59 protein-coding genes, 2 tRNA genes, 4 pseudogenes, 1 riboswitch and 2 other annotated features (2 of these 68 cut by a window edge) are annotated in these 55283 nt (G+C 39.8%); of the genes and pseudogenes, 36 read left to right on the top strand and 29 right to left on the bottom strand.

Annotation, left to right across the window (positions count from 1 at the left end; genetic code table 11):
- From HMPREF9957_RS07415 to HMPREF9957_RS07405, 3 genes are all read right to left on the bottom strand, one after another.
- Positions 1 to 409 carry the 5' portion of a xanthine phosphoribosyltransferase gene (locus HMPREF9957_RS07415; protein ID WP_000770411.1) on the bottom strand. It extends 173 nt beyond the left edge of the window, so the window shows 409 of its 582 coding nt (coding positions 1-409); its start codon is at positions 407 to 409; the stop codon falls past the left edge of the window.
- Between the two features lie 129 nt (positions 410 to 538).
- Positions 539 to 634: riboswitch (purine riboswitch) on the bottom strand.
- A 233-nt stretch (positions 635 to 867) separates the two neighbouring features.
- A complete protein-coding gene (locus tag HMPREF9957_RS07410) occupies positions 868 to 1254 on the bottom strand; it encodes a bleomycin resistance protein (protein ID WP_000386224.1) in 387 nt (128 codons plus the stop codon).
- An 11-nt stretch (positions 1255 to 1265) separates the two neighbouring features.
- A complete protein-coding gene (locus HMPREF9957_RS07405; protein ID WP_000767445.1) occupies positions 1266 to 2093 on the bottom strand; it encodes an exodeoxyribonuclease III in 828 nt (275 codons plus the stop codon).
- A 133-nt stretch (positions 2094 to 2226) separates the two neighbouring features.
- Here HMPREF9957_RS07405 and HMPREF9957_RS07400 point away from each other — a divergent pair, with 133 nt between their 5' ends.
- From HMPREF9957_RS07400 to trpA, 13 genes are all read left to right on the top strand, one after another.
- Positions 2227 to 2682 (top strand): DUF3290 family protein, encoded by a 456-nt coding sequence (locus HMPREF9957_RS07400; protein ID WP_000675332.1) that lies wholly within the window; start codon positions 2227 to 2229, stop codon positions 2680 to 2682.
- Positions 2679 to 3314 (top strand): DUF421 domain-containing protein, encoded by a 636-nt coding sequence (locus tag HMPREF9957_RS07395; protein WP_000174454.1) that lies wholly within the window; start codon positions 2679 to 2681, stop codon positions 3312 to 3314. The genes HMPREF9957_RS07400 and HMPREF9957_RS07395 overlap by 4 nt, the downstream gene beginning before the upstream one ends.
- A gap of 54 nt (positions 3315 to 3368) precedes the next feature.
- Complete coding sequence (locus tag HMPREF9957_RS07390) at positions 3369 to 5114, top strand: ABC transporter ATP-binding protein (protein WP_000022596.1); 1746 nt, start codon at positions 3369 to 3371, stop codon at positions 5112 to 5114.
- The gene (locus HMPREF9957_RS07385; RefSeq protein ID WP_001180162.1) at positions 5104 to 6846 is read left to right on the top strand and encodes an ABC transporter ATP-binding protein; all 1743 of its coding nucleotides are present in this window, start codon (positions 5104 to 5106) and stop codon (positions 6844 to 6846) included. The genes HMPREF9957_RS07390 and HMPREF9957_RS07385 overlap by 11 nt, the downstream gene beginning before the upstream one ends.
- Positions 6847 to 6976: 130 nt before the next feature.
- Positions 6977 to 7669 (top strand): sugar transferase, encoded by a 693-nt coding sequence (locus HMPREF9957_RS07380; protein ID WP_000922211.1) that lies wholly within the window; start codon positions 6977 to 6979, stop codon positions 7667 to 7669.
- A gap of 42 nt (positions 7670 to 7711) precedes the next feature.
- Positions 7712 to 8941 carry a DegT/DnrJ/EryC1/StrS family aminotransferase gene (locus HMPREF9957_RS07375; RefSeq protein ID WP_001134525.1) on the top strand — a complete coding sequence of 410 codons (1230 nt, stop codon included), beginning with the start codon at positions 7712 to 7714 and terminating at the stop codon, positions 8939 to 8941.
- Positions 8942 to 8981: 40 nt separating this feature from the next.
- Positions 8982 to 9205: a binding site (T-box leader), on the top strand.
- Positions 9206 to 9386: 181 nt separating this feature from the next.
- Positions 9387 to 9612, top strand: a binding site (T-box leader).
- Between the two features lie 71 nt (positions 9613 to 9683).
- Positions 9684 to 11045 carry an anthranilate synthase component I gene (gene trpE, locus HMPREF9957_RS07365; RefSeq protein ID WP_000439613.1) on the top strand — a complete coding sequence of 454 codons (1362 nt, stop codon included), beginning with the start codon at positions 9684 to 9686 and terminating at the stop codon, positions 11043 to 11045.
- Positions 11042 to 11608: an aminodeoxychorismate/anthranilate synthase component II gene (locus tag HMPREF9957_RS07360; RefSeq protein ID WP_000601923.1), complete on the top strand. Its 567-nt coding sequence runs from the start codon at positions 11042 to 11044 to the stop codon at positions 11606 to 11608. Before trpE ends, HMPREF9957_RS07360 begins: the two co-directional genes overlap by 4 nt.
- A gap of 10 nt (positions 11609 to 11618) precedes the next feature.
- Positions 11619 to 12623 (top strand): anthranilate phosphoribosyltransferase, encoded by a 1005-nt coding sequence (gene trpD, locus HMPREF9957_RS07355; protein WP_000658704.1) that lies wholly within the window; start codon positions 11619 to 11621, stop codon positions 12621 to 12623.
- The gene (gene trpC, locus HMPREF9957_RS07350; RefSeq protein WP_000076514.1) at positions 12620 to 13387 is read left to right on the top strand and encodes an indole-3-glycerol phosphate synthase TrpC; all 768 of its coding nucleotides are present in this window, start codon (positions 12620 to 12622) and stop codon (positions 13385 to 13387) included. The genes trpD and trpC overlap by 4 nt, the downstream gene beginning before the upstream one ends.
- Positions 13374 to 13973: a phosphoribosylanthranilate isomerase gene (locus tag HMPREF9957_RS07345; protein WP_000169911.1), complete on the top strand. Its 600-nt coding sequence runs from the start codon at positions 13374 to 13376 to the stop codon at positions 13971 to 13973. Before trpC ends, HMPREF9957_RS07345 begins: the two co-directional genes overlap by 14 nt.
- Complete coding sequence (gene trpB, locus HMPREF9957_RS07340; RefSeq protein WP_000331267.1) at positions 13951 to 15174, top strand: tryptophan synthase subunit beta; 1224 nt, start codon at positions 13951 to 13953, stop codon at positions 15172 to 15174. Before HMPREF9957_RS07345 ends, trpB begins: the two co-directional genes overlap by 23 nt.
- On the top strand, positions 15167 to 15943 hold the full coding sequence (trpA, locus tag HMPREF9957_RS07335) for a tryptophan synthase subunit alpha (RefSeq protein WP_000169311.1): 777 nt from the start codon (positions 15167 to 15169) through the stop codon (positions 15941 to 15943). The genes trpB and trpA overlap by 8 nt, the downstream gene beginning before the upstream one ends.
- On the opposite strand, the pseudogene HMPREF9957_RS12635 reads toward trpA, so the two are convergent.
- Positions 15915 to 16016: pseudogene (locus tag HMPREF9957_RS12635) on the bottom strand (prepilin peptidase); the annotation flags it as partial. The gene trpA and the pseudogene HMPREF9957_RS12635 sit on opposite strands and share 29 nt — an antisense overlap.
- A 228-nt stretch (positions 16017 to 16244) precedes the next feature.
- On the opposite strand from HMPREF9957_RS12635, the gene HMPREF9957_RS07330 reads away from it, so the two are divergent.
- Both HMPREF9957_RS07330 and HMPREF9957_RS07325 read left to right on the top strand, forming a co-directional pair.
- The gene (locus HMPREF9957_RS07330; protein ID WP_000934014.1) at positions 16245 to 16976 is read left to right on the top strand and encodes a spr1630 family ClpXP-sensitive toxin; all 732 of its coding nucleotides are present in this window, start codon (positions 16245 to 16247) and stop codon (positions 16974 to 16976) included.
- A gap of 14 nt (positions 16977 to 16990) precedes the next feature.
- A complete protein-coding gene (locus tag HMPREF9957_RS07325; RefSeq protein ID WP_000481755.1) occupies positions 16991 to 18142 on the top strand; it encodes a spr1629 family repressor/antitoxin in 1152 nt (383 codons plus the stop codon).
- A 51-nt stretch (positions 18143 to 18193) separates the two neighbouring features.
- Here HMPREF9957_RS07325 and HMPREF9957_RS07320 read toward each other — a convergent pair whose 3' ends face one another.
- The gene (locus HMPREF9957_RS07320; RefSeq protein ID WP_000564997.1) at positions 18194 to 18853 is read right to left on the bottom strand and encodes a prepilin peptidase; all 660 of its coding nucleotides are present in this window, start codon (positions 18851 to 18853) and stop codon (positions 18194 to 18196) included.
- A gap of 69 nt (positions 18854 to 18922) precedes the next feature.
- On the opposite strand from HMPREF9957_RS07320, the gene HMPREF9957_RS07315 reads away from it, so the two are divergent.
- Positions 18923 to 19378 carry a GNAT family N-acetyltransferase gene (locus HMPREF9957_RS07315; RefSeq protein WP_000586772.1) on the top strand — a complete coding sequence of 152 codons (456 nt, stop codon included), beginning with the start codon at positions 18923 to 18925 and terminating at the stop codon, positions 19376 to 19378.
- Between the two features lie 33 nt (positions 19379 to 19411).
- Positions 19412 to 19683, top strand: a pseudogene (locus HMPREF9957_RS13810) (transposase); the annotation flags it as partial.
- Between the two features lie 115 nt (positions 19684 to 19798).
- On the opposite strand, the gene HMPREF9957_RS07310 reads toward HMPREF9957_RS13810, so the two are convergent.
- The 5 genes from HMPREF9957_RS07310 to HMPREF9957_RS07290 all read right to left on the bottom strand — a co-directional run bounded on the left by HMPREF9957_RS07310 (position 19799) and on the right by HMPREF9957_RS07290 (position 21758).
- Positions 19799 to 20014 (bottom strand): CsbD family protein, encoded by a 216-nt coding sequence (locus tag HMPREF9957_RS07310; protein ID WP_000109952.1) that lies wholly within the window; start codon positions 20012 to 20014, stop codon positions 19799 to 19801.
- A 30-nt stretch (positions 20015 to 20044) separates the two neighbouring features.
- Positions 20045 to 20653 (bottom strand): Asp23/Gls24 family envelope stress response protein, encoded by a 609-nt coding sequence (locus HMPREF9957_RS07305; RefSeq protein WP_000064110.1) that lies wholly within the window; start codon positions 20651 to 20653, stop codon positions 20045 to 20047.
- 37 nt (positions 20654 to 20690) lie between these two features.
- The gene (locus HMPREF9957_RS07300) at positions 20691 to 20861 is read right to left on the bottom strand and encodes a DUF2273 domain-containing protein (protein ID WP_000455064.1); all 171 of its coding nucleotides are present in this window, start codon (positions 20859 to 20861) and stop codon (positions 20691 to 20693) included.
- A gap of 11 nt (positions 20862 to 20872) precedes the next feature.
- The gene (amaP, locus tag HMPREF9957_RS07295) at positions 20873 to 21445 is read right to left on the bottom strand and encodes an alkaline shock response membrane anchor protein AmaP (RefSeq protein ID WP_000047596.1); all 573 of its coding nucleotides are present in this window, start codon (positions 21443 to 21445) and stop codon (positions 20873 to 20875) included.
- Positions 21446 to 21521: 76 nt separating this feature from the next.
- Entirely contained in the window at positions 21522 to 21758 is a 237-nt protein-coding gene (locus tag HMPREF9957_RS07290) for a GlsB/YeaQ/YmgE family stress response membrane protein (RefSeq protein WP_025170701.1), read from the bottom strand.
- A 375-nt stretch (positions 21759 to 22133) separates the two neighbouring features.
- Between HMPREF9957_RS07290 and mgaSpn the strand changes: the two genes are divergently transcribed.
- Entirely contained in the window at positions 22134 to 23612 is a 1479-nt protein-coding gene (gene mgaSpn, locus HMPREF9957_RS07285) for a virulence factor transcriptional regulator MgaSpn (RefSeq protein WP_001205271.1), read from the top strand.
- 289 nt (positions 23613 to 23901) lie between these two features.
- Here mgaSpn and HMPREF9957_RS07280 read toward each other — a convergent pair whose 3' ends face one another.
- Together HMPREF9957_RS07280 and HMPREF9957_RS07275 are read right to left on the bottom strand one after the other, a co-directional pair.
- Positions 23902 to 24906, bottom strand: a complete 1005-nt coding sequence (locus tag HMPREF9957_RS07280; protein WP_000642296.1) for an NADP-dependent oxidoreductase — start codon at positions 24904 to 24906, stop codon at positions 23902 to 23904.
- Between the two features lie 90 nt (positions 24907 to 24996).
- The gene (locus HMPREF9957_RS07275; protein WP_000379852.1) at positions 24997 to 25428 is read right to left on the bottom strand and encodes an Rrf2 family transcriptional regulator; all 432 of its coding nucleotides are present in this window, start codon (positions 25426 to 25428) and stop codon (positions 24997 to 24999) included.
- 981 nt (positions 25429 to 26409) lie between these two features.
- Here HMPREF9957_RS07275 and HMPREF9957_RS07270 point away from each other — a divergent pair.
- Positions 26410 to 27699, top strand: a complete 1290-nt coding sequence (locus tag HMPREF9957_RS07270) for a membrane protein (RefSeq protein WP_001062784.1) — start codon at positions 26410 to 26412, stop codon at positions 27697 to 27699.
- Between the two features lie 9 nt (positions 27700 to 27708).
- On the top strand, positions 27709 to 28797 hold the full coding sequence (locus HMPREF9957_RS07265; protein WP_001055017.1) for an AI-2E family transporter: 1089 nt from the start codon (positions 27709 to 27711) through the stop codon (positions 28795 to 28797).
- A gap of 140 nt (positions 28798 to 28937) precedes the next feature.
- Here HMPREF9957_RS07265 and HMPREF9957_RS07260 read toward each other — a convergent pair.
- The 4 genes from HMPREF9957_RS07260 to HMPREF9957_RS07245 form a co-directional block, all read right to left on the bottom strand.
- Positions 28938 to 29010: transfer RNA gene (locus tag HMPREF9957_RS07260), tRNA-Lys, on the bottom strand.
- A gap of 61 nt (positions 29011 to 29071) precedes the next feature.
- Entirely contained in the window at positions 29072 to 29587 is a 516-nt protein-coding gene (locus tag HMPREF9957_RS07255; protein ID WP_000672742.1) for a DUF308 domain-containing protein, read from the bottom strand.
- 351 nt (positions 29588 to 29938) lie between these two features.
- Positions 29939 to 30011: transfer RNA gene (locus HMPREF9957_RS07250), tRNA-Lys, on the bottom strand.
- A 264-nt stretch (positions 30012 to 30275) separates the two neighbouring features.
- The gene (locus HMPREF9957_RS07245; RefSeq protein ID WP_001113234.1) at positions 30276 to 31547 is read right to left on the bottom strand and encodes a replication-associated recombination protein A; all 1272 of its coding nucleotides are present in this window, start codon (positions 31545 to 31547) and stop codon (positions 30276 to 30278) included.
- Between the two features lie 115 nt (positions 31548 to 31662).
- On the opposite strand from HMPREF9957_RS07245, the gene HMPREF9957_RS07240 reads away from it, so the two are divergent.
- The 3 genes from HMPREF9957_RS07240 to HMPREF9957_RS07230 are packed head-to-tail and all read left to right on the top strand — an operon-like array spanning position 31663 to position 33649.
- A complete protein-coding gene (locus HMPREF9957_RS07240) occupies positions 31663 to 32133 on the top strand; it encodes a DUF3013 family protein (protein ID WP_000257122.1) in 471 nt (156 codons plus the stop codon).
- 18 nt (positions 32134 to 32151) lie between these two features.
- Positions 32152 to 33219: a site-2 protease family protein gene (locus tag HMPREF9957_RS07235; protein ID WP_000713402.1), complete on the top strand. Its 1068-nt coding sequence runs from the start codon at positions 32152 to 32154 to the stop codon at positions 33217 to 33219.
- A 1-nt stretch (position 33220) separates the two neighbouring features.
- Positions 33221 to 33649, top strand: a complete 429-nt coding sequence (locus tag HMPREF9957_RS07230; protein WP_000510651.1) for an NUDIX hydrolase — start codon at positions 33221 to 33223, stop codon at positions 33647 to 33649.
- Positions 33650 to 33952: 303 nt separating this feature from the next.
- Here the strand turns inward: HMPREF9957_RS07230 and HMPREF9957_RS12275 are convergent.
- Positions 33953 to 34881, bottom strand: a pseudogene (locus HMPREF9957_RS12275) (IS30 family transposase).
- 46 nt (positions 34882 to 34927) lie between these two features.
- On the opposite strand from HMPREF9957_RS12275, the gene HMPREF9957_RS07215 reads away from it, so the two are divergent.
- The 6 genes and pseudogenes from HMPREF9957_RS07215 (at position 34928) to pepF (ending at position 42790) form a co-directional block, all read left to right on the top strand.
- Positions 34928 to 35962, top strand: a complete 1035-nt coding sequence (locus HMPREF9957_RS07215; protein WP_000747914.1) for an ATP-binding protein — start codon at positions 34928 to 34930, stop codon at positions 35960 to 35962.
- Between the two features lie 61 nt (positions 35963 to 36023).
- Complete coding sequence (locus HMPREF9957_RS07210) at positions 36024 to 38207, top strand: S8 family peptidase (protein WP_000529015.1); 2184 nt, start codon at positions 36024 to 36026, stop codon at positions 38205 to 38207.
- A 50-nt stretch (positions 38208 to 38257) separates the two neighbouring features.
- Positions 38258 to 39274 (top strand): AbiH family protein, encoded by a 1017-nt coding sequence (locus tag HMPREF9957_RS07205; protein WP_001028049.1) that lies wholly within the window; start codon positions 38258 to 38260, stop codon positions 39272 to 39274.
- A gap of 14 nt (positions 39275 to 39288) precedes the next feature.
- On the top strand, positions 39289 to 40239 hold the full coding sequence (gene prmA, locus HMPREF9957_RS07200; RefSeq protein ID WP_000451171.1) for a 50S ribosomal protein L11 methyltransferase: 951 nt from the start codon (positions 39289 to 39291) through the stop codon (positions 40237 to 40239).
- A gap of 1 nt (position 40240) precedes the next feature.
- Entirely contained in the window at positions 40241 to 40984 is a 744-nt protein-coding gene (locus HMPREF9957_RS07195) for a 16S rRNA (uracil(1498)-N(3))-methyltransferase (RefSeq protein ID WP_001188173.1), read from the top strand.
- 10 nt (positions 40985 to 40994) lie between these two features.
- Positions 40995 to 42790: pseudogene (gene pepF, locus HMPREF9957_RS07190) on the top strand (oligoendopeptidase F).
- Positions 42791 to 42958: 168 nt separating this feature from the next.
- On the opposite strand, the gene HMPREF9957_RS07185 reads toward pepF, so the two are convergent.
- A complete protein-coding gene (locus tag HMPREF9957_RS07185) occupies positions 42959 to 43348 on the bottom strand; it encodes a nuclear transport factor 2 family protein (protein WP_000106201.1) in 390 nt (129 codons plus the stop codon).
- Between the two features lie 150 nt (positions 43349 to 43498).
- Between HMPREF9957_RS07185 and HMPREF9957_RS07180 the strand changes: the two genes are divergently transcribed.
- The 3 genes from HMPREF9957_RS07180 to HMPREF9957_RS07170 all read left to right on the top strand — a co-directional run bounded on the left by HMPREF9957_RS07180 (position 43499) and on the right by HMPREF9957_RS07170 (position 45413).
- Positions 43499 to 43831, top strand: coding sequence for a winged helix-turn-helix transcriptional regulator (locus HMPREF9957_RS07180; protein ID WP_000608986.1), 333 nt, complete (start codon positions 43499 to 43501; stop codon positions 43829 to 43831).
- A gap of 11 nt (positions 43832 to 43842) precedes the next feature.
- Positions 43843 to 44634: a DUF2785 domain-containing protein gene (locus HMPREF9957_RS07175; RefSeq protein WP_000284154.1), complete on the top strand. Its 792-nt coding sequence runs from the start codon at positions 43843 to 43845 to the stop codon at positions 44632 to 44634.
- A gap of 110 nt (positions 44635 to 44744) precedes the next feature.
- Positions 44745 to 45413 (top strand): MIP/aquaporin family protein, encoded by a 669-nt coding sequence (locus HMPREF9957_RS07170; protein WP_000714815.1) that lies wholly within the window; start codon positions 44745 to 44747, stop codon positions 45411 to 45413.
- Between the two features lie 57 nt (positions 45414 to 45470).
- Here the strand turns inward: HMPREF9957_RS07170 and queF are convergent, their stop codons facing one another.
- The 7 genes from queF to HMPREF9957_RS07135 form a co-directional block, all read right to left on the bottom strand.
- Positions 45471 to 45962 carry a preQ(1) synthase gene (queF, locus tag HMPREF9957_RS07165; protein ID WP_000082578.1) on the bottom strand — a complete coding sequence of 164 codons (492 nt, stop codon included), beginning with the start codon at positions 45960 to 45962 and terminating at the stop codon, positions 45471 to 45473.
- 18 nt (positions 45963 to 45980) lie between these two features.
- The gene (gene queE / locus HMPREF9957_RS07160) at positions 45981 to 46697 is read right to left on the bottom strand and encodes a 7-carboxy-7-deazaguanine synthase QueE (protein ID WP_000196452.1); all 717 of its coding nucleotides are present in this window, start codon (positions 46695 to 46697) and stop codon (positions 45981 to 45983) included.
- Positions 46690 to 47133: a 6-carboxytetrahydropterin synthase QueD gene (gene queD, locus HMPREF9957_RS07155; protein ID WP_000464568.1), complete on the bottom strand. Its 444-nt coding sequence runs from the start codon at positions 47131 to 47133 to the stop codon at positions 46690 to 46692. Before queD ends, queE begins: the two co-directional genes overlap by 8 nt.
- The gene (gene queC / locus HMPREF9957_RS07150) at positions 47133 to 47786 is read right to left on the bottom strand and encodes a 7-cyano-7-deazaguanine synthase QueC (protein WP_000828765.1); all 654 of its coding nucleotides are present in this window, start codon (positions 47784 to 47786) and stop codon (positions 47133 to 47135) included. The genes queD and queC overlap by 1 nt, the downstream gene beginning before the upstream one ends.
- A 201-nt stretch (positions 47787 to 47987) precedes the next feature.
- A complete protein-coding gene (gene trxA, locus HMPREF9957_RS07145; RefSeq protein ID WP_001029581.1) occupies positions 47988 to 48302 on the bottom strand; it encodes a thioredoxin in 315 nt (104 codons plus the stop codon).
- A gap of 15 nt (positions 48303 to 48317) precedes the next feature.
- Entirely contained in the window at positions 48318 to 48539 is a 222-nt protein-coding gene (locus HMPREF9957_RS07140) for a DUF4649 family protein (protein ID WP_000570249.1), read from the bottom strand.
- A gap of 100 nt (positions 48540 to 48639) precedes the next feature.
- Positions 48640 to 49020, bottom strand: coding sequence for a MarR family transcriptional regulator (locus HMPREF9957_RS07135; RefSeq protein WP_000221630.1), 381 nt, complete (start codon positions 49018 to 49020; stop codon positions 48640 to 48642).
- Between the two features lie 280 nt (positions 49021 to 49300).
- On the opposite strand from HMPREF9957_RS07135, the gene HMPREF9957_RS07130 reads away from it, so the two are divergent.
- Both HMPREF9957_RS07130 and HMPREF9957_RS07125 read left to right on the top strand, forming a co-directional pair.
- Positions 49301 to 49675 (top strand): CidA/LrgA family protein, encoded by a 375-nt coding sequence (locus HMPREF9957_RS07130; RefSeq protein WP_000781325.1) that lies wholly within the window; start codon positions 49301 to 49303, stop codon positions 49673 to 49675.
- Positions 49672 to 50367, top strand: a complete 696-nt coding sequence (locus HMPREF9957_RS07125) for an LrgB family protein (RefSeq protein ID WP_001288954.1) — start codon at positions 49672 to 49674, stop codon at positions 50365 to 50367. Before HMPREF9957_RS07130 ends, HMPREF9957_RS07125 begins: the two co-directional genes overlap by 4 nt.
- 51 nt (positions 50368 to 50418) lie before the next feature.
- On the opposite strand, the gene gggC is transcribed toward HMPREF9957_RS07125, so the two are convergent.
- From gggC to HMPREF9957_RS07105, 4 genes are all read right to left on the bottom strand, one after another.
- Positions 50419 to 51966 carry a streptosactin export ABC transporter GggC gene (gggC, locus tag HMPREF9957_RS07120; RefSeq protein ID WP_000946121.1) on the bottom strand — a complete coding sequence of 516 codons (1548 nt, stop codon included), beginning with the start codon at positions 51964 to 51966 and terminating at the stop codon, positions 50419 to 50421.
- Positions 51967 to 52104: 138 nt separating this feature from the next.
- Positions 52105 to 52872 carry a hypothetical protein gene (locus HMPREF9957_RS07115; RefSeq protein WP_000498786.1) on the bottom strand — a complete coding sequence of 256 codons (768 nt, stop codon included), beginning with the start codon at positions 52870 to 52872 and terminating at the stop codon, positions 52105 to 52107.
- Positions 52873 to 52888: 16 nt separating this feature from the next.
- A complete protein-coding gene (locus HMPREF9957_RS07110) occupies positions 52889 to 53584 on the bottom strand; it encodes an ABC transporter ATP-binding protein (RefSeq protein WP_000054205.1) in 696 nt (231 codons plus the stop codon).
- 4 nt (positions 53585 to 53588) lie between these two features.
- Entirely contained in the window at positions 53589 to 53954 is a 366-nt protein-coding gene (locus HMPREF9957_RS07105) for a GntR family transcriptional regulator (protein ID WP_000118413.1), read from the bottom strand.
- A 140-nt stretch (positions 53955 to 54094) separates the two neighbouring features.
- Between HMPREF9957_RS07105 and nrdR the strand changes: the two genes are divergently transcribed.
- Together nrdR and HMPREF9957_RS07095 are read left to right on the top strand one after the other, a co-directional pair.
- On the top strand, positions 54095 to 54568 hold the full coding sequence (gene nrdR, locus HMPREF9957_RS07100) for a transcriptional regulator NrdR (protein WP_001203672.1): 474 nt from the start codon (positions 54095 to 54097) through the stop codon (positions 54566 to 54568).
- On the top strand, positions 54569 to 55283 hold the 5' portion of the coding sequence (locus HMPREF9957_RS07095; protein WP_000802417.1) for a DnaD domain protein. 455 nt of this gene lie beyond the right edge of the window; 715 of the gene's 1170 nt are visible here — the first part of the coding sequence; it begins with the start codon at positions 54569 to 54571; its stop codon lies off the right edge, out of view.

Raw genomic sequence — 55283 nt, 5'->3', positions numbered from 1 at the left:
TCAAGCCTTTGGCAGCTTGGCCATTAGCAAGGAAATCGTCGATAATCAAGACCTTGTCCTCTGGTGAGAGGAATTTTCCAGCGATAGAAACGGTACTGGTCACTTGCTTGGTAAAGGAGTAAACTTCGGCAGTTAAGATTCCTTCGTTCATAGTGATGTTTTTAGCTTTTTTAGCGAAAATCATGGGAACGTTTAAGGCTTCAGCTGTAAAAATGGCTGGGGCAATACCTGACGCTTCAATGGTTACAACCTTGGTAATGCCAGCAGAAGCAAATTTTTCCGCAAAAACCTTACCAATCTCTCGCATCAAGCTAAAGTCAACTTGGTGGGTTAAAAAGGAATCCACCTTGAGGATGTTATCACCCAAGATATGCCCATCCTTGAGGATGCGCTCTTCTAATAATTTCATAAGACCTCCTAAAGTCTAAAAGACAATCCATTTGCTTGTTTCAGATTTCTATCCAGTAAAACTGATAGAAAAAGGACCTACTTAATCTCTAAGTAAGTCCCCAAAATAGGCATGGCAAAAACGACCATACCTCACTTCTGACTTACTTATTGTTAGGTGTTCCGGCACCTTGTAGAAACGTCGTGCCAATTCACGACATAAACAAGTAAAATGATATTCAATTTCAAATAGGCTTGAGCCAATGTTTTTATTTTACACTAAATAACTTTAGAAATCAAATGTTTTGTTAGTGTTTTGGTTTGAAAAACGAACAAATATAATAAAAATGGGCAAGAATTAACTTATTGACTAACATTTAGAAGGTTTTTCCATCATAAAAGGGCATATTATTAGGTTTTTAAATACCTGACAATATGCCTCTTTCTAACTTTAAAGACTTTTTCCCAATCTTTATTATTCTACTCGCTAAATCTTAAAAAATAGCCATCTGGATCCAAAATCGCAAATTCATGGGGATATATAAAGCTATCTCCTACTCGAAATTCTCTTTTTGTCAGGGGACGATGGATAGGATAGTCAGCTTCCAGCAGTTTTTGGTGGAGCTGAGGAACATCTGCAATGCCAAAGGAAATATTGACACCGCGTCCGAAAGGATAGGTCAGTTGGGCTAATTCTTCTGCGCTGCCTTCTTCTAACATGAGCTGGCAGTCTTCAAGCGAGAGGAAGAGAAATTTCTCCTCGGGGCGCTCGTATTCGACAGAGAATCCTAGCAGGTTGCAGTAGAAGTGGCGTGATTTTTCGATGTCAGATACTACAAATTCAGGAATGACAGCTTGATAGTCCATTCGTTTTCTCCTTAGAGTTCAATCTCCATGACAATGGGTGTGTGGTCTTGGCGAGCACCTGAGTCAATCATATCGGATTTAGTGACCTTGTCAGCCACGCGGTTGCTTGTCAGCCAGTAGTCGATTCTCCAGCCTGTATTGTTGATTTTAGAAGTCTTGCTGCGCTGTGCCCACCAAGTGTAGCGTTCTGGAACATCGCCGTGAACATGACGGAAAGTATCGGTAAATCCAGTTGCCAAGAGGTTGGTAAATCCAGCACGTTCCTCGTCGGTAAATCCTGGTGAACGGCGGTTGCTAGCAGGATTTGCAAGGTCAATCTCATTGTGGGCTACGTTATAGTCACCGGTCGCAAGGACTGGCTTTTCTTTGTCTAGTTCAGCCAAATATTCCGCATATTTGACATCCCAGACCTGGCGTTCTTCCAAGCGTTTGAGACCGTCGCCAGCGTTTGGAGTGTAAACTTGGGTCACGAAAAATTCATCAAATTCTAGAGTGATGATACGGCCTTCCAAGTCCATAGTAGAAGGGGCACCGATTTCTGGAAAAGTGACAGTGGGTGCGAGTTCTTTCTTATAAAGGAACATGGTTCCAGCATAGCCTTTACGAGCAGGTTCTTGAGAAGAACGCCACGTGTTTTCGTAGCCTGGGAAGAGTTCTTCTAAAATTTCCAAGTGTTTCTTTGTAGGACCCTTTGCAGAAAGCTTGGTTTCTTGGATAGCGATGATATCAGCATTTTCAGCGACCAAGGTTTGTAGGACTTCTTGGGACAATTTGGCACGAGCTGAGTCACTAGTTAGGGCAGCGTTTAGGGAATCAATATTCCATGAGATAAGTTTCATAAAGTTACCTTTTTCATTCAGATTATAGATTTTATTATACCAAAAAAAGGTCTATTTCCCCAACGTATGGTTTGAAAAATCACCCTCTTTCGTTTATAATAAAGAATGATTTTATGAAAGGGAGTGAAAATAAATGAAATTTTACTCATATGACTATGTGCTTAGCCAAATCAGTCAACAAAATGGCATCATGATTGGCTTTGGGATTGTGCTCCTAGCTATCACAGGATTTTTTGCTTTTAAAGCCTATCGAGATAAAAAGGGGACTAAGTTTCGGGAATTGGTCATGATTTTGGCCTTGACCTTGGTAGCCATGCTTTTGGTAACAATCTCAAAATACCAGACCAATCAAGCCTCTAACAATCAATTTCAAACCTCACTTCATTTCATAGAGGTTGTTTCCAAAGACTTGGGGGTGGATAAATCAGAAGTTTACGTTAATACTTCAGCTGCCACTGATGGAGCGCTTGTCAAGGTAGGTCCAAATTTCTACCGCGCCATGAACGGGAGCCAACCAGACAAGTATCTTTTAGAGAAATTAGAATTGAATCAAACAGACGCTATTGAATTGGTGGAGGTAAATAAATGACACTCAACTATATGGAAATTTTAATCAAACTGGCCTTGGGGCTCTTCTCGCTTGTTTTTGTTATCAATGTGACAGGAAAGGGGAACCTAGCACCTAACTCTGCGACAGACCAAATTCAGAACTATGTTCTCGGTGGTATCATCGGTGGGGTGATTTACAATAGTTCTATCAGTATTCTCCAGTATGCAGTGATTTTGATGATGTGGACGATTTTGGTCTTGACCCTCAAGTGGCTCAATAACAATGTTCGTTTTGTGAAACGCTTGATTGATGGTAAACCGACTCTGCTCATCAAAAATGGGCAGATTGACCCAGAAGCCTGTCGTTCAGTTGGTTTGTCTGCGGCAGAAGTTGCTCTCAAACTTCGTAGCCAAGGAATTTTCCAGATGAAGCAAGTTAAACGAGCTGTGCAGGAGCAAAATGGCCAACTCATCGTGGTCCAAATGGGAGATGAAAATCCTAAGTATCCAGTTGTGACTGACGGTGTGATCCAAGTAGATGTTTTGGAATCGATTGGTCGTAGCGAAGAGTGGCTGCTTGATAACCTCAACAAGCAAGGACATGACAATGTAGCTAATATCTTTATCGCTGAGTATGACAAGGGTGCCGTTACAGTCGTAACCTATGAATAAGAAAAACCTGGGGTCTTGGCCTCAGGTTTCTATTTGCAATCAGAAAGGGATGTTATGTCCATTATTCAAAAACTTTGGTGGTTTTTCAAGTTAGAAAAACGCCGTTATCTAGTCGGGATTGTGGCCTTGGTCTTGGTTTCCGTCCTCAATCTCATTCCACCTATGGTCATGGGGCGGGTCATTGATGCCATCACATCGGGGCAATTAACCCAGCAGGACCTCCTTCTTGACCTATTTTACTTGCTTCTTTCGGCTTTTGGGATGTACTATCTGCGTTATGTTTGGCGTATGTATATCCTCGGGACTTCCTACCGTCTGGGACAGATTATGCGTTCTCGCTTGTTTGAGCATTTCACAAAAATGTCTCCAGCCTTTTATCAGACCTATCGGACGGGAGACCTGATGGCACACGCAACCAACGATATCAACGCCTTAACTCGTCTGGCAGGGGGCGGTGTTATGTCTGCGGTGGATGCTTCTATCACGGCGCTGGTGACCTTGTTGACCATGCTCTTTAGCATCTCATGGCAAATGACCTTGGTTGCCATTCTACCCCTACCTTTCATGGCCTATGCGACTAGTCGTCTTGGGAGAAAGACTCATAAGGCTTTTGGTGAATCGCAGGCTGCTTTCTCTGAACTCAATAACAAGGTGCAGGAGTCTGTATCAGGTATCAAAGTGACCAAGTCTTTCGGATATCAGGCGAACGAGCTCGAGTCCTTTCAGGCAGTCAATGAATTGACCTTCCAAAAGAACCTCCAAACCATGAAATACGATAGTCTCTTTGACCCCATGGTTCTCTTATTTGTTGGTTCCTCCTATGTTTTAACCCTCTTGGTCGGCTCCTTGATGGTTCAGGAGGGGCAGATTACGGTTGGTAATCTGGTCACCTTTATCAGCTACTTGGATATGCTGGTTTGGCCTCTCATGGCCATTGGTTTCCTCTTTAATATCACTCAGCGAGGCAAGGTTTCCTACCAGCGGATTGAGGAACTTTTGTCTCAGGAATCACCTGTACAGGACCCTGAGTTTCCTCTGGATGGTATTGAAAATGGGCGCTTGCAGTATGCCATTGATAGCTTTGCCTTTGAAAATGAGGAAACACTAACGGATATTCACTTTAGTTTAGAAAAAGGGCAAACCCTGGGCTTGGTCGGACAGACAGGCTCTGGTAAAACGTCCTTGATCAAACTCCTCTTGCGTGAATACGATGTGGATAAGGGAGCCATTTATCTAAATGGCTACGATATTCGTGACTATCGTCTGACAGACCTTCGCAGTCTCATGGGCTACGTCCCTCAGGACCAGTTCCTCTTTGCGACTTCAATCTTAGACAATATTTGCTTTGGGAATCCTGATTTACCACTGTCAGCGGTCGAGGAAGCGACCAAGCTAGCCCAAGTTTACCAAGACATTGTAGCCATGCCTCAGGGATTTGATACGTTGATTGGTGAAAAGGGAGTCAGTCTTTCTGGAGGTCAAAAGCAGCGTCTGGCCATGAGTCGGGCTATGATTTTAGACCCTGATATCTTGATTTTGGATGATTCTTTGTCGGCCGTGGATGCCAAGACAGAGTATGCGATTATCGACAACCTTAAGGAGACGCGAAAGGACAAGACAACCATTATTACGGCTCATCGCCTCAGTGCGGTTGTCCATGCAGATTTGATTTTAGTCCTGCAAAATGGTCAGATTATCGAACGAGGCAGACACGAAGACCTACTAGCCATGGATGGCTGGTATGCCCAAACCTACCAGTCTCAGCAGCTGGAAATGAAAGGAGAAGAAGATGCAGAATAAGCAAGAACAATGGACTGTATTGAAGCGCTTGATGTCTTATCTCAAGCCTTATGGACTCCTTACCTTTTTGGCACTCAGTTTTCTCCTAGCGATGACGGTCATTAAAAGTGTCATTCCCCTTGTGGCTTCCCACTTTATTGACCAGTATCTCAGCAATCTCAACCAACTCGCTGTGACCGTTTTGCTGGCCTACTATGGCCTTTATATCCTACAAACTCTGGTCCAGTATGTCGGCAATCTTCTCTTTGCGCGGGTGTCTTACAGTATTGTTAGGGATATTCGTCGCGATGCCTTTGCTAATATGGAGAAGCTAGGCATGTCTTATTTTGACAAGACGCCAGCAGGCTCCATCGTCTCTCGTTTGACCAATGATACTGAGACCATCAGCGATATGTTTTCAGGGATTTTATCTAGCTTTATCTCTGCAGTTTTCATCTTTCTGACAACTCTTTATACCATGTTGGTGTTGGATTTTCGTTTGACAGCATTAGTCTTGCTCTTTCTCCCCTTGATTTTCCTTTTGGTCAATCTCTATCGGAAAAAATCAGTGAAAATCATTGAAAAAACCAGAAGTCTCTTGTCAGATATCAATAGTAAGCTGGCTGAAAACATTGAGGGAATCCGAATAATCCAGGCCTTTAATCAAGAGAAGCGCCTACAGTCAGAGTTTGATGAAATCAACCAAGAACACTTGGTCTATGCAAACCGTTCTGTAGCCTTGGATGCCCTCTTTTTGCGCCCTGCCATGAGTTTGCTGAAACTCCTAGGATATGCTGTCTTGATGGCCTATTTTGGCTATCGTGGACTTTATCTGGGAATAACGGCAGGAACCATGTATGCCTTTATCCAGTACATCAATCGTCTCTTTGACCCCTTGATTGAGGTGACGCAAAACTTTTCAACCCTGCAAACTTCTATGGTTTCCGCAGGTCGTGTCTTTGCCCTGATAGACGAGAGGACCTGTGAACCTCTTCAAGAAAATGGGCAGGCTAAAGTCAAAGAAGGCAATATTCGTTTTGAACATGTGGGCTTCTCATATGATGGCAAACATTCGATTCTGGATGATATTTCCTTCTCCGTTAACAAGGGTGAAACCATTGCTTTTGTAGGGCATACGGGTTCTGGGAAATCTTCGATTATCAATGTCCTCATGCGCTTTTATGAATTCCAGTCAGGGCGGGTTCTCTTGGATGGTGTGGATATTAGGGACTACAGTCAGGAAGAGCTGAGAAAAAACATCGGTCTGGTCTTGCAGGAACCCTTCCTCTATCATGGAACCATTAAGTCCAATATCGCCATGTACCAAGAGATCAGTGATGAGCAGGTACAGGCTGCAGCTGCCTTCGTAGATGCAGATTCCTTTATTCAGGATCTTCCGCAGGGTTATGATTCCCCTGTTTCCGAGCGTGGTTCGAGCTTCTCTACTGGTCAGCGCCAGCTTCTTGCCTTTGCTAGAACAGTCGCCAGTCATCCTAAAATCCTGATTTTGGATGAAGCGACAGCCAATATTGACTCTGAAACAGAAAGTTTGGTTCAAGCTTCTCTGGCGAAGATGAGACAGGGACGGACAACCATTGCCATCGCTCATCGCCTTTCTACCATCCAAGACGCCAACTGCATCTATGTTTTGGACAAAGGGCGAATTATTGAGAGTGGAACCCACGATGAACTCTTGGCCTTGGGAGGAACCTATCACAAGATGTATAGCTTGCAGGCCGGGGCCATGTCTTAATACTCTTTGATTTTCATTGAGCATAAGAAGGAAATCCTTCAAATTACAGATTTCTTTCACCGCCTTTTCCATTTTGTGGTATAATGAAAAATGTTGACAAATAGTATAATAAAAACAAAGGAGAAACAGCATGCTGAAATGGGAAGACTTGCCCGTGGAAATGAAATCAAGCGAGGTTGAGTCTTACTACCAGCTTGTCTCTAAAAGGAAGGGTTCGCTGATTTTCAAACGTTGCTTGGACTGGGTTTTAGCCTTGGTTGTACTGGTTCTGACCTCTCCCATCTTTCTCATTTTGAGCATTTGGATCAAGTTGGATAGCAAGGGGCCAGTGATTTATAAGCAAGAGCGCGTGACCCAGTACAATCGATCTTTCAAGATTTGGAAGTTCCGTACCATGGTGACGGATGCGGATAAAAAAGGCAGTCTGGTGACTTCTGCTAACGATAGTCGCATTACCAAGGTTGGCAATTTCATCCGCCGTGTGCGTTTGGACGAACTGCCTCAGCTGGTCAATGTCCTTAAAGGCGAAATGTCCTTTGTCGGTACACGACCTGAAGTGCCACGCTACACTGAGCAGTATAGCCCTGAAATGATGGCGACCTTGCTCTTGCCAGCAGGAATTACCTCTCCAGCCAGCATCAACTACAAGGATGAGGATGCTATCATCAGTCAAATGACGGAGAAAGGTCTGTCAGTTGACCAAGCCTATGTCGAACACGTCCTTCCTGAAAAGATGCGCTATAACCTCGACTATCTCCGAGAATTTAGTTTCCTTGGAGACATCAAAATCATGTTTCAAACCGTGTTTGAAGTGCTAAAATAAAGTAGTCATTAGAAAATGAGTACAGATAAAAGGAGCAAATCAATGCCAAATTACAATATTCCATTTTCACCACCTGATATTACGGAAGCAGAAATTGCTGAAGTAGCGGATACCCTGCGTTCTGGTTGGATCACAACAGGTCCTAAGACAAAAGAACTGGAGCGTCGTTTGTCTCAATACACACAGACGCCTAAGACTGTCTGCCTCAACTCTGCGACTGCCGCTCTTGAGTTGATTTTGCGCGTCTTGGAAGTGGGACCTGGTGACGAAGTCATCGTTCCAGCCATGACCTATACAGCTTCATGTAGTGTCATCACTCACGTAGGAGCAACCCCTGTCATGGTGGATATCCAAGCGGATACGTTTGAGATGGACTATGACCTGCTGGAGCAAGCTATCACTGAGAAAACTAAGGTGATCATCCCAGTAGAGCTCGCAGGGATTGTTTGCGACTATGACCGTTTGTTCCAAGTTGTGGAGAAAAAACGTGATCTCTTTACTGCGTCAAGCAAGTGGCAAAAGGCCTTTAACCGTATTGTGATTGTCTCTGATAGTGCCCACGCTTTGGGATCAACTTATAAAGGACAACCAGCCGGTTCTATCGCTGACTTTACTTCCTTCTCATTCCATGCCGTTAAGAACTTTACAACTGCAGAGGGTGGAAGTGCAACTTGGAAATCTAATCCAGCGATTGACGACGAAGAGATGTACAAGGAATTCCAAATTCTTTCCCTTCACGGGCAAACTAAGGATGCTCTTGCTAAGATGCAACTGGGCTCTTGGGAATACGATATCGTCACACCAGCCTACAAGTGCAATATGACTGATATCATGGCTTCCCTTGGTTTGGTACAATTGGACCGTTACCCTGGTTTACTAGAACGTCGTAAGGAGATAGTGGATCGCTATGATCGTGGTTTTGCAGGTTCTCTCATCCATCCTTTGGCACACAAGACTGAAACTGTCGAATCTTCACGCCACCTCTACATCACCCATGTAGAAGGAGCGAGCTTAGAAGAACGCAATCTTATCATCCAAGAATTGGCTAAAGCAGGAATTGCGAGTAACGTCCACTACAAACCGCTTCCGCTCTTGACAGCCTATAAGAATCTTGGCTTTGATATAGCCAACTATCCTAAGGCCTATGCCTTCTTTGAAAATGAAATTACGCTCCCTCTTCACACTAAATTAAGCGATGAAGAAGTAGACTATATCATTGAGACTTTCAAAACAGTTTCTGAAAAAGTACTAGTTTCATCAAAAAAATTGTAAAAAAGTCTTGACAAAGAAAAAACAAAGTATTAAAATAAGTTCAACAAATCAGAAAAGTAACTATTTTTGATCTTCAGGGAGCCTGTGGTGATTGTGAACAGGTGGTTGGAAGTAGTGAAAGTGGGCTGATTTTAAAAATGAATTTGAAACAATGAAAATTCGGTGCGCACACCTTACAGTGCAACTTGTTGTTAGACAAGGCAGAGATGTAAAGGGATAGTCCCTTTATAATTGAGGTGGCACCGCGTTACCAACGCCCTCACATGGAAGTATATTCTGTGTGTGGGCTTTTTTCGTAACATGATAGCGATAGAAAGTTGAAAGATTCCAACTATAAAGGAAAGAAGCTAGTAAAAGTGTACCGAAATGAAAATCTCATCATCAATGTCTCTGGTCGTGGAGACAAGGACGTAGCTGCGATTGCAGCCTACCTTGAAGCTAAAAAATAAAAGATGGAAAAATTACAGTCCTTTCTCTCACAGAGAGCTTGTGGTTGCTGGAAACAAGCAGAGAAAGCTGTAAGGTTGGGTCCATCTGAAACGAGAGAAGAAAACATAATTCTCAAGGGAGTGCCCTTTATCGCACAACCTGTTACAGGAGGTTTCTGAGACAGGAATGAGAGATAGGAGAAATCCTATAATTGAGGTGGCACCGCGAATTTCGTCCTCACGCAAGTTATTTTGCGTGGGGATTTTTCATACAGTCACCACGGACTAGAAGTAGAACTGAAAGGGAAATTACAATGGAACGAATCATTCATGGAGATGTCTTATCACCAATCTTGGCTTATATGCGCCTAAAGGGGCAACACAAGGTTATCTTAGAAAGTATTCCGAGAGACAAGGAAACAGCTCGTTTTTCTATCTTAGCTTATAATCCAGTTTTTGAGATTAAGTTTGAAAATGGAGTTCTTTATCAAAATGGTCAAGTGATTGATCAGGATCCCTTAGATTTTCTTTATGAAGTGACTCATAAGAGCCAACACCATTCAGACCTACCTTTTGGTGGTGGGGCAATTGGCTTTGTGGGTTACGATATGATTTCGCTTTATGAAGAAATTGGTCAAATCCCTGAAGATACAATTGGAACGCCAGACATGCATTTCTTCGTCCATGAGAGCTACATGGTCTTTGACCATAAGAAGGAAAAAATCCATGTCATTGAGGATGCTCTCTATAGTGAGCGTAGTCAAGAAGACTTGGAAAAAGCCTTGAACCAAGTGCTTGAGGAATTACGCATTCCTGCTCCAAATGAATTTGAAGATTTGGATTTATCACCACTTGACTTCCAACCGCATATCGCTCCTCAGAAGTTTGAGGAAATGGTGGAAACAGCTCGTGACTTGATTCGTAATGGAGATATGTTCCAATGCGTGCTCAGTCAGCGCTTCTCAGCAGAAGTTACTGGAAATCCATTTGACTTCTACAGAAATCTCCGCGTGACCAATCCTTCTAATTACCTTTATTTCTATGATTTTGGGGATTATCAAATCATCGGTGCCAGTCCAGAAAGTTTAGTTTCAGTTAAAAATGGCATCGTGACAACCAATCCGATTGCCGGTACGCGACCAAGAGGAGCTACGGATGAAGAGGACAAGACTTTGGCGACAGACCTGCTTTCTGATGAGAAGGAAACAGCAGAGCATCGGATGTTAGTAGACTTGGGTCGTAATGATATTGGCCGCATCTCTGAAACGGCCAGTGTCCAAGTCACCAAGTATATGGAAGTGGAGCTCTTCCGTTATGTTATGCATTTGACCAGCGTGGTCAAGGGGCGTTTGCTTCCAGAACTCACTGCTATGGATGCTTTGAAAGCAACACTTCCTGCTGGAACTGTTTCTGGAGCACCAAAAATTCGAGCTATGAGACGCATCTATGAACTGGAAACGGAAAAACGGGGCGTATACGCAGGAGCAATCGGCTACTTGTCTGCGACGGGCGATATGGATTTTGCCATTGCCATCCGAACGATGATTCTCAAAAATCAAACAGCCTATGTTCAGGCTGGGGCAGGGATTGTCTACGACTCCATTGCCCAAAACGAATACCAAGAAACCATTAACAAGGCTAAATCTATGACTAGAATTGGAGAACTAAGACCATGATTTTATTGATTGACAACTATGATTCTTTTACCTATAACTTGGCCCAATACATTGGGAATTTTGCAGAAGTTCAGGTTTTGAGAAATGATGATTCCAAGCTGTATGAAGAAGCTGAAAAAGCAGATGGTCTGGTCTTTTCTCCTGGTCCTGGTTGGCCAGTTGATGCTGGAAAGATGGAAGACATGATTCGTGATTTTGCTGGCAAGAAGCCGATTCTTGGGATTTGTTTGGGCCACCAAGCCATTGCAGAAGTCTTTGGTGGTAAGTTAGGTTTGGCTCCAAAAGTCATGCATGGGAAACAGAGCCATATCAGCTTTGAAGCGCCATCTGTTTTGTATCAAGGTATCGAGGATGGCCGTGCAGTCATGCGTTATCACAGTATTTTGATTGAAGAAATGCCAGAAGACTTTGAAGTGACAGCTCGTTCGACTGATGACCAAGCCATCATGGGGATTCAACATAAAAACCTACCGATTTATGGTTTCCAGTACCATCCAGAGAGCATTGGAACGCCAGATGGCTTGTCTTCTATTCGGAATTTTATCGAGAAGGTTGTAAAGTGAGGAAACTAGGATGAAAGAGATTATTGAAAAACTAGCAAAATTTGAAAATTTATCAGGTGTGGAAATGACGGATGTCATTGAGCGTATCGTAACTGGGCGTGTAACGGAAGCGCAGATTGCTTCTCTCCTCTTAGCTCTTAAGATGAAGGGGGAAACACCTGAAGAACGCACAGCCATTGCCCAAGTCATGAGAGGGCATGCCCAACATATTCCAACTGAAATTCATGATGCTATGGACAACTGTGGTACAGGTGGGGACAAATCTTTTAGTTTTAATATTTCCACAACTGCAGCCTTTGTCTTGGCTGGTGGTGGTGTTCACATGGCAAAACACGGTAACCGCTCGATTTCTTCTAAATCTGGTTCTGCAGATGTTCTCGAAGCCTTGGGCATCAACCTAGACCTCAAACCAGCTGAACTAGGTAAGGTCTTTGATAAAACTGGAATCGTCTTTCTCTTTGCTAAAAATATGCACCCAGCAATGAAATACATCATGCCAGCTCGTTTGGAATTGGGAATTCCAACGATTATGAACTTGACTGGTCCCCTGATTCACCCAATGGCTTTGGAAACACAGCTTCTTGGTATTAGTCGTCCAGAACTTCTAGAAAGTACAGCTCAGGTTTTGAAAAATATGGGTCGCAAACGTGCCATCGTTGTTGCTGGACCAGAAGGATTGGATGAAGCTGGTTTAAATGGAACAACCAAAATTGCTCTTCTTGAAAATGGCGAAATCACCTTGTCAAGCTTTAATCCAGCGGATTTGGGAATGGAAGGCTACGCTATCGAAGATATTCGTGGAGGCAATGCTCAGGAAAATGCAGAAATTTTGCTTAGCGTTCTTAAAAATGAACCAAGTCCATTCTTGGAAACGACAGTCTTAAATGCTGGTCTTGGTTTCTATGCTAATGGTAAAGTTGATAGCATCAAGGAAGGAGTTGCCTTGGCCCGTCAAGTCATTGCTAGTGGCAAGGCCCTTGAAAAACTCAGATTGTTGCAGGAGTACCAAAAATGAGTCAGGAATTTTTAGCACGAATCTTGGAGCAGAAGGCGCGTGAGGTAGAGCAAATGGAGCTGGAGGAAATCCAGCCCTTGCGCCAGACCCATCGCTTGGCTGACTATCTAAAACAACACCAAGACCGTTTACAGGTAATCGCTGAAGTCAAGAAGGCTAGCCCTAGTCTGGGAGATATCAATCTCGATGTGGATATTGTGCAACAGGTCCAGACTTATGAAGCAAATGGTGCAGTGATGATTTCTGTTTTGACAGATGAAGTTTTCTTTAAAGGTCATTTGGATTATCTACGGGAGATTTCCAGTCAGGTACAGATTCCAACGCTCAACAAGGACTTTATCATCGATGAAAAGCAAATCATCCGCGCTCGCAATGCAGGTGCGACAGTCATCTTGCTCATTGTGGCAGCCTTGTCAGAAAAACGCCTCAAGGAACTGTATGACTATGCGACAGAGCTTGGTCTGGAAGTCTTGGTGGAAACTCACAATCTAGCTGAACTAGAGGTGGCCCACAGACTTGGAGCTCAAATTATCGGTGTCAACAATCGAAATTTAACCACCTTTGAGGTCGACTTGCAGACCAGCGTGGACTTGGCTAAACATTTCAAATATGATTGCTTGTATATTTCTGAATCTGCTATTTTCACAGGGCAGGATGCGGAAAGAGTAGCCCCATACTTTAACGGAATTTTAGTTGGGACAGCTCTTATGCAGGCAGAAGATGTTGCCCAGAGAATCAAGGAGTTGCAGATTGACAAAGGTTAAAATTTGCGGACTATCGACCAAAGAAGCGGTGGAAACAGCCGTATCAGCAGGAGCAGACTACATCGGTTTTGTCTTCGCACCTAGTAAAAGACAGGTGACTTTGGAAGAGGCTTCTGAGATGGCAAAGCTTATTCCTGCAGATGTCAAAAAGGTTGGTGTATTTGTTTCACCAAGTCGGGTAGAACTGCTAGAAGCGATTGACAAAGTTGGTTTAGACTTGGTTCAAGTTCACGGTCAGGTGGCAGATGATTTATTTGAGGATTTGCCTTGTGCTAGCATTCAGGCTGTGCAGGTGGATGGAGAGGGGCATGTGCCCAATTCTCAGGCAGACTATCTACTCTTTGATGCCCCTATGGCTGGGAGTGGCCAGACCTTTGACTGGGGGCAACTGGATACGACTGGATTACCTCAGCCTTTCTTTATCGCAGGTGGGCTTAATGAAGACAATGTAGTAAAAGCAATTCAACATTTTACTCCCTATGCAGTAGATGTATCAAGCGGAGTGGAGACAGATGGACAAAAAGATCATGAAAAGATTAGAAGATTTATAGAGAGGGTAAAGAATGGCATATCAAGAACCAAATAAAGATGGATTTTACGGAAAATTCGGTGGACGTTTTGTCCCAGAAACATTGATGACAGCAGTTTTGGAGTTGGAAAAGGCTTATCGTGAAAGTCAGGCAGACCCAAGTTTCCAAGAGGAATTAAACCAACTTTTGCGCCAGTATGTGGGACGTGAAACTCCCCTTTACTACGCAAAAAACTTGACCCAGCATATCGGCGGAGCCAAGATTTATCTCAAACGTGAAGACCTCAACCATACAGGGGCTCACAAGATTAACAATGCCTTGGGACAAGTTCTTCTGGCTAAACGCATGGGTAAAAAGAAAATTATCGCTGAAACAGGTGCTGGTCAGCACGGTGTGGCAACTGCAACAGCTGCGGCCCTCTTTAACATGGAATGTACTATCTATATGGGTGAGGAAGATGTCAAACGCCAAGCCCTCAATGTCTTCCGTATGGAGCTTTTGGGAGCCAAGGTTGAGGCAGTGACAGATGGTTCGCGCGTGCTCAAGGATGCGGTCAATGCAGCCCTTCGTTCATGGGTGGCTAATATCGATGATACCCACTATATCCTTGGTTCTGCCTTAGGACCTCATCCATTTCCAGAAATTGTTCGTGATTTCCAAAGTGTCATCGGTCGAGAGGCTAAACAACAGTACCGTGACTTGACAGGTCAAGATTTGCCAGATGCCCTAGTAGCCTGTGTTGGTGGTGGTTCTAATGCCATCGGGCTCTTCCATCCATTTGTAGAAGATGAGTCTGTAGCTATGTATGGGGCTGAAGCGGCTGGACTTGGTGTGGATACGGAGCACCACGCAGCTACCTTGACCAAGGGTCGTCCGGGTGTCCTTCATGGTTCTCTCATGGATGTGCTCCAAGATGCCCATGGTCAAATTCTTGAAGCCTTCTCTATCTCAGCAGGTTTGGACTATCCTGGTATCGGTCCAGAACATTCTCACTACCACGATATCAAACGTGCCAGCTATGTTCCTGTGACAGACGAGGAAGCCTTGGAAGGATTTCAGCTCTTATCTCGCGTGGAAGGGATTATCCCAGCCTTGGAATCTAGCCATGCCATTGCCTTCGCAGTGAAATTAGCCAAAGAACTTGGACCAGACAAGTCTATGATTGTCTGTCTATCAGGTCGTGGGGACAAGGATGTGGTTCAAGTCAAAGACCGTTTGGAAGCAGATGCAGTAAAGAAGGGAGAAGCTCATGACTAAGACACTAACAGAAAAATTGAACGCTATTAAAGCGACTGGAAAAGGAATTTTCGTTCCCTATATCATGGCTGGAGATCATGAGAAAGGTTTGGACGGTCTCGGTGAAACAATCCACTTTTTAGAAGATATGGGTGTCTCTGCAATTGAAGTGGGCATTCCCTTTTCAGATCCTGTCGCAGATGGACCTGTTATCGAAGAAGCTGGCTTGCGCAGTTTAGCCCACGGGACCTCTACCCAGGCTTTGGTTGAAACCTTGAAAACCATTGAAACAGAGGTTCCGCTGGTCATCATGACCTACTTCAACCCCCTCTTTCAGTACGGTGTGGAGAACTTTGTCAAAGATTTGGCAGATACAGCGGTTAAGGGCTTGATTATTCCAGACCTGCCTCATGAGCATGCCAACTTTGTAGAACCATTTTTGGCAGACACAGACATCGCCTTGATTCCTCTAGTTAGTTTGACGACAGGAATTGAGCGCCAGAAAGAGTTGATTGATGGGGCAGAAGGATTCGTCTATGCCGTTGCCATCAATGGGGTGACAGGGAAATCTGGCAATTACCGCGCAGACTTGGACAAGCACTTGGCACAATTGCATCAAGTGGCCGATATCCCAGTCTTGACAGGTTTTGGCGTATCTAGTCAAGCCGATGTAGAACGCTTTAATGCGGTGTCAGATGGCGTTATCGTCGGTTCAAAAATCGTAAAAGCTCTCCATCAAGGAGAGCCGATTCAGGACTTTATCAAACAAGCAGTAGCTTACCAAAAATAATCACACAAGCAGCGAGTAAGAGGAAAGGCACAAAAGGAAGTCTTTCCTTTTTCTTTTGCAGGAGAAAGGCTAGTTTTATAATGAATTGAATCTGGAATAGTACATTATGATTCCTAAAATATTTTAAGAAAGTGATTTGAATTTCCCAATAAATTTGTTCAGTTTTTAATTGATTTTACTATAGAAGATATAATTTTCTAAATTACTCTGATATGCAACTTTAAGAAAAAGCCAATTATTGTAGTAATTTCTTTAAGAAAATGATATAATTCATTAAAAAGAATTTGAAGGAGGAAGAATTATGTTGAATCAGGATCTCTTTGATTCGCTTGAGGCACAAAAAATTGTAGATACTTTGATGAAAGGGCAAAAAGATTATGTAGATGAACGTCTAGAAAAAAGAGAGACCATGATAGTGTCGAATGGTTATGCATGGACACGACCTAATCATATTGATACTGCATTTGCATCAGCAGATTTGTTTGAGTATAAATTAAAATTAGCAGGACAGACTTGGGGATATTTAGAATTTGAAACAAATACAGAAAAATATGGGAAAGTATTGTTAATTATAAAGGGTAAGAAGCGACTTACGAACCAATTTCCTTTGGTACAAAAAAATAAGAGTGGCTACTTATTTGAATATGCTCAGATTAATACACTTTATCTTAATCAACATTCTTCCTATAAAAATGATGAAGATAGTCATTCTTTTCCAATTCAGATGGAGTTAGTTTCTGATGAAATGATTCAAGAAATTGAACAAGCTACTAAAAATTCGAATATCGAAAAATTTATGATTTTAACTTATGAGGCGGACTCAGCAAACAATATTATATCTGTAGATGTTGTTATGCCTGATGCACGAACTGGTCAGTTACACTTGATTCAAGATTTGTCTGAGTATATTCAATCAAGTTCGTACCATTTCGAAGAAGCTAAATACCAAGATATTCCTAATTTTTCAGAATTATCGGAAACAGAAGATTTTGAAATTATTCCAAGAATAGAAAAACAAGAAGGTCAAAAGTAGTAAGGAGTATGTAAATGTTTAATGGTCGGGTATTGAAAGAATTACGGCTGTTAAATGGTTTAAGTAGAGCAGAATTGGCTCAGAGAATTAATTTAACGGAACAAGCCATTTGGCAGTTTGAGTCTAACGAAACTAAACCTAAATTATCAACCAAAATGCATTTGGCCAACCAATTTCATGTTGATTTAACTTATTTTGAACAAGAAGAAGAAAGTATTCGATTTGATTCTTCTGTAATTGCCTTTAGAAATGCAGACCTAGCAACACGGAAAACAATAGATATTCAAACTATGTATTTACATAAGGTAGATAGTTTGATTGATTATTTTGAAAGTTTTGTAATTATACCTAATATTACAATTCATGACCTAAGTAATGTAGTGAGTGAATCTTATCATAAGGGAGAATCCATTGAGGAATTGGCTCTTTATGCCAGGGAAAAATTAGGTATTTCAAAAGATAATCATGATTTGCTTTATAAATTAGAACGTTCAGGCATCTATATCGTGGAACGATTAATTAATGGGCAAGCTGATGCTTATAGCGCATGGTCAAAATTGGGAAGACCTTATATTGTGTTGGGGACGAATAAATCATCTGTACGTCGAAATTTTGACTTAGCTCATGAACTAGGACATATTCTTTTACACAAATATAAAGATATGAATGAAGATGGCGATCGTTTGGAGCAAGAAGCAAATTATTTTGCATCATGTTTTTTATTGCCAAAAGAAGAGTTTTTGGTCAAATTTGAAGAGAGGGTTGGCAAGCGTGTCAGCAATCCTGATAGTTATATTTTATTGAAGTCGGATTTGAATGTTTCGATACAGGCTTTAGAGTATCGAGCTTTTAAGTTAGGATTATTGACTCCAAAGCAACATTCTTACTTTTATCGTCAAATTGCGCAAAAAGGTTACAAAATGATTGAACCTCTGGATGATCAAATTTTTGTTAAAAAACCAAGCAAAGTAAAGAGTATTCTGGACGTCGTTTTGAGTAATCATCTAGTCAGTCTAGCGACTATAATGTCTAAACAAAGTATTCGTTTACAGTTTATAAGCGAAATATTTTCAGTCGAAATGAAATTTTTTGATCAGTATAAAGAAGATAAAAGAACAGATCGATTTGATAACATCATTCCTTTGTACAAAAGAAATAATTTATAATTCAACTGTGAAATAATTTCATGAAGGACATATGGCAGAAATTGGACTTTATCAAACAAGCAGTAGATTACCAAAAATAATCACACAAGCAGCGAGTAAGAGGAAAGGCACGAAAGGAAGTCTTTCCTTTTTCTTTTGCAGGAGAAAGGCCAGGATACCCATCGCAGAAGCAAACTGAATCAAGATCAGTAACTCCGTTACGATAAAGACGAGAGAGCAGGAAGCTAAAAAGAGAAAATCCCCTGCGCCCATGCGAATATCAATAAAATGAGCTAAAATTCCAAGAGCAAGGAAGAAGACCATGACTAGATTCCAGCCAGAGGAAGCCATGAGGATTAGGTGGAAAGTCATCCAGACCAGTAAGGGATATTCCTGATGGCGAAAGTCGTAGATGCCCAAGGTCAAACCAGTAGTGATTAGGATGACTTGACTCAAGGAAAGTAATTCCCAATACCAAGCCAGAAAGAGGAGCCCTAAGCCTAGTTCCAAAAGGGCATACCAGACTGGATAAGGAGCCTTGCAGTAGCGACAGCGAAAGCGATTGAGCATCTGCGAGAGAATCGGAATCAAATCTAAGGGACGCAAGCGAGTCTGACAGGAATCGCAGTGACTGGCTGGGCTGATAATGGATTGCTCTGGAAAACGGTCAATGACCAAACCAAGAAAGGAAGCGAGAATGCTCCCGACAAGAAAAAAGTAAAAATCAATCATACTTATCTATTCGTAAAAAATAGGAGAAGTAGTATAATGGAGAAACATAGATAAGATGGTGAGGCAAAGATGATAATTCGTTTTGAAGAAAAGGTGAGTACAGAAAACGCTCAGCTCGTATGCCAATGGTCCAACTTCCTTGGCAAATCCTTTCAAGAACAATGGATGGGACCAAGGATTCCTTTTCCCTTGACAATTCAAGTTTTGCAAGATTTGGAAGGAATCTTTTCAATCTTTGAAGGACAAGAGTTTGTGGGGCTTATCCAGAAAATCAGACTAGAAGACAGTAATCTTCATATCGGGAGATTTTTTATCAATCCCCAGAAACAGGGGCAAGGCTTAGGTAGACAAGCTTTAAGGAAATTTGTTAGTTTGGCATTTGAAAATGAAGACATAGATACTATTTCTCTAAATGTCTTCGAGGCAAATCAAACAGCTCACAATCTTTACCAAAAAGAAGGATTTGAAATCGTTCAAATGGTTGAAACACCTATACGAAAATACATCATGAAAAAGGGTAGATAGAAAGTAAAAATCCTTGAAATCAATCTTGACTGCGATGATGAACCTGAATCAGCCCCTCAAAAGGGACTGTATATAAATGAACGTTACCAGTGTTTAAAAACTAAAGAATATCAGGCACTTTTATCTTCCAAGGGTAGACAAATTTTCGCTAAACGTAAGATTGATATGAAATCTGTCTTTGGGCAGATAAAGGTTTGCTTGGTTATAAGAGATGTCATCTGATAGGTAAGCGTAAAGTGAGAATTGACATGGGATTCGTACTAACGGTCAACATCCTGCTGAAATATAATAAGAGAAAGAGGTGAAATTAAAAAGCTAGAGTTCCGCAATTGGAAATCTCTAGCTTTTTGTTTTCTGAGAATCATATTGACTCAGACTCTTTTGACTAATGTTACTAAAAAGATAAAGTAACTTTTAGCCTTATTTATCGTTGCCACTCAACATGTTTTTGATACCTTCTACAGCACCTTCTACAGCACCTTCTACAGCGTCTTTGGCATCTTCAGCAACTTCTTTTACTTTAGAAACAACTTTTTCAGCTGCTCCTTCTTTTTCCATTTTTTCATCACCGATGGCTTTCCCAACACCTTCTTTAATAGAACCCTTAGCTTGATTTAATTTTTCTTCTACTGACATGATAATTTCTCCTGTTATATTTATTTTATATTAGTTTACACGAGTTTTTTCGTGAGATACTACACCAGTTGCTGCACCTTTAACAGCTTCTACACCTTCGCTAACTTTTTCTTGAACAGTTGAGAAACCAGATCCAAGACCAGATTTAGCTTTTTCGAATTGTTCTGAAGCGAATTCTCCTGTTGATTCAGCAACGTCAGATACGCGATCTTGAAGGCTTACTGAGTCTGCTTCATGTTGTTCTTTAGTTTTGATGTCGACAACGTTTACGTTGATTTCAACAACTTCCAAGTCAGTCATTTTAGCAACTTCTGAAGATACGATTTCTCTGATTTCTGAATATAAAGCTGGAACATTTTTTTGGTACTCAGCAATAATGTTTAAGTCAACTGCAACTTGTGTTTTACCAACTTCTACGTTAACACCACTTGTTACGTCATCGCTGTTAACGATTTTTTCTTTAAGATTTGAGAAGAAACCACCGTCGATTCCCAAAAGACCTGAAACGTTTTCTAGTGACAGACCAATGATTTTTTGGATAACTTTATCTTCGTAAGTAAGTTCCCCTTTGATTTCGTGAGCTACAGCAGTAGCATCTTTCTTTTCTACGTTAGTGTTAATGTTTTTTTCGTTTGACATATGAAACTCCTTTAATTAAATTAGTAATTTTTATTTTTTATTTATCTATATAGTTTTTTTCGATATATAATCCAGCTGCAACTCCCAGTGCTCCTAAAATCAATACAAATATTGTTTTGAAGAAGCCAAAGGAGATAATCAAACAAGCGAGAAATACGCCTATGAGACCTGCGATTATTGGATATCGATATTGTTTAAGCCATTCCATTTTTTACTTCCTTACTTCACACGACTAACAGTCTTTTTGTTTTGAGGTTTTGGTTTAGGCTGGTAGTCTTTTACTAGAACTTCTAGTTTAACCTGACGCTCAATACCAAAAAACTGCTTCAATCCATTAGTTATTTCATTTTGAATTAGTTGGCATCTGTCAGCGATGTTGTCCGAAGGAAGAATTTTACCTTCTACATGAACGAAACATTTATTTTTTCGTAAATTTACATGAACAGTTGGGTTCTTGATCAATCCATGATCACTCACCAAACTTCTAACAAAACCTTCGATTGCTGAATTCTTTAATTTCAATGTATCGTTTTTAGTTTCAAGTTGAATTTCCAAATAACGTTTAGGATAAAACAACACAACTAACATCGATAACAAAACTAAAGTTGATAGAGCCACTATCCCCCAGAATATATATCTAGAGAGATAAAATTCAACGAAATGATTCTGTCTCCAGCTAAATAGCTGAATGCCTAGATCACTAACTTGATGATAATCTATCAAAACAGGAAGGAAAATTGTCAAGATTAAAATACAGAAAATAATGAAAAATATTTTCTTTGTTTTTGACATATACAATCCTTTCGATTTAACATTAAACTATTTTTACCCGTCTAATCTATTAAAAAATAGTTTATTCTACAAGTAATTATTTTTTACCTGTAAAGAATGATACTACAGTAACAACAATTGCTGCTCCTGCAATAGATGGGATCAAAGCCATTCCAGCGATGGATGGGCCCCAACTACCTAAAAGGGATTGTCCTACAGATGACCCGACTAAACCAGCGAATACATTTGCGACGATTCCCATAGAAATACCTTTTTTAGTGATTCTACCTGCTACAAGTCCAATAAGACCTCCAGCAATGATTGACCACAATATTGCTTACCCTCCTTTTTTATTTTAATATCAAAAAATAAATCAATTCCTTTGATTATTACTATTGTATAATTTTAATATAAAATAATCAATTATTTTGATTATTATATAATTTTAATATAAAAAAATCAAATTCTTTGATTGTTGCTATTATATAATTTTTAAAATTAAAAATATAATCTTTCGACTTGAATTTGATTCTGTATTCACGCCCTCAATAGACGGTAAAATAAGAAAATTGTTTATATATTGCCTCCGTAGTGTTATTATACGAAATAAAGGATCTTAGTAAAAGTCGTTACAGCATGTTATACCTATTCTTTGTGGTATAATTGCAAGAGGTTTAATCCGATAATTTATAAAGAGAGAAAGACATTCATGAGAGATTTATTATCTAAAAAAAGTCATAGGCAATTAGAATTATTAGAATTATTATTTGAACATAAACGATGGTTTCATCGTTCTGAACTAGCAGAGTTACTAAATTGTACAGAACGTGCAGTCAAAGATGATCTATCCCATGTTAAATCTGCTTTTCCTGACTTGATTTTTCATTCTTCTACTAATGGTATACGCATTATTAATACCGATGATAGCGATATTGAAATGGTTTACCATCATTTCTTTAAGCATTCAACTCATTTTTCGATTTTAGAATTTATCTTCTTTAATGAAGGTTGTCAAGCTGAGAGTATTTGTAAAGAATTTTATATCAGTTCATCTTCGCTCTATCGTATTATTAGCCAAATCAATAAAGTGATTAAAAGGCAATTTCAATTTGAAATCAGTCTGACCCCTGTTCAAATCATTGGAAATGAGAGAGATATTCGTTACTTTTTTGCACAATATTTTTCAGAAAAATATTATTTCCTAGAATGGCCATTTGAAAATTTTTCATCAGAGCCCCTATCTCAATTGTTAGAATTGGTTTATAAGGAAACAAGCTTTCCAATGAATTTGTCAACTCATAGAATGCTAAAGTTGCTCCTAGTTACGAACCTATATAGAATAAAGTTTGGTCATTTCACGGAAGTAGATAAAGACTCTTTTAACGATCAAAGTTTGGATTTTTTAATGCAGGCAGAAGGAATAGAAGGTGTTGCTCAGAGTTTTGAATCAGAATACAATATCTATTTAGATGAAGAAGTTGTTTGCCAATTATTTGTGTCTTACTTTCAAAAAATGTTTTTCATAGATGAAAGTCTCTTTATAAAATGCGTAAAAAAGGATAGCTATGTTGAAAAATCTTACCATCTATTGAGTGATTTTATTGATCAGATTTCAGCCAAGTATCAGATTGAGATTGAGAATAAGGATAATCTGATTTGGCATCTACATAATACGGCACATCTGTATCGTCAAGAGTTGTCCACTGAGTTTATTTTATTTGATCAAAAAGGGAATACAATCAGGAATTTTCAAAATATTTTCCCTAAATTTGTTTCAGATGTAAAAAAAGAGCTTTCTCATTATTTAGAGACTCTTGAAGTTTGTTCTAGTTCAATGATGGTAAATCATCTATCTTATACCTTCATCACTCATACCAAACATTTGGTGCTTAATCTACTACAAAATCAGCCAAAGCTGAAGGTTCTGGTTATGAGTAATTTTGATCAGTATCATGCAAAATCCGTTGCAGAGACACTTTCTTATTATTGCAGCAACAACTTTGAACTTGAAGTTTGGACTGAATTAGAATTATCAAAGGAGTCTTTAGAAGAATCGCCTTATGATATCATCATTTCTAATTTTATTATTCCTCCGATTGAAAATAAGAGACTCATCTATTCCAATAATGTCAATACTGTCGCTCTCATATCCTTGTTGAATGCCATGATGTTTATTCGACTAGACTAGTGAGTGAAAGAAGACTCCATCCATGTCCAGGGTAGATTCCCTTTAGATAGGTGGAGTCTTTTTGAATATTAAAAAATTTCATATCTATCATTAGCAGAGATCCTAGATACATTCATTTGTATGCTAGTCAATGACGAAGAGGTCCTCATTACTTTTAATCTCGATGACATAGTGGGCTAGGCAAGACAAGCCTTGCTGACGTTTGGTTAGACCTCTTACGGATCACTTATTTATTGCCAAGTGACGAATTGACTTTTTGTAGTAATATACGACATAATATTCTCCTTTTTTATTTCTTAAAGCTGAGGACTGTTTTTCCACGTGAGCGACCATTAGCGACTTTGTCTAATGCGCTATTTACCTCTTCAAATGGATAAACTGTATCGATAGAGGGTTTGATTTCTAATTTGCTAAAGAGGTCAGCTACCTCTTGTAATTGAGCACCATTGCTTTCTACAAAGATAAAATGGTAGTGGACGCCATATTTTTCCGCCATCTTATCAAATTTGCGACCTGCTAAGCCAAGAATAATCTGTTTCCATTTTGGTAGATTCATGCGTTTGGCAAAGGCACCGTTTGGCATGGCACGAAGTGAAACAAGATGACCACCTTTTTTTATGATAGACATTTGTTTTTCAGTTTCAGCTCCACCGAGAGTATCTAGGACATAATCAACCTGGCTAACAGTTTTTGTATAATCCTCTGTTTTGTAATCGATAAATCTATCTGCTCCGAGGTTCAATACACGCTCAGCACTATCTACAGCTCCATTGGTGATGACTTTCAATCCTTTGGCCTTGGCAATCGGAATGGCCATTCCACCAACTCCTCCAGTACCACCAGAAATAAAGATTGTTTTCCCAGCTTGAGCGCCCATGAGGTCAAGAGCCTGCATAATGGTCAAGGCAGTAAGAGGAATAGCAGCGGCTTCCTCGTCTGATAGATAGTCTGGAACCTTGGCTAAGGCTTGGCTATCAACAGCTACGTATTCTGCAAAGGCGCCGATCTGATCAAGTGGCAGACGACCAAAGACACGGTCTCCTACCTGAAAGTTGTTAACTTTCTTGCCAATGCTTTCAACGATTCCAACGACCTCATTACCTGCAGTTTGAGGAAGTTTGTATGGAACAATTATCTTGACCTCACCACGAGAGATCATGTTATCGAGAGGATTAACCCCAGCTGCGGATACTTTCACCAAGACTTGTTTGTCTGTAATACTTGGCTTAGCGATTTCTGTGATGTTTAGTGTGATATTCTTTTTGTTATAAGTAGTGTGTTGTGCGGCTTTCATGTGATTTCTCTTTTCTTTTTTTATATAACTATATACTTGTATCTAATACAAGTATATGTTGTTTCTAGTAAAAACTGACTTGTTATCAAATCAGTTTCGGACTTGTTTAGCTTGTTTATATAGATTGTCAATGACATCTTCTAAAGTTTGATTTGCTAATTCCTTCTCTAATTGAGATTCGGCACTAGCGAAAAGCGGTGAAACTGCTCCTTGGATATGTTTTCCAACGGGACAATCGGGATTACTATTTTGATGAACAGGGAATAAACTAATGTGATTGATTTCTTGAGTAGCATAGTAGATCTCTAGTAAAGTCATTTTCTTTGGAGACTTACTGAGTTGATAGCCTGTTTTTCCTTGATGTGAATGAATCAAATCTGCATTTTTCAATAAGGCAATCACCTTTCGAATGTAACTAGCGTTAGTCCCAACACTAATAGCTAGTGCTTGAGAACTTAAGGTTTCCTTGCTTTCACTAATCATTGTTAAGATATGCAAAGCAACTGAGAATTTTGTATCCATCTGAATCCCTCTCTTAATAAACTTGTATCAGGCGCAAGAACAAGTATATCATAAATTAAAAGAAAAGCAAGTCTTTTGTTTTAAATTTTAAAAAATTTTGAGTGCAATCAGATTAGAGCTGTCTGGGAAGGGTGTTCATAAAATTATACCGTTGATATCCATTAGTTGACCAAAAGTAGAACAGATACACAAAAAAGCCTTGTAAATCAAGGCTTTTTCCTGTTGTATTTAGATGCCCCTACAGGGATTTGGAAAGGACTTTCATATTGAGAGCAATTAAAAATATTGAAATATAAGTGATTTTAGGTATTTTCAATGTCATGATTTAAAAATGGGACAAAAGTGGGGCAAATCAGTTATAGACAAGCAAAAAAGCCTAGTAAATCAAGGCTTTTTCCTGTTGTATTTAGATGCCCCCTACAGGGATTTGGAAAGGACTTTCATATTGAGAGCAATTAAAAATATTGAAATATAAGTGATTTTAGGTATTTTCAATGTCATGATTTAAAAATGGGACAAAAGTGGGGCAAAAACCATACAGATTCTAAACTGTATGGTTCTTTTTTTATCTAACCAAGAAAGGTTAAAACTTATTAAAACAAATGCAATCAACTGTTGAAAACTTTTTAGTCCGTGTAATATAAAAATAAGTAAAAAGTTGAACTATAGGGAATATTGTGTCATAATAGGTAATAGATGAATAATTAATAGATTGGAAATAATGCTTTCTTACCTTAACAAGTTGAATTGGTTATACATTTTTTCGTCGCAATTGTGTCTATCTCTCGAGTTTAGCTAGTTTTTATAAGCTCTGGTTTCTAATCAATATAACAAATTTTAGAAGTGCATAAGACAAGATGGTGACATTACTACAGTCATTTCTAGTCACCATATGTTGCTGGCACAGGCTGTTTGTAGTGTTGGCTATTTACTAGTCAGTTTAATCGGAGTGTTTAATTTTTATTGTTGAAAGGTTTTTATATGGCGAAAATTCTATCTTTAGGTCTGACAGGTAAGAAATTACTTGCTCAGGGGTTCTTGTTTGTTCTGCTAGGTCTCATCTTGATGGTCACGGGGACTTGGTTGCCAGTAAAGGTTATTCGACTGGTTCTGTTTTTAGCTTGGATAGCAACGGTCTTAGATTTAGTATTACGTATTTTCAAAAAAAGTCAGTCAACGGACACCTTGGGAGTTGCACTGGTTAAATTGTTAGTGCTGGGATATTTGCTTGGCTCCAATCTTGCGACGGATGTGCCGATTTATATTTTGGCTCTTGTGATTGGAGTTTATCAGATTTTTCATGCTAGTATTAACCTTGTCACCTATGTTCTCTACCGCAAAAACAAAATTCGACCTCGTTTTCGTCTCTTACTAGATGGACTCGTACTAGTTTTTCTTGGTGGGACTAGTCTTTTGTCCTCTACAGGAAATTCTGTCTTTCAACTCTTTGTATTAGGGGCTTATTTTTTCCTTTATGGTGTGTCCAATATCCGTGATGGTTTCTTGTTTGAGGAGGAAATTGGGAAAAACCATCTCAAACGTCGTATTAGAATTAGCTTACCTATTGTCCTAGCCGCTCTCATCCCTGCAAGAACTTTAGCAAAAGTTAACAAATTTATGCTGGAAAATGCTGATGAGAGAGAGGATATCCATCTTGGAATGGTGAAGTCTGGTAAGACAGCGGAGCTTGAAATTTTTGTTCATACAGCTGAGACCTCTCTGTTTTCGGCAATTGGTCATGTGGATATCTGCTATCAAGGCCGTGTTATTTCTTATGGCAACTATGATCCGTCTTCTGAGACCTTATTTGGCATGGTAGGAGATGGTGTCTTATATTTCTGTGATCGTGACAAGTACATTGACCTATGTAAACGTGAGAGTCAAAAAACGCTTTTTGGTTATGGGATAGATTTGACGCCTGAAATGGAAAAAGCAGTTCAGAAAAAGTTGGCTGAATTGAAACAACTGACGATTCCATGGGAGCCAAGTGCAGATAAAATCATGACAGGTGATGGTAAGGAAGACTACACCTACGCTTATAAAATCAGACATGAGACAGATGGGGAACTTTATAAATTTATCAAATCTAAGTTTAAATCCTACTTTGTCTTATCTACAAACTGTGTGCTCTTGGCTGATACCATAGTCGGTCAGGCTGGCACCGATATCCTCTCACCCAAAGGATTTATCGCTCCAGGAACTTACCAAGCCTACCTTAATCGAGAGTTTGAAAAACCAAATAGTATAGTCGTATCTAAACATGTTTATTAAGGAGAATTTATGAACTTAGTAAAAAAATACACCCCGTTAATACTTTTTATAGGGCTGGTTGCTCTTGTAATTCTGAATGCATCGAGCTTTATATCAGGAGCAATCTCTCTCTTTGATGTAATATCAACCTTGATTTATGGTGCTGTTATTGCTTTTGTGCTTAATGTTCCTATGAAAAAAATTGAACAGTACTTAGTTAAATTGAAGGTAAAGGCAGAGTTGCGTCGTCCGATTGCCATGGTACTTGTTTTCCTAGCTCTTATCTTAATCGTGATTGCTCTTTTGGTTTTGGTGCTGCCAACCCTAGCCCAGACTATTAGTCAGCTGGGAACAGTCCTTTCAACAGTCCTTACTCAACTTGGGAAATTGCTAGGCAGCTCGGAATTTGTAACCAAAGACATGTTGTCAACTATCGTATCAGGCATACAGGGACAATCTAGTTCTATTAGCCAAGCTTTGATAGGTTTTTTATCAGGTCTGACTAGTAATATCGGCAATATTTTTTCAAGTTTGATGAATGCCTTTTTGATTATAGTCTTCACCTTTTTATTTTTATCCAGTAAGGAACATTTGGCAGCGATGACGAGTCGACTTCTAAAAGTTTTTCTTCCAGAGAAGGTGGTGATAAAGTTGACTTACATTGGACAAGTAGCACTAGAGACTTATGACCAATTTTTGATGAGTCAGCTGATTGAAGCAGTTATCATAGGAGTTATGATAGCGGTTGGTTACAGCGTGTTTGGGATACCCTATGGAGTAATGACAGGTATCTTTGCAGGAGTGCTATCGTTCATTCCTTATGTAGGGCCTATGATTGCTTGTGTTGTGGGAGCGATTTTTATCTTCACAGTGAGTCCTACTCAAGCCTTACTTTCTCTTCTTCTATATCAAATCATACAACTGATTGAAGGAAACCTTATTTATCCTAGAGTTGTAGGTCAGTCTATTGGTTTGCCAGCTATTTTCACGCTTGCGGCTGCTAGTATTGGAGGCAATCTCTTTGGCTTACTTGGGATGATATTCTTTACACCGATATTTGCTGTTATCTATCGATTGGTTAAGGAATTTGTCGTTGCAAAGGAAAATCAGCTAGATTAAGAAAAACTAAATTTAATAAGATATACTGAGAAGAGAGTGAGAGATTCTCTTCTCTTTTATTTTTAAATACTTTTCTACAAAAAGCTATTAGACGTTAAAAAAAGCCTTGGTTTCAAGGCTTATTTCTGTTGATTTAGATGTGCCCCCTGCAGGGCTCGAACCTGCGACCCATAGATTAAGAGTCTACTGCTCTACCAACTGATCTAAGAAGGCAAATAAAAAGCTGAGAATGTAACTTCCCAGCTATTTTAATATGCCCAAAATGGCAGCTAGATTATTTACGAAAGGCATCAAGGATATAGGTGAAACCAACAATTAAAAATGCAAAGGCAACGACATAAACGACAAAGACACTTGTAGCTACTGGATTGAACAAAATCACTAGACCTAGTAAAAATGCAAGCAACGCTATCCACATGATATGGTTGCCAATAATAGGGAAAATCAATCCCAGACGATTGCCTTTAAAGAAAGCTATAATGGCTTCTACAATTAACCAAATTCCTAAAATAGTTGGAATGACAACTGGCAGCGTCACAAAGCCATAGGCAACGAGGTAAAGAGCTAAGAGAAGATTAACAATCCCTTGGAAAAGATGAGCTGGTGAGCGAAGCACTTTTGGTACAGAGAAATAGCCTAAAATAGCTGCTATAGAAGCAACCAGTAAACCAAATGCAATCCACCAGCTGTAAACAACAAGATTAGCTACTGGGTTTGTAAATAGGAAAAGTCCTAAAAGGACAAAAACAACTCCTGCAAGGAATAGCAGTAAACGATTAGAAAATTTCATTTCAATACCCCCTATATAGTATAGTATAGTTTGATAAAAAAATATTATACACCTTTTTAGAGGAAATGTCAATAAACAAAATGGAAAATTTGGAAGTTTCAGTCTGATTTATGAAAAGAAAATCAGTTTTTATTATTTTGAAAATAAAAAGAGAAGATAAAATTTGTCTTCTCTACATGAAAATATTGTATGGCATCAAAGCAAAAGTAACTGGCTTTACACTATTTGTAAAGATGTAATTTGATTCAAAAAGAAAAGATAGATTTAAAATGTGGGACAAATGATGGGGTAAATCAGTTATAGACAAGCAAAAAAGCCTTGTAAATCAAGGCTTTTCCTGTTGTATTTAGATGCCCCCTACAGGGATCGAACCTGTGACCCACGGATTAAGAGTCCGCTGCTCTGCCAGCTGAGCTAAGGAGGCAAAGAAAAAAGCTGTATTGGTGCCGAAACTTCACGGTTTGTATTGAACCCGCGCAATTAAGCAGGTGGGCAACTCGCTCTAACTGAAGCTGTTTCCGTGTGAGACGGCCTACATGCTGTTAGAAGACTTTTGTTTCCCTAATAATACAAAAAATAGTCGGTCAACACTTAAGTGTGAAGTCGTACACCACAGCGTTTCTATGTTTATATAATACCACTTTTTCAAAAAAAATCAAGAGGTAAGTGCAATTTTTTGAAAAGGATTTCAGATTTTTCGCAAACGGTCGATAGCTTCCTTTCTTTGAGCCAAAGCCCGTTCATATTTACCAGTATCTTCTGCTTGGAAATAGTGATGATTGCGGATTTTTTCTGGTAGATAGTCTTGCTTGACCCAATTTCCAGGATAGTTGTGTGGATAGAGATAGTCTTGGGCATTCCCCAGTTCCTTGCTTCCACTGTAGTGCCCATCACGCAGGTGCCGCGGAATAGGCAAGTGCCCTGATGTTTTGAGGTCAGCAAGTGCCTTATCCATAGCTACATAGGCTGAGTTGGATTTTGGAGAAAGAGCCAAATCAATCACGACGTTGGCAATGAGGATGCGAGCTTCGGGAAAACCAATCTTTTGGGCAGCATCCAGAGCAGTTACGGTGTGAACCTGGGCTTCAGGATTGGCTAAGCCGATATCTTCATAGGCGATAACAGTCAAGCGACGAGCGAGACTTGGCAAATCACCAGCCTCAATCAAGCGGGCAGCATAGTGGAGACTGGCATCCACATCTGAGCCACGGATAGACTTTTGCAGGGCTGAGAGAACATCATAGTGGCCATCTCCATCCTTATCCATAGTGATGTAGCTTCTCTGAAGACTATTTTCCATGATGTCTAGAGTGATATGGCGAATGCCCTTATCATTCTCAGGGGTAGAAAGAACAGCCAAATCCAGTGAGTTAAAGGCAGAGCGCAGGTCTCCGTTTGTAGAGGTTGCGATGAAGTCCAGCGCATCCTCATCTAGTTCTACTGGAAAATCAAAACCACGCTCAGGGTTACTTAGAGCTATCTGTAGAGCCTCTTTGACTTCTTGGTTAGACAGAGGTTCCAACTCAAAAATTTGAACGCGACTGCGAATGGCAGGAGTGACAGAGAAGAAAGGATTTTCAGTTGTAGCGCCAATCATGATGACCAGTCCACTTTCCAAGAGAGGCAAGAGGAAGTCTTGCTTGGTTTTATCTAGTCTATGAATCTCGTCAAGGAGTAGTACAAGTCCACCTGAAAATTTAGCCTCTTCCGCAATTTCTTGCAGTCGCTTTTTACTATCAACTGTCGCATTGAAAGTTCGAAAGGCATACTTAGTAGTCCCAGCGATGGCTGAAGCAATACTGGTCTTGCCGATTCCAGGAGGTCCATATAGAATCATGGAGGACAGGCGGTTGGCTTCCACCATGCGACGGATGATTTTTCCTTGTCCGACCAGATGTTCCTGACCGATGACCTGATCGATGGTTTTAGGGCGCATGCGAAGTGCGAGATTGTCTGGCATAGCAGTCCTTTCTAACGTGGATTTTCTGATGTATATGTGGTAAGATGGTAGTATCTATTTTAGCATATTTCCGAGCAATCGGGGCGATTAAAGAGTCGCATAGAAAGAGGACAAAATGGCAACATACGGATTTTTAGATGTTTTAGAGGAAGAGTTGGAGAAGAATTTTCCCTTTGACTTTGAGATTAGTTGGGACAAGCGTAACCACGCGGTTGAAGTGAGTTTTCTATTGGAAGCGCAAAACGCTGCAGGTGTGGAGATGGTAGATGAAGACGGAGAGGTTTCGTCAGATGACATTCTCTTTGAGGAAGCAGTGCTTTTTTACAATCCTGCCAAATCAACAGTCAATGAGGAAGACTATTTGACGGTTATTCCTTACCTACCTAAAAAAGGTTTTTCTCGTGAATTTTTAGCTTATTTTGCGCTATTCCTCAAAGATACTGCCGAGGTTGGACTAGATGCCCTCATGGACTTTTTGGAAGACCCAGAAGCAGAAGAATTTGTCATGGAATGGAACCAAGAAGTCTTTGAAGAAGGAAAAGTTGGCTTGGAAGAGGGAGAATTTTATCCTTATCCGAGATACTAGGAGTTTGGAGAAGGTAGTATGAAAAAATTTGGGACGTATTTGGTTTATGTGTTAGCTTTTGCCTTTATTATGCTAGCTTTTGCTTGTGGCACTATCGCATTTGCAGAGTTGGGGTATTCCGCAGTTTTAGCCTTTATTTTTGGTTATGCCTTTGCTCTTCTAAGCATGTATTTAATCTTTATTCTTCATGAGCTGGGTCATGCTTTTTGTGGTTACTTGACAGGCTATCGGCTGGTGGCTTTTGGATTAGGACATTTTCTTTTGACCAAAAAGTCAGGCAGGTTTCATCTTAGTCGAACAGCCGTTCTGAAAAATGTTGGTGCTCAGTATATTGGATTAAAAGAGGACGAAAGTGATCAAAGAATCATTCTGATGCTTTCAGGAGGTTTGCTGGTTCATCTCAGCTTGATATTATTGGCGATATTGTTTGGATTTTTGACAAAAAGCTGGTATTTTGCTGGTACTTGGATTTTTCTTAATTTGTCTTTCTTTCTAAACAACACTTTGCCAGTCGGCATCACCGATGGAGCAAAAATATGGGAATTGCGACAACACCCTGAAAATACCAAATACGCCTACATGGTGTTGAGGCATTCTGCCCAGACCCTGCTAGCTCCTCAAGGATATGATTTGAAAGACTTTATCATGCCTGTTGATGAGGATGCGAGAGGGAGTTTTGCAGAAAGTATTCAAACTCTTGAGGGAGTGGTTTTCATATTGGATGGTCATTTAGAGACAGCTAAAAAGCTATTTCAATCTTTACTAGAGAGAACAGAACACTCGCTGTCTGAAACTTTTTGCCAACTATGCCTTCTTCAAATCGCCTTGCTAGAAGGTGATGATGAGAAAGCGGAGGAATATGCAAGTATTCGAAGCGTTAAATCCTTTTTATCTCTAAAAATGGCAGATGTGCAGAGCATTCAAGCCTGGTATCAATTTAAGGTAAGGAACGACATGGCTCAAACTCGCAAGGCTATGAAGATTGCTAGACAGAAAATGAATAGCAGCCGAATGCTACGGGACGAGAAACGCTATTATGAAAACTGGTTAGCAGAGCTGGAAAAGGCATTAGCCGAAGGAGTCTAATATGGGAATAGAAATTTCTGATTATACAGGCTGCAAGATTGCCCTCTTTTGTGGTGATAAGCTTCTGACTATCTTACGCGATGATAAGGCAAGCATTCCCTGGCCCAATATGTGGGAACTTCCAGGCGGTGGACGAGAGGGGGATGAAAGTCCGTTTGAGTGCGTGGCGCGTGAAGTTTATGAAGAACTGGGAATTCATCTGACTGAGGATTGTCTGCTTTGGAGTGAGGTTTATCCAAGTATGCTTTTTGCGGATAAACAATCTGTATTTCTAGTCGGCAAGTTAACGCAAGAACAGTTTGACCAGATTGTATTTGGAGATGAAGGGCAAGCCTATAAACTGATTAACATTGAGGAATTTTTGACATCCAGTCAAGTTGTGCCTCAGTTGCAAGAGAGATTAAAAGATTATTTAAAAGTAAGTGATTAGAAAGGATGGTTCAGTTAAATTTCTAAACTGAACCCGCCCTAAACACTGTGCCAAAAAGATAAGACAAAGGTTGTTGTCATAGATACAAAAAAGATAGCTACTCATTCTATATATGCAAAAGACTATATGAATGCAAAACAAAAATTAAAAAATAAGCATGTACACTTATCAAAGGTGATGGAAAGTCGTTTAAGTAAAATTTTTTCATCAAAAGAAACTAAATTTTTATGTATCAGTCAACTAAATGACTTAATTGGGCAACATATGTAAATTCAGTAAATTTTGCCAAATTTCAAGTTCAAGTTAGCCATGAAGAATAAATTCTCTGGGTGATTTGTAGTTCAAGCATTTTTTAGAATAGTTATTAATCCAATTTTCGATGAATGCGACTTCTTTGGGAGTCGTTTTCTTAGTTCTCTTAGGTAACCATCTACGAATGAGCCTGTTGTGATTCTCATTAGTTCCCCTTTCCCAAGAGGCATAGGGGTGCGCATAATAGATGTACTCCTCAGAAAATACATCAGACAAGCGGTTAAATTCTGTACCATTATCTGCTGTGATGGAAAGAATTTGATGTTGTTTTAAGATGAGTTTTAAAGCCTGATTGACCGACTCAGCGCTTTTATTTGGAATCAATCGGATAATCTGATGCCTACAGTTAAGACCAGTAAACAATAGTTTTTCGCTCTTGTAAGCAGAACCGTATCAATCTCATAATACCCATTCTCCAAGCGAAGATTGATAGCTTCAGGACGCTGTTCGATGGATTGACCAGCAGGTTTAAAGTTGATGCTAGCCTGTTTCTTAACCGCTTTTCCTTTTCTAGGATAAAGCAGATCCTGTTTTGACAATCCTAATTTTCCATGATGGATCCAGTAGTAGATGGTAGAAATTCCCACGTTAACGCCCTTAGCCTTGACCATCATTTCAGACGAAAACTTTTGGTTATGATAGTGGAGAATCTTTTCCTTCAGCTCCTTGTTCAATCTTGATTTCTTGACCGAGCGCTTGCGATTATTTTCATAAGACTGTTGAGCATAGCCGGCAGAATAAACCGCTTTGAAGCGCCCTTTTCCAAGACATTGTCGGACTGTCTCACGCTTGATTTCAGTATGGATAGTTTGAGGAGCTTTTCCAAGTAGAGAAGCAATTTCTCTATTTGATTTTCCTTCTTTTTTCCATCGGCTAAAAAAACATCTCGAAAGAGATGTTTTTGTCCCAAATAAATTGATTTTGTCCCAGAAATGTGGTATGATTTTGTAAAAGGAGGATTGAATCATGAAAAAATCTGATGTTCTTGATTTAATAAAGTACCACTATGAGTGTAAGGAGATAGAATTTAGAAATCAATGTACAGCAATCGCTAGAAGTTTTGATAAACAAGGCGATGCACAATTGGCACAATATATTATGGGTTTAATGTCTCAAAGTGATAGATTATTACCACAAGTAGAAAACAGTAGTCAGTATTTGGTTCCATCTAAGCTAGATGTTGGTCCTCTCCCACTGCCTCTTTCAATCATGAATGATTTGAAAGGGATAATAAATGCGGTAAATCATCATATCGGAATAAATAAATTTTTATTTGTGGGATCGCCAGGTACTGGAAAAACTGAAAGTGTGAAGCAGGTTGCTAGACTTATTGGTAAAGAATTACTAGTCGTGGATTTTAGTTATTTAGTCGATAGTAAGTTGGGCCAAACAGTCAAAAATTTAGCAGTCCTTTTTAATGAAATCAATAACCTCCCTTTCAAACAAAATTATATTATACTATTTGATGAAATTGACTCTATAGTATTAGATCGGGTGAATCAAAATGATTTAAGAGAAATGGGACGAGTAACCTCTGCCTTTTTAAAAGAGATAGATAGACTATCACCTGAAATCATATTGATTGCAACTACAAATTTATTTGATAATCTAGATAAAGCAGTTACAAGGCGGTTTGATGCTATTATAGATTTTGATCGTTATTCGGATGATGATAAGGTAGAGGTTGCAATAGTTATTTTAACCGATTTATTGAAACAATTTAAAAATGTAGCAAGAGATTTGAAATTATTTAAAAAAATTATATATAGTTCTAATACAATTCCAAATCCAGGTGATTTAAGAAATATGATACGGACATCATTGGCATTTAGTGATCCAAAAGATCCACACGATTATCAAAAACGTCTATTAAGAAGTTTTCATAATGGAAAAAATTTATCTATTTCTAAATTATCAAAATTAGGCTTTACAGTTCGAGAAATTGAGATTTTAACAGGTGTTTCTAAAAGCAGCGTATCACGGGAATTAAGCGAGGGTTAGTATGAATACATTATTGACATTACGTGGAAAAAGTTTTACACAAAAATCAAGAAATAATGGTATGGGACCAATAACTATACCCAAAAAAGCAATAATTACATTGGAACATTTGAAGTATCTTCATTCTGCACTAGAGGAAACGAAAAAATATTGGGAAAAAAATAACATTATAGATGGTATTTTGATCAGTGTTTACTATAATCGAATTGTTGCTAAAAGTAATCGTATTAACGGGTATCTCAATGTAGGAGGAGGGTACCAAATTCCAAATGATACCATTGTAGGAGCAAAATTTAATGATGAAAAGACAAAGCATATTATTACTCATTATATCTCTGGCGATGTACTTAGTAAGACAATTATAACTCTTAGTAAGATTATCGAAGTTTTTGAAGAAAATTTCGATGGAAAGATGACATATGAGATGTTCTCTAACTCATCAATATTTGCCTCCATAAAGTTCGCGGAATACGGTATTTCAAAATCTAAATTTCAACAGTATTTGAGGGATTCTTGCTTTATTGAGAAATTTGGCGTTGAATATGCTAGAGATTCAGATGTTCAAAATTCTATTGTGACATTTTATGATGTTCGTACAGATATTCTCATGTTACTTAATAAACTCAATATTGATATTTCAGAGACAAATGTCATGAATAATACAACTGTATTACTTGATGGAAAAAATATTGAATTGTTATTATCAAAAGCTCCCTATCTTGTCTCCATGATTGTTGAAGATTTTTCTAAATTATCTCTGGATGATTTTTATTTAAATAATATTGATTTTAAAATAAATCTTCCATCTCCAGTTAATGAACCAGTTATCGGTGTCATTGATACCTTATTTGATAAGAGCGTATACTTTAATGAGTGGGTTGAGTATTACGATTTGATTTCAAATGACATTAGAAAAGATAGTCAGGACTATAAACATGGAACAGCTGTTACTTCTCTTATAGTTGATGGGGCTAGTTTGAATCCTAATTTAGATGATGGTTGCGGACATTTTAGGGTAAGACATTTTGGTGTATCACTACAAAGTGGCTTCAATTCATTTACTATTATAAAACAAATTAGAGAGATTGTTTCTCAGAATTCTGATATTAAGGTTTGGAATCTTTCTTTAGGGTCCAATGATGAAATTAGAGAAAATTTTATCTCTGCAGAGGGAGCATTATTAGATGAAATTCAATTTGAGAATGATGTAATTTTTATCATAGCTGGAACAAATGCTTCTGTAATAAATGGGAAACGTAAAAGAATAGGTGCTCCTGCTGATTCACTTAATTCTATAATAGTAAATTCTGTTGATTTTAATAATCAATCGGTGTCATATTCACGCGAGGGGATTGTTTTATCATTCTTTGTTAAACCAGATGTGTCATATTATGGAGGAGGAAATGGTGACTTTATAAATGTTTGTGAACCTCTAGGATTAGGTCGTGTAGCTGGAACAAGTTTTGCGGCCCCTTTAATTGCAAGGAAAATGGCCTATCTCATTCATATTATGGGACTTAGCCGAGAAGAAGCAAAGGCTTTGCTAATTGATGCAGCAATACCCTGGAATGATAAGAAAACATTCACTGATTTATCTTTGATAGGAAATGGTATTGTTCCGATAAAAATTGATGATATTTTATCTACACCTGATGATGAAATTAAATTTATTGTGTCAGATATCTCTAAGGCTTATGATACCTATAATTATGATTTTCCAGTACCTATTTCTAGTGAGAGTTATCCATATGTAGCTAAGGCAACAATGTGTTATTTCCCTAACTGCTCAAGAAATCAAGGGGTTGATTATACAAATACTGAGATGCAGCTTACTTTTGGTAGGTTAAAGTCAGACGGTATCGAATCGATAAATAAAGACAACCAGCATGCCGAAGATACCCCAGGCTATGTGAGAGAAAACGCTGCTAGAAATATATTTAGGAAATGGGATAATGTCAAGCATATTGGAGAATCGTTTACTTCTCGAAAGAGAGCTAAAGCAATTTTAAATCCATCTAATCCTCAGTGGGGAATGAGCATTAAAACAATCGAACGTTTGAAACGCGGTGATGGGCAAGGAGTACGTTTTGGTGTAGTAGTTACATTAAAAGAATTAAATGGGGTTAATCGTATTGAAGATTTTATTCAGCAAGCTGAATTACGCGGCTGGCTAGTTAATAGATTGAAAGTAGAAGCTCAAGTAGACCTCTTCAATAGTTTAAATGAAGAAATTGAATTTGAATAGTGGATACTTTATCCTTATTTTAGATCTTAGGAATACAAAAGGGCAAAGATATGAATATTACATATATTGTTGGAAATGGTTTAGATTTGCAATATGGTTTAAAAACAAAATACAAGGATTTCTATGAATATCAAAATAAAATTTATACAAATAAAAAGAAGAATGAGGGATATTCAAATTTAATTTATGAGTCTCTATTCTCTGATAAAGTAAATAATTATGAAAATTGGTCAGACTTTGAATTTTCAATAGGCCAATTAACAATAAATAATGTCATAACCTTTTATAGTGAAGACGAAAGAAATAAGTTTATTAGTGATTTTTCAGATGTTATTGATGATTTAAGAAATTATTTAAAGCAAGAACAGAATAAAATCGATTATAAAAAGTATAAAATTGATTTTGAAATGACTTTAAATAATTTAAGAAATGAACTTCCTGCAGTTAACCAATCTGTTATTGATAAAAAATATAACGATAATTCACAGCAACATGATACTGTAAATATATTGACTCTTAACTATACAAATGTTATTGATAGACTATACGAGTTATCAGAAGTAAAATTTCTTAATAAATTAAGAAATAATAATTTTTTCTTTTATATTAATGCTCCAATTCATGCACATGGGACTCTAGATATTTGTACTGTTTTAGGAGTTAGTGATGAAACACAAATTGCAAAAAACTTTACTGAAGAAGAGAAAGAAGCTCTTATAAAAACTTTGAGTTTAAAAAGTTTTAGAGAAAATATGCACATTAAAAATAGTGATATTATAAAAAACTCAGATATTATAATTCTTTATGGAGTTTCCTTAGGAAAAACAGATAAATATCTGTGGCAACAAATTGCTGAACGTTCAGTAGATAGTACTGTTCCTATTATAATTTATAACTATGTCCCTGATTTTGATGCAGGTAACCCACTGAGAGTACGCAGTATGTACAAGAAGGTAGAAGATAAATTTATAGATAGTATTGATATCGAGTTACAACTAAAGAAGAAAATAAGAGAGAATGTTATTGTTGTTATTGGTAAAACTATTTTTGAACTAATAGAGGAGTAATTTTAAAATATAATATGGAAACATGGCAAGAGTTAAAAGTTACAGTGAAGCGTGAGGGGGAGGAATTGGTTTCCAATCTCTTGATTGAGCTGGGAGCGCAAGGCGTTGCGATTGAAGACAGCATGGACTATGTGGGAAATGTTGACCGCTTCGGCGAGATTTTCCCAGAGGTTGAGCAACAGGAGGAAATCGTAGTGACAGCCTACTACCCTGAAACGGTAGATGTGGAAGTGGTTGAGGCAGACTTGCAGGCTCGCTTAGCAGAATTGGCAGATTTTATGGATTTGGGTGAGGTCAAGATGGGGACAACTGCTTTGGCTGAGGAAGATTGGGCAGACAACTGGAAGAAATACTATGAGCCAGCTCGTATCACTCATGATTTGACTATCGTGCCGTCTTGGACAGACTATGAGGCGACTGCTGGGGAAAAGATTATCAAGCTGGATCCTGGTATGGCTTTTGGTACGGGTACCCATCCAACCACTAAGATGAGCCTCTTTGCCTTGGAGCAGGTTCTTCGTGGTGGGGAAACAGTGTTAGATGTGGGGACTGGATCAGGTGTCCTTTCTATTGCCAGCTCGCTGCTTGGTGCTAAGGAAATTTTCGCCTACGACCTGGATGATGTAGCAGTTCGAGTTGCTCAGGAAAATATTGAGCTAAACCCTGGTATGGAAAACATCCATGTAGAAGCAGGAGACTTGCTTAAGGGTGTTGAGATTGAGGCAGATGTGATTGTAGCTAATATCTTGGCGGATATCCTCGTTCATCTGACGGATGATGCTTATCGCTTGGTCAAGGATGAAGGCTACCTCATCATGAGTGGCATTATCAAGGACAAGTGGGACATGGTGCGCGAGTCGGCTGAGTCAGCTGGATTTTTCCTTGAAACCCACATGATTCAAGGGGAATGGAATGCCTGTGTCTTTAAGAAAACCAAGGATATTTCCGGTGTGATTGGAGGCTAGCATGCAGCAGTATTTTGTAAAGGGTAATGCTACCTCGCCAGTCATCATCGAGGACAAGGAAACCAGCAAGCATATGTTTCAGGTTATGCGCTTGAAAGAAGATGATGAGGTTACTTTGGTCTTTGATGATGGAATTAAGCGCTTGGCGCGTGTGCTGGATGTGGAAGCTCGTCAGTTTGAATTGGTAGAAGAACTAGATGACAATGTGGAACTGCCCGTTCAAGTGACCATTGCATCTGGATTTCCCAAGGGGGACAAGCTGGAGTTCATTACTCAAAAAGTAACCGAGCTCGGAGCCAGCCAAATTTGGGCCTTTCCTGCCGATTGGTCGGTCGCCAAATGGGATGGCAAAAAATTGGGCAAAAAGGTTGAAAAACTAGAAAAAATTGCCCTTGGAGCAGCAGAGCAAAGCAAGCGTAATCTAGTACCGAGTGTCACACTTTTCGAGAAAAAAGCAGACTTTCTAGCTCAATTGGACCAATTTGACCGCGTCGTAGTGGCATATGAAGAGTCGGCCAAAGAAGGAGAAGCCGCTGCGCTTTTACAAGCAGTCGCTGGTCTTGAAAAAGGAGCCAAACTGCTCTTTATCTTTGGTCCAGAAGGTGGTCTGTCACCTGCAGAAATTGAGAGTTTTGAAGCTAAGGGAGCAGTCTTGGCAGGACTTGGCCCTCGTATCTTGCGAGCAGAAACAGCACCACTTTACGCCTTATCAGCCCTTAGTGTTTTATTAGAATTAGAGAAATAAGAGGAAGAAAATGGAACAAAAACACCGTTCAGAATTTCCAGAGAAGGAACTTTGGGATTTAACAGCCCTATACCAAGACCGTGAGGATTTCTTGCGTGCAATCGAGAAAGTTCGCGAAGACATCAACCAGTTTAGCCGTGATTACAAGGGTAATCTTCATACTTTTGAGGATTTTGAAAAGGCCTTTGCGGAATTGGAACAAATCTACATTCAGATGAGCCATATTGGTAACTATGGCTTTATGCCACAGACGACAGACTATAGCAATGACGAATTTGCCAACATTGCCCAAGCTGGGATGGAATTCGAAACAGATGCCAGTGTAGCCTTGACCTTCTTTGACGATGCCTTGGTGGAAGCTGATGAGGAAGTCTTGGACCGTTTGGGGGAATTGCCTCACTTGACGGCAGCTATTCGTCAGGCCAAAATCAAAAAAGCCCACTATCTAGGGGCTGATGTGGAAAAAGCCTTGACCAATCTTGGTGAAGTTTTCTACAGTCCGCAGGATATTTACACTAAGATGCGAGCTGGAGATTTTGAAATGGCTGACTTTGAAGCTCATGGCAAGACCTACAAAAACAGTTTTGTCACCTATGAGAATTTCTACCAAAATCACGAGGATGCTGAGTTCGTGAGAAATCTTTCCGTTCCTTCTCAGAAGGACTTCGTAAGCACCAAAATACGGCTGCAGCAGCCTATCTAGCCCAGGTCAAATCTGAAAAACTCTTGGCTGATATGAAGGGCTACGACTCAGTATTTGATTATCTTCTAGCTGAGCAAGAAGTGGACCGTGCCATGTTTGACCGCCAGATTGACCTCATCATGAAGGATTTTGCGCCGGTAGCTCAGAGATACCTCAAGCATGTTGCCAAGGTCAATGGTCTTGAAAAGATGACCTTTGCAGACTGGAAATTAGATTTGGACAGCGCCCTGAATCCTCAAGTGACCATTGACGACGCCTATGATTTGGTCATGAAGTCAGTAGAACCTTTGGGGCAAGAATATTGTCAGGAAGTTGCTCGCTATCAAGAAGAGCGCTGGGTGGACTTTGCTGCTAACAGTGGCAAGGATTCCGGCGGTTATGCGGCGGATCCATATCGCGTGCACCCTTATGTCCTCATGAGCTGGACAGGCCGTTTGAGCGATGTCTATACCTTGATTCATGAAATCGGGCATTCTGGTCAATTCATCTTTTCAGACAATCATCAGAGTTACTTCAATGCTCACATGTCGACCTACTATGTCGAAGCGCCGTCAACCTTCAATGAATTGCTCCTCAGTGATTACTTGGAGCACCAATCTGACGACCCACGTCAAAAACGCTTCGCTCTGGCTCACCGCTTGACAGATACCTACTTCCATAATTTCATTACTCACCTCTTGGAAGCAGCCTTCCAGCGTAAGGTGTATACATTGATTGAAGAAGGGGAGACCTTTGGAGCAAGCAAGCTCAACAGTATTATGAAGGAAGTTTTGACGGATTTCTGGGGAGATGCCATTGAGATTGACGACGATGCGGCTTTGACTTGGATGCGCCAAGCTCACTACTACATGGGCTTGTATAGCTACACTTACTCAGCAGGACTAGTCATCTCGACTGCAGGTTACCTTCATCTAAAACATTCTGAAACTGGAGCTGAAGACTGGCTCAATCTCCTCAAAGCAGGTGGTAGCAAGACACCGCTTGAGTCAGCTATGATTATCGGTGCTGATATTTCAACAGACAAACCACTCCGTGATACCATCCAGTTCTTATCAGATACAGTTGATCAGATCATCGCCTACAGCGCCCAGTTGGGAGAGTAAATTAAAAGAGTCTGGGACAAAAGTCTAACCTTAAATATAAAAAGCGAACAAAACGAGTTATCTGAAACTCAGAATTCTGTCTTGTTCGCTTTTTTTCTAATCTATCGATTTTAAAAATTTATAATAAAGAATTCCTAAAATCAAAATTTTTTGTCCTGGCCCCTTAAATTATCCCCAAAAGCTATCTTCTTCAGCTTGATCTGAAGAGAAGAGCCAAACTTCTTTGATTTTTCCGTCTTCAATACGGAAGAGGTCAATCCCGTTCATATTGAGTTCAGTACCATCAGCCCGTGTTCCAAGAAAAGTAACATTAGCTGCGATTAAATCCTTATTGTCAGAAACCCAATTTGTTATCACCTTAAAGGTTCCATTAGTTTTCTCAGCAAATGTAGCCAGGTGAGTTCCTAGCTTATCCTTACCAACAACTGAACCAGATATACTATGAGTACCAGGTTGATGCCAGACAATATCGTCTGCCATCGTTTCAAAGACACCAGGAAAGTCACCAGCAATTAAAGCTTGGTTATAAGCGTTGAAAATTTCTAAGTTTGTTGACATATCTATTCTCCATTTCTTTTTTATGATATAATTGTAACAGTTACAAACAAAAAAACAAGTAGATACTTTTTTGATAGCTAGTATCAAAAGTGGTACTTTTATTGATACTAAAAGATAAATTTTTTTAAAAAAATAGAAAGAAGATATTTTATGATAAATAAAGTGAGTGAGTATGGTATTTGTCCATTTGCGACAACTCAGAGGGTTTTAACGGGGAAATGGGCACTGGTAATCATTTATCAGTTGAGTACGGGTACCAAACGATTTAAAGAATTGCAGAGATTATTGCCTGGGATTACTCAAACTATTTTGACCCGTCATCTCCGTCAATTAGAAAAGGATAAGATTGTTCAACGAAAGGTCTATGCTGAAGTTCCACCACGAGTTGAGTACAGCTTAACCGAAATGGGGCAGGAATTCAGAGTTGTTTTAGATGCTGTCGAGAAATGGGGTCTAGATTATATCAAGTTGCTAGAAATGTAGAGGTATTGACCATGTATCAAGAGTTACTAAGAAAAATAGCAGAAGAAAAACCAAGTTATCATCAGGAGGAAATACAGTATTTGCTTGATCATTTGGGAGATCCTTCTCCAGAAATTCGCGATGATCTTGTTTTTACAAGCTTTGCTAGAGGGATTCAGGAAGAGCTATTTACACAGGAACAATTTTATTTCATTGCTGAGGAAATTTTATCTGATGGAGGGTTAGATAAAGAGATTGATAAGGTAGGCCTGTCAACCCTTGAACGTTCTTTTAGGGCGCTTATTTATGCAAATCTCTTGGCTGCGGATGCCAACCAGCAATCGATTTTTTATCAGGAATTAAATGCAGGAATTCGTAATATCCTTTTAAATCAAGGTTTGTATTATCTTTCAAAAGAAAAGGATACAACAGGTTTTTCAAGTCAGTATGGTTGGGTTCATGCTTTTGCACATGGAGCCGATTTACTGACAGAGGTGGTTTGTCATCCAGACTTTCCTAAAACCAGAGTTCATGAAGTATTTGACATACTTGGTCAACTATTTAAAAGAATTTCGATTCGTTTTACAGATGATGAGGATTGGCGTTTAGCCAGAGTGCTTTATGAACCGATTTTACAAGGGAAGTTGGAGCAAGAGCAAGTGACTTCTTGGATAAAAGCTGTTGACTTTCTGATAGAAGAAAGGGAAGATTTTTATAAATTTTCCAACTTCAGATCCTGTCTGTTGGAAGTCTATGTCCAACTTGACCAGAGAAATAGTTTACAAGATGACTTGAAAGAAGCTATCCAGTCTTTTCAATACTAGGGATTAGCTAATAGTTCTATGATTTCCAAACAATTTCCAAACAATTTTCTTGAAACCCTTTCCCTCTTTTGATAGACTAGTATCTAGTTTTTGAAAAAAGGAGAAAGAAAATGAAAAAATTTGTCGCTGAGTTAATCGGTACTTTCATGCTTGTGTTCATCGGAACAGGAGCTGTTGTTTTTGGAAATGGTCTTGATGGCCGAGGTCACCTTGGAATCGCCTTTGCCTTTGGTTTAGCCATCGTGGTTGCAGCCTACTCAATCGGAACTGTTTCAGGTGCTCATTTGAACCCAGCTGTTTCTATTGCTATGTTTGTGAACAAACGTTTGTCATCAAAAGACCTTGTAAACTACATTCTTGGACAAGTAGTTGGAGCTTTCCTTGCGTCAGCTGCGGTATTCTTCCTCTTGTCTAACTCAGGTATGTCAACTGCTAGTCTTGGTGAAAATGCCTTGGCAAACGGTGTTACTGTCTTTGGTGGTTTCTTGTTTGAAGTCATCGCAACTTTCTTGTTTGTCTTGGTTATCATGACTGTGACATCAGCAAACAAGGGCAATGGCGCGATTGCTGGTTTGGTAATTGGATTGTCATTGATGGCGATGATCCTTGTGGGGTTGAACATTACTGGACTTTCAGTAAACCCAGCTCGTAGCTTGGCACCGGCTGTCTTGGTAGGTGGCGCAGCTCTTCAACAAGTATGGATTTTCATCCTTGCGCCAATCGTTGGTGGAGTTCTTGCAGCCCTTGTTGCTAAAAACTTCCTTGGAACAGAAGAATAATTGAAACTTAAAAAGCCTTGCTCCTCATTTTGAGGAACAGGGCTTTTTCGTATGAGTTTAGCGGTTGTCAATTTTCTCTGGATAAAGGTCGTGTTGGAAGAGGCGTTGTTCTGCCAAGCCTTCATACTTAGTTCCTGGTTTACCATAGTTGTAGTAAGGGTCAATTGAAATGCCACCGCGAGGTGTAAATTTTCCCCAGACTTCTAAATAGCGAGGGTCTAGCAATTTGACCAAGTCTTTCCCGATGGTGTTGATACAGTTTTCGTGGAAATCCCCATGATTTCGGTAGCTAAAGAGGTAGAGTTTGAGGGATTTTGACTCGACACAGAGCTTGTCAGGAATGTAGGAAATATAAATCGTCGCAAAGTCTGGCTGAGCAGTGATTGGACACAGTGAGGTAAATTCAGGACAGTTAAATTTGATAAAATAGTCATTTTCCACATGACGATTGTCAAAGGATTCGAGGACTTCTGGTTGATAGTCGAAAATGTAGTTGGTTTCTTTGTTGCCTAGTAGGCTGAGGTTTTTCATTTCTTCTTGTTGTGACATGATTTTTTCTTTCTAATCTTAAACACCACGTTGGTTATCGTAGAGGAGGGTATGCAGTTGAGGAAGGACGCGGACATTGCCCCAGCTATCGTCGGCAGCGATACGTTCCCAGAGTTCTTTGAGGCGGTCCAGTTGGTCTTGGATAATATTGCCTGTGGCCTTGGGCTCAGGATTTCCAGCCGATAAGAAGAGGACATCTGGTTGGTAGCGTTCTTGTATTCCTTTAGCAAAGGCTAAATCTGCATCGTCAAAGACAGGGATTTTAAAGGTGACCTTGTCTGGATCAAGTTGGGAAACGATAAAGTCCAAGGTCTCAAAGTTGACTTCCATCTTGGATGAAGGAGGTTTGGGACTCAGAGTGACCTGGTCGATGTCTTTTAACCAATTTTGCCAGCGGGAGCCTTGAGTTTCAACAGCCAGAGTGACACCACGTTCCTTGAGTTTAGTGACGAGTTCAGCCATGTTGGCTGCTAGGATAGCAGGATTTCCCCCAGATAGGGTGACATAGTCGTAGTTTCCTAATTTATCCAAGGCGGCAATGACCTCGTCAGCTGTCATACGAGTTGGCTTTTCAGAACCATCCCAAGTAAAGGCAGAATCGCACCAGTCGCAGTGGTAGTCGCAACCAGCAGTGCGGACAAACATGGTTTTCTGCCCGATAGCACGGCCTTCGCCTTGAAAGGTTGGCCCAAAAATTTCCAAAACTGGTAGTTTGAGGACACGTTCCCTAGTCATCTAACCACTCCCGTCTAAACTCCGCAAAGGCAGTCGGAGTCTCATAGAGGCGAACGTATTCCAAACGGAGACCACGTTCGTCTGGCAACTCTTGACTCATAGTTTGAAAAATCCAGTAAACCATATTTTCAGCAGTCGTGTTCATATAGGGAAGAGTTTCGTTTAGATAGCGATGATCCAAGTGGGGTTCTAAATAGTTCTTATAGATGGCTTTGATGTCTCCGAAATCGTAGGCCATGCCACGTTCATCTAAAAATCCACTGACAGCAATCTGCAGATGATAGGTGTGGCCGTGCAGGGACTTACATTTTCCCTCATAGTGAAAGAGGTGGTGGGCAGCATCGAAGGTAAACTCTTTTGATACCAAGGTTCTGTGAGGATTGTAGACAAGAGACTCCCCAGTTTCCTGTTTGATTTCTTTGGGTGCAAAAAACATTAGGCCTCTCCTTTCTGTGAGAGATAAACATCTAGACCATGCTGACGTAGGTGGCAGGCTGGGCAATCTCCACAGCCACTTCCGATAATCCCGTTGTAGCAGGTTAAGGTCTTTTCACGAACATAGTCAAAGGCACCGAGTTGGTCGGCTAATTCCCAAGTTTCAGCCTTGTCTAGCCACATGAGAGGTGTTTGGATAACAAAGTCGTAATCCATGGCAAGGTTGAGGGTAACATTAAGGGATTTGACAAAGACATCTCGACAATCGGGGTAGCCTGAGAAGTCTGTCTCGCAGACACCTGTCACGATATCTTTAATACCTCGTTGCTTAGCAAGGACTGCCGCAAAGGATAGAAAGAGGTGGTTGCGACCGTCAACAAAGGTATTAGGCACCTCTCCCTCTTTTTGCTCAATTTCCAGATCAGAGGTTAGGGCATTTTCAGTGATTTGTCCCAGCAGAGACATATCTAGGATATGGTGATGGATACCCTGTTCCTTAGCGATTTCTCTAGCGACTTGAATTTCGAGATGATGGCGTTGGCCGTAGGCAAAGGTGACGGCTTCGACTGTTTCATAGTGTTCTTTAGCCCAAAAGAGGCAGGTTGTAGAATCTTGACCGCCACTAAAGACGACCAAGGCAGATTGACGTTTCATAGTACTCCTTCCAAAATGGGGAATGTTCAGAGCACGCAAAAAGCTCCCTTGAGGGAGCTAAAAAATACCAAATCAAGGTTTTTTTTAGCGATGGCATGTCCCAAACATCGTATTATTCTATCTACAGTCTAGCATATTTTTTGAAAAATGGCAAAGGGCAAGAAAAAAGAGACCAAAGAAAGTACTTGGTCTCTAGTATGATTAGCTCAATTCAGCAACGATGGCCTTGATTTGTTCTGCTGTGTGAACACCAGCAACTTGTTTGACTACTTGGCCGTCTTTTTTGAAGAGAAGAGTTGGGATAGACATGATTCCAAAAGCACGAGCTGTGTTTGGATTTTCATCAACGTCCATTTTAACGATTTTCAAAACATCTTCTGAAAGTTCTTCAGACAATTTGTCCAAGATTGGACCTTGCATACGACATGGACCACACCAAGTTGCCCAGAAGTCTACCAAGACCAAACCGTCTTTTGTTTCTTGTTCGAATGTTGCATCTGTAATTGCTTTTGCCATTGTATTTCTCCTTTTTTAGTTATATTGGCTTAAATCTTGTTTCTTGAGATAGAAGAAGATATCTCCGTAAGTCCCATGGTAGTCCAAATCATGACCGTTATAGGTTAATTTTTGGACAGGGTAGTAGTCTGCGACGCCGATAAGGCAAGCTTGTTGCGAACGATCAAAGTCTTCATAAGAATCGAAGGTTACAGTTCTTTCGTTCTTGCTGGCATCTAAATAGGTGATTTCAATCATGTTTAAAACTCCTTTGTTTAATGATGACTTTATTTTACTCCTTGTAAAAGAGAATGTCAAGAAAAATGATTGCGCACGCAACTTTTTTCAAAAAATCATCTTAAATCAAGAAATCCAAACCAGTTTCCAAGCTTGCTTCGACAGCCTTTTGTAGCGAGGCCAGTGTCTTTTGCCCATCACTTGTCAGGCAGATAAAACTAGAGCGTCTATCTTGATGGCAACACATGCGACTGAGTAGACCGCAATTTTTAGCTTCCAAGCGAGCGACCATCCGAGAAACAGCGCTCGGGCTCAGATGAAGCTTATCTGGCAGGTCAATCTGGCGTAGAGATTTTTCTTGGGCCAAGTCCAGATAGTAGAGCAGGTAAAACTCTTTCAAGGTCAGACTTTGCTCGCTCTGCTGGGCAATGGTCTCTTCCAAGAGACTTTCAATTTCTTTCTGACGCCGATTGAAGTCAAACCATTTTTCCAAATAGGTCATAGTATCTCCTTTCTTTTTAGAGTTGTAAATAGAAGAAAGTCCATTCACGGACAGTCTCTGCATCACAAGATGATTGCGCATGCAATAATTATACTACTTTTCAAAAGAGCTGGCAAGAAGGACGATGAAATATTTTATCCTAAATCATACAATTTTCACAAGTCAAGAATTGTTTGTGTCCCTTTCCTCTTTAATTTTTAATGATTCTTGCACATTTCCTTGAAATTTTCTGAAAAAAGAGTAAACTGGTATGCAAGAAGTCTATTTCGTGGAGTTTAGGATGAAATTATATGTTCAATTAATGATTCTCTTTGTGATTTCTCTAATCGGAGAGGGGATTTCCAGTTTCTTTCATTTGCCCATCCCAGGCAGTATTATCGGCTTGATCATTCTCTTTCTCGCCCTACAATTCAAGTGGCTGAGAACCAGGCATGTCAACATGGTGGGGAATTTCTTGCTGGCCAATATGACCATTCTCTTTTTGCCACCAGCAGTGGGAATCATGGAGAAGTTTGATGTGATTGCTCCCTATCTTTTGCCAATTGTTTTGATTGTCTTTTTTGCAGCAGTCATCAATATTATCCTCATAGCCTTGGTAGTTCAGTTCATCAAGAGACGGTTTGAGGGAGATTATGAGAAAGGAGATGCCAAATGAGTGAATTTGTTTCCAATCCCCTGTTTGGGCTTGCTCTGTCCATCCTAGCTTATCTAGTGGGAATGCTGATTTACAGACGTTTTCCCCATCCATTGACAACGCCCCTGCTTTTGTCAGCTGTTTTCATTATTATCATTCTAAAGGTGACGGGGATTTCTTACCAAGATTACTACCAAGGTGGAGTTTATCTGAACAACTTGATTGTCCCATCGACCGTGGCTCTAGGGATTCCGCTTTATAAGAGTTTTCACTTGATGAAGCACCATGCACGAAGTATTCTCTTTGGTAGTCTGTTAGCAGTAGTTGTCAATACCTCTTTCACAGCCCTTGTGGCGAAAATATTTGGCATGGACTTTTTCCTAGCCATTTCTCTTTTTCCCAAGTCAGTAACAACCGCCATGGCAGTTGGGATTACAGAAAAATTGCAAGGTCTGACCACTGTGACCTTGGTCGTTGTAGTGGCTACTGGGATTTTAACCAGTGTTATCGGCCCAACACTTTTGAAGTGGTTGAAAATTGACGATCCAGTAGCTGTTGGTCTTTCCCTTGGAGGAACAGGCCACGCAGTTGGAACGGGAACAGCCTTCCGATACGGCTCTGTAGCAGGAGCCATGGGTGGTTTGGCTATCGGTGTTACCGGTATTCTCTATGTCTTTGTCAGCCCTATTGTAGCCAGTTTGATATTGAGTTAAAAAGCAAGGAATTTGGGTTCCTTGCTTTTTAAAATCGTATGTTATAGACTATTACTTTTCTCTGCTTAAGTGAATGACTTGGTCATAGTGTTTTAAGCCTTCTTCTGTGTAGTGGTGAATGACTTCAATGACTGTTTGAGGTAGGGAGAAGAGCAAGTCGCTGATTTTTCTGCTATTTTCCGAGTCAAGATTGGCCTTAATCTCATCTGCTAAGATGAGTTGGCTATCGTGGTAGAGAGCGCGGGCGATTTCGAGGCGTTGTTTCTCGCCACCAGATAGACTATCATTGCTGAGCGTTCGATTTTCCAAATGAACTAACCCTGTTTTTTTGAGGATGTAAGTTAAACGTTCCTCCTTTTTATCCAGTCCTAGAAGGATATTATCTTCCAGAGAGAGCGTGTCAAAGTAATGGCTATCTTGGAGAATATAGGAACTAATACTTGTGATTTCTTGACGTGACAGGTTCTGACCAGCAAAGCTAATCTGTCCACTTGTCGGTGTCTCTTCTCCATGAATGATATTGAGTAGGGTTGTTTTACCAGAGCCACTTTCCCCGATAATGGCGATTTTTTCTCCTTGCTTGATGTGTATGGAAATCGGAGATAAGAGAATATTCCCATCTTTTTCTAAGGAGATGCTGTTAAGCTGGATAGGGAAAATGTTTTCTATGCTTCTAGGCGAGATGAAGTCAGACTGATTCAAAAGTTTTTGGTATTTATTGAGAAGAGTTCGATTCGCTTTTCGGGTGTTGGTAAAGTAAGCCAACTCTTGGAATTGATAGCCGATATTATGGGAAACTAGATAGATGACCACAAAACTCGCCGCATCTAAATAATTATAGTAGGTCATAAATCCACCGATGACGATTGGTGTGACAGAACAAAAGGCATCGATGCTATTGATCAAGAGACTGTTTAAAGTGCGTTGTTTTTCATAGTTAATTTCGGTATCTAGACTGGTTTGTAATTGCTTTTGATAGCGAGCAAAAAAGTAGTCTTGCCCCTGATAATGGCGAATTTGTTGGCTACCACCAATAAAATTTGTCAAGCTTGCTAAGTAGCTCTGGTTAACAGTGGACCGCTTTTCAGAAAGTGAATCCAAACGCTTTGATCCGATAGCACTGCAGAGTACAGGAAAGGAGTAGAAGAGGATGAAAATCAAGCCTAGGTAAAAATTGGTCCACAAGGCATAGAGAATGGACACAGTGGTGAAACCAAGAGAAGAAATGATGATAACCGTTGGTTCGATATAGCTTTCTTCTAGTTGCTTGACGTCGTTTTCTAGGTCAGACAAAATATCCTTTTCATCAATCTCATAACTGTTTAAAAATCGCTTGAAAATAGCACTCTTGATTCCATATTTGAAGTCAGTAATCAAACGGGCGTAGTAATAGCGCTTCCCAGCCAAACCTAGTAAGAGGATGAGATTACCAAGGATTCCTAAAATCAAAACTTTCCAAAGAAGGCCTAGTTCTTGATTGCTAAAACTAGCAACAATATTCTGAACAAGGGCTGGCGTGATAATTGCTTCCAGCCAAGTAATGGCAATAGAAAAGAAGTAAAGTACGAGGTGTTTCTTAGTAACAAATCTTCTCAGCATAAAGAGTTGACCTCCCTATCGATATACATGTAATCAGTTTTAAAGTTATTATACTCTTTTTTATTAAATACATCATATAAAAATGTAAGTTCTGAGAACGAAAAAAGTCTAGCGAGTTATTGTCGCTAGACTTTAAAACTATTGCAAATTAACCTTGTTTCTCAAAATATAGTAGGTTCCGAGGTAAAAAATAGCTATGAATATGAGTTCCTCGATAATGGATGTACTTGCTCCCATATAGAAATTATCATTAAATCCTGCAAGTGAATTGACATAGAAGTTAGCACTGGTATTGAAGAAGACTTCAATAAAGCCAACGACGATTTGGATACCAATGTAGGCTGCAACAGCGAGTGCTGTACGGTATTCATTGAACAGTTGTCCAATGGAAATGGCCAAGTAGATGCAGAGGATACCTGAAATTGTACTAAGCAGGAAGGATAAGACAGTAAGACCAAAGCCGGTAAAATGTTCTCCAACAAATGACAGAAGAGTAGAAAGTTGAACTTCATTAGAATTTGTTGACAATAACATAATATAGATACATAGGAGTAAGACAGCAGTGCTAATCACAGACCAGATAAAGGCACCGATTAGTTTGGCTGTGATGATATGATGTTCAGAAACTGGCAAGGTCAAAGTCAGATAGCCTTGTCGGTCATAGACACTACCTTTGAAGCGTTTAATAATCAAGAAAAGAGTTGAAATCCCAAGTGTAAGCATCAAGCCACCAAAGACAGTAGCTAGAAAAAAGAGTAGAACAGGTTGGCTTTCTTTGACAGGCAGATTGTTATAGGTCTGTGCTTGTATCCCAATAAGGACGGAAAGGACTAGCACGGCTGCGTAGAGGGTTAAATACCACTTGTTAACATTTTTAAATTCGTAGCGAACTAAATTCCAAAACATAAATAATCTCCTTTGCTTAGGCTTTAAATTCCTGACGGAAGAGTTGGTCAATGGATTCACCTGACTCATAGCGAATATCATCTACATTTCCTTGACGGACGACTTTTCCGTCTTTGAGGAAGACAATTTCATCCAAGATTGGCTCGATATCAGAAATCAAGTGGGTAGAAATCAAAACGGTAGAAGTTGGGGAGTAGTTGTTGATAATGGTATTGAGGATATACTCACGGGCTGCTGGATCCACCCCACCAATGGGTTCGTCTAGAACGTAGAGACGAGCATCACGGCTCATAACCAAAATCAGTTGTACCTTTTCCTTGTTTCCTTTTGATAGTTTCTTGAGACGACTATTTTCATCAATGCCAAGATCTGCAAGTAGATGATGGGCGCGTTCAAGATTGAAATCTTTATAGAAGGTCTTGAAGTAGGTTAGGGCTTCTTTGACCTTCATTTGTTCATTGAGATAGGTCGTATCCGGCAAATAAGCTACGATGGCCTTGGTTGCTGGGCTTGGATCCATGTCGTTGATCAGGACACGTCCTTGATCTGGTTGTAAGAGGCCATTGATTAGTTTAATCAATGTTGTTTTCCCTGAGCCGTTTGGACCGAGAAGACCAACGATTTTTCCAGCTGGGATCTCAAGGGAAACATTTTCAAGGGCTGGTGTTGCTCCATATGATTTGGATACATTTTCAAATGCTAGTAATGACATAGGCTTAAACTCCTTTAATATAATCGCCGACTACGCCTGGTAGTTCTTCTTTTTCATAGCCAAAATGGGTCATGGAGGAAACGAAGTGTTCCAATTCTTCTTCCGATAATTGTTTGCGTGATTGGGCGATTAGCTCCTTATCCTCAGTCACAAATCGTCCAGTTGTTCGCCTGCTGTAGACAAATCCTTCTCGTTCGAGGTCTGACAAGGCTCTTTGGATGGTGTTGGGATTGACACCGGCCTCGCTCGCTAGCTCTCTCACGGTTGGAAGTTGTTGATTGGGTTCCAGTGTATGGGAAACAATCTGAAGCTTGATTTTCTCCATAATCTGTAAATAGATGGGTTTTTTGTTGTCAAATATCCAAGACATCTTGGTCTCCTTTCTTTTTATCTATTTGTCTTAATTAAATAATACAACAAAACAAAAAACTTGTCAAGCAAAAAGAAGAATTGTTTTGGGAATTGTTTAAAAAATGGTATAATGAAAAGAAAACGATAAGGAGGGAAAAGATGCGTTGTCCAAAATGTGGGGCTACCAAGTCAAGTGTTATCGATAGTCGCCAAGCAGAAGAAGGGAACACCATTCGTAGAAGACGTGAGTGCGACGAATGCCAACACCGTTTTACAACCTACGAACGAGTAGAAGAAAGAACCTTGGTGGTTGTTAAAAAAGATGGCACACGGGAACAATTCTCCAGAGATAAAATCTTTAATGGGATTATCCGCTCAGCCCAGAAACGTCCTGTGTCAAGTGATGAAATCAACATGGTAGTCAATCGTATCGAACAGAAACTCCGTGGTCGAAATGAAAATGAAATTCAAAGTGAGGACATTGGTTCACTCGTCATGGAGGAGTTGGCTGAGTTGGATGAGATTACTTATGTGCGTTTTGCCAGTGTCTATCGTAGTTTTAAGGATGTTAGTGAGTTAGAGAGCTTGCTCCAACAAATCACCCAGTCCTCTAAAAAGAAAAAGGAAAGATAAATGAAGCCAATTGACCGTTTTTCTTATCTAAAGAATAATCGGGTGTCGCAAGATACCTCATCTCTGGTACAGTGCTACCTCCCGATTATCGGTCAGGAGGCACTGAGCCTTTATCTTTATACAATCAGTTTTTGGGATAATGGCAGAAAGGAATATCTTTTTTCAAGTATCCTCAATCATCTCAACTTTGGGATGGATAGACTTTTAAAATCTTTGAAAATCCTATCTGCTTTCAATCTCTTGACCCTCTATCAAAAGGGTGATACCTATCAGCTAGCCATCCATGCTCCTCTTTCGAGTCAGGACTTCTTGGTGCATCCTGTATATCGTAGACTTTTGGAGAAAAAGATTGGCGATGCAGCTGTGGAGGATTTAAAAGTTGAGAGTGCTGAGGGAGAAGAAATACCTGTCTCACTCAATCAAGTCTTTCCAGACTTGGCAGAACTGGGAAGTCAAGAAGACCTTGGTCTCAAGAAGAAAGTGGTCAACGATTTTGACTTGGACCATTTTCGTCAGCTTATGGCTCGAGATGGGCTTCGTTTTGCGGATGAGCAGTCCGATGTCTTAAACCTCTTTGCCATTGCTGAGGAAAAGAAGTGGACTTGGTTTGAGACCTATCAATTGGCCAAGTCAACAGCTGTTTCCCAGGTTATTTCAACCAAACGCATGCGGGAAAAAATTGCTCAAAAACCTGTTTCTTCTGATTTTAGTCCTA

The organism is Streptococcus mitis SK1080, from assembly GCF_000220085.1.
GTDB lineage: Bacteria > Bacillota > Bacilli > Lactobacillales > Streptococcaceae > Streptococcus > Streptococcus mitis_K.
This window is presented reverse-complemented; position numbering and strand designations above follow the sequence as displayed.

Coding starts and splice junctions, on each gene's coding strand:
- HMPREF9957_RS07410 (WP_000386224.1), bottom strand. CDS start 1,254: ATGGACTATCAAGCTGTCATTCCTGAATTTGTAGTATCTGACATCGAA.
- HMPREF9957_RS07405 (WP_000767445.1), bottom strand. CDS start 2,093: ATGAAACTTATCTCATGGAATATTGATTCCCTAAACGCTGCCCTAACT.
- HMPREF9957_RS07400 (WP_000675332.1), top strand. CDS start 2,227: ATGAAATTTTACTCATATGACTATGTGCTTAGCCAAATCAGTCAACAA.
- HMPREF9957_RS07395 (WP_000174454.1), top strand. CDS start 2,679: ATGACACTCAACTATATGGAAATTTTAATCAAACTGGCCTTGGGGCTC.
- HMPREF9957_RS07390 (WP_000022596.1), top strand. CDS start 3,369: ATGTCCATTATTCAAAAACTTTGGTGGTTTTTCAAGTTAGAAAAACGC.
- HMPREF9957_RS07385 (WP_001180162.1), top strand. CDS start 5,104: ATGCAGAATAAGCAAGAACAATGGACTGTATTGAAGCGCTTGATGTCT.
- HMPREF9957_RS07380 (WP_000922211.1), top strand. CDS start 6,977: ATGCTGAAATGGGAAGACTTGCCCGTGGAAATGAAATCAAGCGAGGTT.
- HMPREF9957_RS07375 (WP_001134525.1), top strand. CDS start 7,712: ATGCCAAATTACAATATTCCATTTTCACCACCTGATATTACGGAAGCA.
- trpE (WP_000439613.1), top strand. CDS start 9,684: ATGGAACGAATCATTCATGGAGATGTCTTATCACCAATCTTGGCTTAT.
- HMPREF9957_RS07360 (WP_000601923.1), top strand. CDS start 11,042: ATGATTTTATTGATTGACAACTATGATTCTTTTACCTATAACTTGGCC.
- trpD (WP_000658704.1), top strand. CDS start 11,619: ATGAAAGAGATTATTGAAAAACTAGCAAAATTTGAAAATTTATCAGGT.
- trpC (WP_000076514.1), top strand. CDS start 12,620: ATGAGTCAGGAATTTTTAGCACGAATCTTGGAGCAGAAGGCGCGTGAG.
- trpB (WP_000331267.1), top strand. CDS start 13,951: ATGGCATATCAAGAACCAAATAAAGATGGATTTTACGGAAAATTCGGT.
- trpA (WP_000169311.1), top strand. CDS start 15,167: ATGACTAAGACACTAACAGAAAAATTGAACGCTATTAAAGCGACTGGA.
- HMPREF9957_RS07330 (WP_000934014.1), top strand. CDS start 16,245: ATGTTGAATCAGGATCTCTTTGATTCGCTTGAGGCACAAAAAATTGTA.
- HMPREF9957_RS07325 (WP_000481755.1), top strand. CDS start 16,991: ATGTTTAATGGTCGGGTATTGAAAGAATTACGGCTGTTAAATGGTTTA.
- HMPREF9957_RS07320 (WP_000564997.1), bottom strand. CDS start 18,853: ATGATTGATTTTTACTTTTTTCTTGTCGGGAGCATTCTCGCTTCCTTT.
- HMPREF9957_RS07315 (WP_000586772.1), top strand. CDS start 18,923: ATGATAATTCGTTTTGAAGAAAAGGTGAGTACAGAAAACGCTCAGCTC.
- HMPREF9957_RS07310 (WP_000109952.1), bottom strand. CDS start 20,014: ATGTCAGTAGAAGAAAAATTAAATCAAGCTAAGGGTTCTATTAAAGAA.
- HMPREF9957_RS07305 (WP_000064110.1), bottom strand. CDS start 20,653: ATGTCAAACGAAAAAAACATTAACACTAACGTAGAAAAGAAAGATGCT.
- HMPREF9957_RS07300 (WP_000455064.1), bottom strand. CDS start 20,861: ATGGAATGGCTTAAACAATATCGATATCCAATAATCGCAGGTCTCATA.
- amaP (WP_000047596.1), bottom strand. CDS start 21,445: ATGTCAAAAACAAAGAAAATATTTTTCATTATTTTCTGTATTTTAATC.
- mgaSpn (WP_001205271.1), top strand. CDS start 22,134: ATGAGAGATTTATTATCTAAAAAAAGTCATAGGCAATTAGAATTATTA.
- HMPREF9957_RS07280 (WP_000642296.1), bottom strand. CDS start 24,906: ATGAAAGCCGCACAACACACTACTTATAACAAAAAGAATATCACACTA.
- HMPREF9957_RS07275 (WP_000379852.1), bottom strand. CDS start 25,428: ATGGATACAAAATTCTCAGTTGCTTTGCATATCTTAACAATGATTAGT.
- HMPREF9957_RS07270 (WP_001062784.1), top strand. CDS start 26,410: ATGGCGAAAATTCTATCTTTAGGTCTGACAGGTAAGAAATTACTTGCT.
- HMPREF9957_RS07265 (WP_001055017.1), top strand. CDS start 27,709: ATGAACTTAGTAAAAAAATACACCCCGTTAATACTTTTTATAGGGCTG.
- HMPREF9957_RS07255 (WP_000672742.1), bottom strand. CDS start 29,587: ATGAAATTTTCTAATCGTTTACTGCTATTCCTTGCAGGAGTTGTTTTT.
- HMPREF9957_RS07245 (WP_001113234.1), bottom strand. CDS start 31,547: ATGCCAGACAATCTCGCACTTCGCATGCGCCCTAAAACCATCGATCAG.
- HMPREF9957_RS07240 (WP_000257122.1), top strand. CDS start 31,663: ATGGCAACATACGGATTTTTAGATGTTTTAGAGGAAGAGTTGGAGAAG.
- HMPREF9957_RS07235 (WP_000713402.1), top strand. CDS start 32,152: ATGAAAAAATTTGGGACGTATTTGGTTTATGTGTTAGCTTTTGCCTTT.
- HMPREF9957_RS07230 (WP_000510651.1), top strand. CDS start 33,221: ATGGGAATAGAAATTTCTGATTATACAGGCTGCAAGATTGCCCTCTTT.
- HMPREF9957_RS07215 (WP_000747914.1), top strand. CDS start 34,928: ATGAAAAAATCTGATGTTCTTGATTTAATAAAGTACCACTATGAGTGT.
- HMPREF9957_RS07210 (WP_000529015.1), top strand. CDS start 36,024: ATGGGACCAATAACTATACCCAAAAAAGCAATAATTACATTGGAACAT.
- HMPREF9957_RS07205 (WP_001028049.1), top strand. CDS start 38,258: ATGAATATTACATATATTGTTGGAAATGGTTTAGATTTGCAATATGGT.
- prmA (WP_000451171.1), top strand. CDS start 39,289: ATGGAAACATGGCAAGAGTTAAAAGTTACAGTGAAGCGTGAGGGGGAG.
- HMPREF9957_RS07195 (WP_001188173.1), top strand. CDS start 40,241: ATGCAGCAGTATTTTGTAAAGGGTAATGCTACCTCGCCAGTCATCATC.
- HMPREF9957_RS07185 (WP_000106201.1), bottom strand. CDS start 43,348: ATGTCAACAAACTTAGAAATTTTCAACGCTTATAACCAAGCTTTAATT.
- HMPREF9957_RS07180 (WP_000608986.1), top strand. CDS start 43,499: ATGATAAATAAAGTGAGTGAGTATGGTATTTGTCCATTTGCGACAACT.
- HMPREF9957_RS07175 (WP_000284154.1), top strand. CDS start 43,843: ATGTATCAAGAGTTACTAAGAAAAATAGCAGAAGAAAAACCAAGTTAT.
- HMPREF9957_RS07170 (WP_000714815.1), top strand. CDS start 44,745: ATGAAAAAATTTGTCGCTGAGTTAATCGGTACTTTCATGCTTGTGTTC.
- queF (WP_000082578.1), bottom strand. CDS start 45,962: ATGTCACAACAAGAAGAAATGAAAAACCTCAGCCTACTAGGCAACAAA.
- queE (WP_000196452.1), bottom strand. CDS start 46,697: ATGACTAGGGAACGTGTCCTCAAACTACCAGTTTTGGAAATTTTTGGG.
- queD (WP_000464568.1), bottom strand. CDS start 47,133: ATGTTTTTTGCACCCAAAGAAATCAAACAGGAAACTGGGGAGTCTCTT.
- queC (WP_000828765.1), bottom strand. CDS start 47,786: ATGAAACGTCAATCTGCCTTGGTCGTCTTTAGTGGCGGTCAAGATTCT.
- trxA (WP_001029581.1), bottom strand. CDS start 48,302: ATGGCAAAAGCAATTACAGATGCAACATTCGAACAAGAAACAAAAGAC.
- HMPREF9957_RS07140 (WP_000570249.1), bottom strand. CDS start 48,539: ATGATTGAAATCACCTATTTAGATGCCAGCAAGAACGAAAGAACTGTA.
- HMPREF9957_RS07135 (WP_000221630.1), bottom strand. CDS start 49,020: ATGACCTATTTGGAAAAATGGTTTGACTTCAATCGGCGTCAGAAAGAA.
- HMPREF9957_RS07130 (WP_000781325.1), top strand. CDS start 49,301: ATGAAATTATATGTTCAATTAATGATTCTCTTTGTGATTTCTCTAATC.
- HMPREF9957_RS07125 (WP_001288954.1), top strand. CDS start 49,672: ATGAGTGAATTTGTTTCCAATCCCCTGTTTGGGCTTGCTCTGTCCATC.
- gggC (WP_000946121.1), bottom strand. CDS start 51,966: ATGCTGAGAAGATTTGTTACTAAGAAACACCTCGTACTTTACTTCTTT.
- HMPREF9957_RS07115 (WP_000498786.1), bottom strand. CDS start 52,872: ATGTTTTGGAATTTAGTTCGCTACGAATTTAAAAATGTTAACAAGTGG.
- HMPREF9957_RS07110 (WP_000054205.1), bottom strand. CDS start 53,584: ATGTCATTACTAGCATTTGAAAATGTATCCAAATCATATGGAGCAACA.
- HMPREF9957_RS07105 (WP_000118413.1), bottom strand. CDS start 53,954: ATGTCTTGGATATTTGACAACAAAAAACCCATCTATTTACAGATTATG.
- nrdR (WP_001203672.1), top strand. CDS start 54,095: ATGCGTTGTCCAAAATGTGGGGCTACCAAGTCAAGTGTTATCGATAGT.